This is a genomic window from Kribbella sp. NPDC000426 (assembly GCF_040300265.1).
Classification (GTDB): domain Bacteria; phylum Actinomycetota; class Actinomycetes; order Propionibacteriales; family Kribbellaceae; genus Kribbella.
On record NZ_JBEPDK010000002.1, the window covers coordinates 279,888 to 335,734 of the forward strand.

Annotated in this window: 55 protein-coding genes (1 of these 55 only partly in view); 28 read left to right on the forward strand and 27 right to left on the reverse strand. The window is 66.6% G+C overall.

The window, feature by feature from the left end; translation table 11 throughout:
* The first annotated feature begins 21 nt into the window (after positions 1-21).
* Positions 22-603 (forward strand): chloramphenicol phosphotransferase CPT family protein, encoded by a 582-nt coding sequence (locus ABT313_RS09225; RefSeq protein WP_350850407.1) that lies wholly within the window; start codon positions 22-24, stop codon positions 601-603.
* Between the two features lie 318 nt (positions 604-921).
* Here ABT313_RS09225 and ABT313_RS09230 read toward each other — a convergent pair whose 3' ends face one another.
* Positions 922-1,824: an aminoglycoside phosphotransferase family protein gene (locus ABT313_RS09230; RefSeq protein ID WP_350850409.1), complete on the reverse strand. Its 903-nt coding sequence runs from the start codon at positions 1,822-1,824 to the stop codon at positions 922-924.
* 71 nt (positions 1,825-1,895) lie between these two features.
* Between ABT313_RS09230 and ABT313_RS09235 the strand changes: the two genes are divergently transcribed.
* Both ABT313_RS09235 and ABT313_RS09240 read left to right on the forward strand, forming a co-directional pair.
* Complete coding sequence (locus ABT313_RS09235; RefSeq protein WP_350852097.1) at positions 1,896-1,952, forward strand: hypothetical protein; 57 nt, start codon at positions 1,896-1,898, stop codon at positions 1,950-1,952.
* Positions 1,946-2,350 carry an NUDIX domain-containing protein gene (locus tag ABT313_RS09240; protein ID WP_350850411.1) on the forward strand — a complete coding sequence of 135 codons (405 nt, stop codon included), beginning with the start codon at positions 1,946-1,948 and terminating at the stop codon, positions 2,348-2,350. The genes ABT313_RS09235 and ABT313_RS09240 overlap by 7 nt, the downstream gene beginning before the upstream one ends.
* Positions 2,351-2,514: 164 nt before the next feature.
* Here ABT313_RS09240 and ABT313_RS09245 read toward each other — a convergent pair whose 3' ends face one another.
* From ABT313_RS09245 to ABT313_RS09260, 4 genes are all read right to left on the reverse strand, one after another.
* Positions 2,515-3,183 (reverse strand): Type 1 glutamine amidotransferase-like domain-containing protein, encoded by a 669-nt coding sequence (locus tag ABT313_RS09245; protein WP_350850413.1) that lies wholly within the window; start codon positions 3,181-3,183, stop codon positions 2,515-2,517.
* A gap of 160 nt (positions 3,184-3,343) precedes the next feature.
* Positions 3,344-3,883, reverse strand: a complete 540-nt coding sequence (locus ABT313_RS09250) for an ATP-binding protein (RefSeq protein WP_350852100.1) — start codon at positions 3,881-3,883, stop codon at positions 3,344-3,346.
* 223 nt (positions 3,884-4,106) lie between these two features.
* Complete coding sequence (locus ABT313_RS09255; protein WP_350850415.1) at positions 4,107-4,433, reverse strand: hypothetical protein; 327 nt, start codon at positions 4,431-4,433, stop codon at positions 4,107-4,109.
* A 31-nt stretch (positions 4,434-4,464) separates the two neighbouring features.
* Positions 4,465-4,665, reverse strand: coding sequence for a hypothetical protein (locus ABT313_RS09260; RefSeq protein ID WP_350850417.1), 201 nt, complete (start codon positions 4,663-4,665; stop codon positions 4,465-4,467).
* Positions 4,666-5,211: 546 nt separating this feature from the next.
* Between ABT313_RS09260 and ABT313_RS09265 the strand changes: the two genes are divergently transcribed.
* The gene (locus ABT313_RS09265; protein WP_350850419.1) at positions 5,212-5,499 is read left to right on the forward strand and encodes a helix-turn-helix domain-containing protein; all 288 of its coding nucleotides are present in this window, start codon (positions 5,212-5,214) and stop codon (positions 5,497-5,499) included.
* A gap of 20 nt (positions 5,500-5,519) precedes the next feature.
* Entirely contained in the window at positions 5,520-6,851 is a 1,332-nt protein-coding gene (locus ABT313_RS09270; RefSeq protein WP_350850421.1) for a type II toxin-antitoxin system HipA family toxin, read from the forward strand.
* Positions 6,852-6,951: 100 nt separating this feature from the next.
* Here the strand turns inward: ABT313_RS09270 and ABT313_RS09275 are convergent, their stop codons facing one another.
* A complete protein-coding gene (locus tag ABT313_RS09275; RefSeq protein WP_350850423.1) occupies positions 6,952-7,716 on the reverse strand; it encodes a GNAT family N-acetyltransferase in 765 nt (254 codons plus the stop codon).
* A gap of 96 nt (positions 7,717-7,812) precedes the next feature.
* On the opposite strand from ABT313_RS09275, the gene ABT313_RS09280 reads away from it, so the two are divergent.
* Positions 7,813-8,601: a MerR family transcriptional regulator gene (locus tag ABT313_RS09280; RefSeq protein WP_350850425.1), complete on the forward strand. Its 789-nt coding sequence runs from the start codon at positions 7,813-7,815 to the stop codon at positions 8,599-8,601.
* Between the two features lie 28 nt (positions 8,602-8,629).
* Here ABT313_RS09280 and ABT313_RS09285 read toward each other — a convergent pair whose 3' ends face one another.
* Positions 8,630-10,045 (reverse strand): serine hydrolase domain-containing protein, encoded by a 1,416-nt coding sequence (locus ABT313_RS09285; protein ID WP_350850427.1) that lies wholly within the window; start codon positions 10,043-10,045, stop codon positions 8,630-8,632.
* A gap of 122 nt (positions 10,046-10,167) precedes the next feature.
* Here ABT313_RS09285 and ABT313_RS09290 point away from each other — a divergent pair, with 122 nt between their 5' ends.
* Positions 10,168-10,926 (forward strand): serine hydrolase domain-containing protein, encoded by a 759-nt coding sequence (locus ABT313_RS09290; RefSeq protein WP_350850429.1) that lies wholly within the window; start codon positions 10,168-10,170, stop codon positions 10,924-10,926.
* On the opposite strand, the gene ABT313_RS09295 is transcribed toward ABT313_RS09290, so the two are convergent.
* Both ABT313_RS09295 and ABT313_RS09300 read right to left on the reverse strand, forming a co-directional pair.
* A complete protein-coding gene (locus ABT313_RS09295) occupies positions 10,910-11,554 on the reverse strand; it encodes a dihydrofolate reductase family protein (protein WP_350850431.1) in 645 nt (214 codons plus the stop codon). The two genes, ABT313_RS09290 and ABT313_RS09295, sit on opposite strands and share 17 nt — an antisense overlap.
* 81 nt (positions 11,555-11,635) lie before the next feature.
* Positions 11,636-12,301, reverse strand: a complete 666-nt coding sequence (locus ABT313_RS09300) for a dihydrofolate reductase family protein (RefSeq protein WP_350850433.1) — start codon at positions 12,299-12,301, stop codon at positions 11,636-11,638.
* A 182-nt stretch (positions 12,302-12,483) separates the two neighbouring features.
* Here ABT313_RS09300 and ABT313_RS09305 point away from each other — a divergent pair, with 182 nt between their 5' ends.
* Positions 12,484-13,986 carry an alpha/beta fold hydrolase gene (locus tag ABT313_RS09305; protein ID WP_350850434.1) on the forward strand — a complete coding sequence of 501 codons (1,503 nt, stop codon included), beginning with the start codon at positions 12,484-12,486 and terminating at the stop codon, positions 13,984-13,986.
* A gap of 2 nt (positions 13,987-13,988) precedes the next feature.
* Here the strand turns inward: ABT313_RS09305 and ABT313_RS09310 are convergent, their stop codons facing one another.
* Positions 13,989-14,705, reverse strand: coding sequence for a TetR/AcrR family transcriptional regulator (locus ABT313_RS09310; protein ID WP_350850436.1), 717 nt, complete (start codon positions 14,703-14,705; stop codon positions 13,989-13,991).
* 52 nt (positions 14,706-14,757) lie between these two features.
* Here ABT313_RS09310 and ABT313_RS09315 point away from each other — a divergent pair, with 52 nt between their 5' ends.
* The 3 genes from ABT313_RS09315 to ABT313_RS09325 all read left to right on the forward strand — a co-directional run bounded on the left by ABT313_RS09315 (position 14,758) and on the right by ABT313_RS09325 (position 18,385).
* On the forward strand, positions 14,758-16,155 hold the full coding sequence (locus tag ABT313_RS09315) for a DHA2 family efflux MFS transporter permease subunit (RefSeq protein WP_350850438.1): 1,398 nt from the start codon (positions 14,758-14,760) through the stop codon (positions 16,153-16,155).
* 104 nt (positions 16,156-16,259) lie between these two features.
* Entirely contained in the window at positions 16,260-17,726 is a 1,467-nt protein-coding gene (locus ABT313_RS09320; RefSeq protein WP_350850440.1) for an FAD-dependent monooxygenase, read from the forward strand.
* Positions 17,723-18,385 (forward strand): GDSL-type esterase/lipase family protein, encoded by a 663-nt coding sequence (locus ABT313_RS09325; RefSeq protein WP_350850442.1) that lies wholly within the window; start codon positions 17,723-17,725, stop codon positions 18,383-18,385. Before ABT313_RS09320 ends, ABT313_RS09325 begins: the two co-directional genes overlap by 4 nt.
* On the opposite strand, the gene ABT313_RS09330 is transcribed toward ABT313_RS09325, so the two are convergent.
* Positions 18,366-19,040, reverse strand: coding sequence for a DUF4097 family beta strand repeat-containing protein (locus tag ABT313_RS09330; protein WP_350850444.1), 675 nt, complete (start codon positions 19,038-19,040; stop codon positions 18,366-18,368). The genes ABT313_RS09325 and ABT313_RS09330 overlap by 20 nt on opposite strands.
* Positions 19,041-19,200: 160 nt before the next feature.
* Between ABT313_RS09330 and ABT313_RS09335 the strand changes: the two genes are divergently transcribed.
* Complete coding sequence (locus ABT313_RS09335) at positions 19,201-20,142, forward strand: ATP-binding cassette domain-containing protein (RefSeq protein WP_350850446.1); 942 nt, start codon at positions 19,201-19,203, stop codon at positions 20,140-20,142.
* Positions 20,139-20,882 carry an ABC transporter permease gene (locus ABT313_RS09340; RefSeq protein WP_350850447.1) on the forward strand — a complete coding sequence of 248 codons (744 nt, stop codon included), beginning with the start codon at positions 20,139-20,141 and terminating at the stop codon, positions 20,880-20,882. Before ABT313_RS09335 ends, ABT313_RS09340 begins: the two co-directional genes overlap by 4 nt.
* Here the strand turns inward: ABT313_RS09340 and ABT313_RS09345 are convergent.
* A complete protein-coding gene (locus ABT313_RS09345) occupies positions 20,866-23,997 on the reverse strand; it encodes an ATP-binding protein (RefSeq protein ID WP_350850449.1) in 3,132 nt (1,043 codons plus the stop codon). The two genes, ABT313_RS09340 and ABT313_RS09345, sit on opposite strands and share 17 nt — an antisense overlap.
* A gap of 23 nt (positions 23,998-24,020) precedes the next feature.
* Positions 24,021-24,683: a TetR/AcrR family transcriptional regulator gene (locus ABT313_RS09350; RefSeq protein ID WP_350850451.1), complete on the reverse strand. Its 663-nt coding sequence runs from the start codon at positions 24,681-24,683 to the stop codon at positions 24,021-24,023.
* Positions 24,684-24,761: 78 nt separating this feature from the next.
* Between ABT313_RS09350 and ABT313_RS09355 the strand changes: the two genes are divergently transcribed.
* Entirely contained in the window at positions 24,762-25,232 is a 471-nt protein-coding gene (locus ABT313_RS09355; protein WP_350850453.1) for an SRPBCC family protein, read from the forward strand.
* On the opposite strand, the gene ABT313_RS09360 is transcribed toward ABT313_RS09355, so the two are convergent.
* From ABT313_RS09360 to ABT313_RS09370, 3 genes are all read right to left on the reverse strand, one after another.
* Complete coding sequence (locus ABT313_RS09360) at positions 25,218-26,102, reverse strand: alpha/beta fold hydrolase (RefSeq protein ID WP_350850455.1); 885 nt, start codon at positions 26,100-26,102, stop codon at positions 25,218-25,220. The two genes, ABT313_RS09355 and ABT313_RS09360, sit on opposite strands and share 15 nt — an antisense overlap.
* Positions 26,102-26,542: an iron chaperone gene (locus ABT313_RS09365; RefSeq protein WP_350850457.1), complete on the reverse strand. Its 441-nt coding sequence runs from the start codon at positions 26,540-26,542 to the stop codon at positions 26,102-26,104. Before ABT313_RS09365 ends, ABT313_RS09360 begins: the two co-directional genes overlap by 1 nt.
* Positions 26,543-26,622: 80 nt before the next feature.
* A complete protein-coding gene (locus ABT313_RS09370; RefSeq protein ID WP_350850459.1) occupies positions 26,623-27,723 on the reverse strand; it encodes an NAD(P)/FAD-dependent oxidoreductase in 1,101 nt (366 codons plus the stop codon).
* Between the two features lie 120 nt (positions 27,724-27,843).
* On the opposite strand from ABT313_RS09370, the gene ABT313_RS09375 reads away from it, so the two are divergent.
* Positions 27,844-28,389: a cupin domain-containing protein gene (locus tag ABT313_RS09375; protein WP_350850461.1), complete on the forward strand. Its 546-nt coding sequence runs from the start codon at positions 27,844-27,846 to the stop codon at positions 28,387-28,389.
* Positions 28,389-29,264, forward strand: coding sequence for an RNA polymerase sigma factor SigJ (gene sigJ, locus ABT313_RS09380; RefSeq protein ID WP_350850463.1), 876 nt, complete (start codon positions 28,389-28,391; stop codon positions 29,262-29,264). The genes ABT313_RS09375 and sigJ overlap by 1 nt, the downstream gene beginning before the upstream one ends.
* Here sigJ and ABT313_RS09385 read toward each other — a convergent pair.
* Positions 29,249-29,644, reverse strand: coding sequence for a VOC family protein (locus ABT313_RS09385; RefSeq protein WP_350850465.1), 396 nt, complete (start codon positions 29,642-29,644; stop codon positions 29,249-29,251). The two genes, sigJ and ABT313_RS09385, sit on opposite strands and share 16 nt — an antisense overlap.
* 44 nt (positions 29,645-29,688) lie before the next feature.
* Here ABT313_RS09385 and ABT313_RS09390 point away from each other — a divergent pair, with 44 nt between their 5' ends.
* The 4 genes from ABT313_RS09390 to ABT313_RS09405 are packed head-to-tail and all read left to right on the forward strand — an operon-like array spanning position 29,689 to position 32,045.
* Positions 29,689-30,198: an NUDIX domain-containing protein gene (locus ABT313_RS09390; RefSeq protein WP_350850467.1), complete on the forward strand. Its 510-nt coding sequence runs from the start codon at positions 29,689-29,691 to the stop codon at positions 30,196-30,198.
* Positions 30,198-30,707 (forward strand): hypothetical protein, encoded by a 510-nt coding sequence (locus ABT313_RS09395; protein WP_350850468.1) that lies wholly within the window; start codon positions 30,198-30,200, stop codon positions 30,705-30,707. Before ABT313_RS09390 ends, ABT313_RS09395 begins: the two co-directional genes overlap by 1 nt.
* A gap of 33 nt (positions 30,708-30,740) precedes the next feature.
* A complete protein-coding gene (locus ABT313_RS09400) occupies positions 30,741-31,178 on the forward strand; it encodes a MarR family winged helix-turn-helix transcriptional regulator (protein ID WP_350850470.1) in 438 nt (145 codons plus the stop codon).
* Positions 31,179-31,187: 9 nt separating this feature from the next.
* The gene (locus ABT313_RS09405; protein WP_350850472.1) at positions 31,188-32,045 is read left to right on the forward strand and encodes a haloalkane dehalogenase; all 858 of its coding nucleotides are present in this window, start codon (positions 31,188-31,190) and stop codon (positions 32,043-32,045) included.
* A gap of 72 nt (positions 32,046-32,117) precedes the next feature.
* Here the strand turns inward: ABT313_RS09405 and ABT313_RS09410 are convergent, their stop codons facing one another.
* The 6 genes from ABT313_RS09410 to ABT313_RS09435 all read right to left on the reverse strand — a co-directional run bounded on the left by ABT313_RS09410 (position 32,118) and on the right by ABT313_RS09435 (position 38,346).
* Positions 32,118-34,160, reverse strand: a complete 2,043-nt coding sequence (locus ABT313_RS09410) for a PQQ-dependent sugar dehydrogenase (RefSeq protein WP_350850473.1) — start codon at positions 34,158-34,160, stop codon at positions 32,118-32,120.
* 182 nt (positions 34,161-34,342) lie between these two features.
* Positions 34,343-35,161, reverse strand: coding sequence for a MauE/DoxX family redox-associated membrane protein (locus tag ABT313_RS09415; RefSeq protein ID WP_350850475.1), 819 nt, complete (start codon positions 35,159-35,161; stop codon positions 34,343-34,345).
* 1 nt (position 35,162) lies between these two features.
* Positions 35,163-35,765: a cell wall protein gene (locus tag ABT313_RS09420; protein ID WP_350850477.1), complete on the reverse strand. Its 603-nt coding sequence runs from the start codon at positions 35,763-35,765 to the stop codon at positions 35,163-35,165.
* Between the two features lie 13 nt (positions 35,766-35,778).
* Positions 35,779-36,090, reverse strand: a complete 312-nt coding sequence (locus ABT313_RS09425; protein WP_350850478.1) for an RlpA-like double-psi beta-barrel domain-containing protein — start codon at positions 36,088-36,090, stop codon at positions 35,779-35,781.
* A gap of 211 nt (positions 36,091-36,301) precedes the next feature.
* The gene (locus ABT313_RS09430) at positions 36,302-37,801 is read right to left on the reverse strand and encodes an MFS transporter (protein ID WP_350850480.1); all 1,500 of its coding nucleotides are present in this window, start codon (positions 37,799-37,801) and stop codon (positions 36,302-36,304) included.
* Positions 37,798-38,346: a TetR/AcrR family transcriptional regulator gene (locus tag ABT313_RS09435; protein WP_350850481.1), complete on the reverse strand. Its 549-nt coding sequence runs from the start codon at positions 38,344-38,346 to the stop codon at positions 37,798-37,800. The genes ABT313_RS09430 and ABT313_RS09435 overlap by 4 nt, the downstream gene beginning before the upstream one ends.
* Before the next feature lie 273 nt (positions 38,347-38,619).
* Between ABT313_RS09435 and ABT313_RS09440 the strand changes: the two genes are divergently transcribed.
* Positions 38,620-39,606 carry a TerC/Alx family metal homeostasis membrane protein gene (locus tag ABT313_RS09440; RefSeq protein ID WP_350850483.1) on the forward strand — a complete coding sequence of 329 codons (987 nt, stop codon included), beginning with the start codon at positions 38,620-38,622 and terminating at the stop codon, positions 39,604-39,606.
* On the opposite strand, the gene ABT313_RS09445 is transcribed toward ABT313_RS09440, so the two are convergent.
* Positions 39,590-40,837, reverse strand: a complete 1,248-nt coding sequence (locus ABT313_RS09445) for an MFS transporter (protein ID WP_350850485.1) — start codon at positions 40,835-40,837, stop codon at positions 39,590-39,592. The genes ABT313_RS09440 and ABT313_RS09445 overlap by 17 nt on opposite strands.
* A 317-nt stretch (positions 40,838-41,154) precedes the next feature.
* Here ABT313_RS09445 and ABT313_RS09450 point away from each other — a divergent pair, with 317 nt between their 5' ends.
* The 7 genes from ABT313_RS09450 (at position 41,155) to ABT313_RS09480 (ending at position 52,215) form a co-directional block, all read left to right on the forward strand.
* A complete protein-coding gene (locus tag ABT313_RS09450) occupies positions 41,155-41,448 on the forward strand; it encodes an ArsR/SmtB family transcription factor (protein WP_350850486.1) in 294 nt (97 codons plus the stop codon).
* 382 nt (positions 41,449-41,830) lie between these two features.
* Positions 41,831-42,832: an ABC transporter permease gene (locus tag ABT313_RS09455; protein ID WP_350850488.1), complete on the forward strand. Its 1,002-nt coding sequence runs from the start codon at positions 41,831-41,833 to the stop codon at positions 42,830-42,832.
* The gene (locus ABT313_RS09460) at positions 42,829-43,779 is read left to right on the forward strand and encodes a carbohydrate ABC transporter permease (protein WP_350850489.1); all 951 of its coding nucleotides are present in this window, start codon (positions 42,829-42,831) and stop codon (positions 43,777-43,779) included. The genes ABT313_RS09455 and ABT313_RS09460 overlap by 4 nt, the downstream gene beginning before the upstream one ends.
* A gap of 38 nt (positions 43,780-43,817) precedes the next feature.
* Positions 43,818-45,479: a type 2 periplasmic-binding domain-containing protein gene (locus ABT313_RS09465; protein ID WP_350850491.1), complete on the forward strand. Its 1,662-nt coding sequence runs from the start codon at positions 43,818-43,820 to the stop codon at positions 45,477-45,479.
* Between the two features lie 5 nt (positions 45,480-45,484).
* Positions 45,485-47,758 (forward strand): glycoside hydrolase family 95 protein, encoded by a 2,274-nt coding sequence (locus tag ABT313_RS09470; protein ID WP_350850493.1) that lies wholly within the window; start codon positions 45,485-45,487, stop codon positions 47,756-47,758.
* 108 nt (positions 47,759-47,866) lie between these two features.
* Positions 47,867-48,883 carry an ABC transporter substrate-binding protein gene (locus ABT313_RS09475; RefSeq protein WP_350850495.1) on the forward strand — a complete coding sequence of 339 codons (1,017 nt, stop codon included), beginning with the start codon at positions 47,867-47,869 and terminating at the stop codon, positions 48,881-48,883.
* Between the two features lie 968 nt (positions 48,884-49,851).
* Positions 49,852-52,215 carry a hypothetical protein gene (locus ABT313_RS09480; RefSeq protein ID WP_350850496.1) on the forward strand — a complete coding sequence of 788 codons (2,364 nt, stop codon included), beginning with the start codon at positions 49,852-49,854 and terminating at the stop codon, positions 52,213-52,215.
* A 270-nt stretch (positions 52,216-52,485) separates the two neighbouring features.
* Here the strand turns inward: ABT313_RS09480 and ABT313_RS09485 are convergent, their stop codons facing one another.
* The 3 genes in view from ABT313_RS09485 to ABT313_RS09495 are tightly spaced (at most 39 nt apart) and all read right to left on the reverse strand, a layout consistent with a single transcriptional unit that may run on beyond the window.
* Positions 52,486-52,908, reverse strand: a complete 423-nt coding sequence (locus ABT313_RS09485; RefSeq protein ID WP_350850498.1) for a carboxymuconolactone decarboxylase family protein — start codon at positions 52,906-52,908, stop codon at positions 52,486-52,488.
* Positions 52,909-52,947: 39 nt separating this feature from the next.
* Positions 52,948-53,919 carry a hypothetical protein gene (locus tag ABT313_RS09490; protein WP_350850500.1) on the reverse strand — a complete coding sequence of 324 codons (972 nt, stop codon included), beginning with the start codon at positions 53,917-53,919 and terminating at the stop codon, positions 52,948-52,950.
* On the reverse strand, positions 53,916-55,847 hold the 3' end of the coding sequence (locus ABT313_RS09495) for an ATP-binding cassette domain-containing protein (RefSeq protein WP_350850502.1). Its footprint extends 2,790 nt past the window's final position; only the last 1,932 of its 4,722 coding nucleotides appear in the window; its start codon lies off the right edge, out of view — the gene reads right to left on this strand; it ends in the stop codon at positions 53,916-53,918. Before ABT313_RS09495 ends, ABT313_RS09490 begins: the two co-directional genes overlap by 4 nt.

The window sequence follows — 55,847 nt, forward strand, 5'->3', positions numbered from 1 at the left end:
ACTGCACGCCATAATCGTGCGGTGACGCGAGCCTTCGTACCTCCGGTCATCTTTCTCAACGGTGCCTCGTCTGCCGGCAAGACGACGCTGGGGAGAGCGCTCCAGGACTCTTTGGATGAGCCGTACTTGTTGATGGGATTGGATACGTGCTTTGCGATGGTCCCTGCTCGGTGGGGCGGTGGATCAATGGGAGCTCATCGGGAGCAGGGGTTTCAGTACGTCGACCTGCCGGAGGAAGACGGCAAGCCTGTGTGCGGGATCTCGTACGGGCCGGTTGGGCTGCGCATGCTGGAGGGGTTTCATCGGGCTGTGCGTGAGTTCGTTCAGGCCGGGAACCGTGTCATCGTCGACGAGATGATGCTGGGGTCCGAGGTCAGAGATCACTGGTTCGAAACTCTCGCCGGGCTCGATGTCGTCTCGGTCGGGGTTCGGTGCGATCTCGATGAACTCGAGCGTCGAGAGGGTGTTCGAAGGGGACGTGTAGGGCTCGCTCGCTGGTCTGAGAAGCGGGTACACGAGGGGATGGACTACGACCTCTGGGTGGACACGACCAGCCTGTCGGCTGAAACATGCGCACAGCAAATCTTGGCAGCCGGACGCTGAGTCGAGCGAACCCCGTTTGACTCGTACGCGCGTCAAGTTCCGAGCTAGGGCTCTGTCACAAGCCGGTGATCGTTGGACGGAGAAGCCGAGGTGTTGGCAGGCCAGCGGACCGCAGACGATCATGCGGGGATTTTGGGAGTGAAGCACGCGTGACACGTGACAACGGTTTCAACCTGCGGAGGCCAGGAAGGTAAAAGGCCTTGTAGTTAAAGGAATTAGCGTTGTTTCGCACAGGTCACAGGCCCGGTTGTCCGCTCGGCGACAGACCATTTGCATGAGCTCCGTGACTACCCGTTCGCGGGCTCCTGAGGCCGCAGCTCACTGAGTTGCGAGTACTTTGCTGACGGCTCGGCGGGCGTGGTGGGTGAGGTGTGGGTTGGTGTCCTTTTGGTGGGACCAGACGATTAGGGCCTGGGATAGGACGCGGCCGCGGCCGCGGAGCCAGGTTGCGTCGTCTACGTCTAGGGCTGCGCGGAATGCGTCGCGGGCGGGGGCGGGGAGCAGGTACCAGGCGGGGAACAGGTCGCATGCTGGATCGCCGACGCCGGAGGTTTCGAAGTCGAGGACTGCGGTCAGCCGGCCCTCCGGGGACACGAGCAGGTTGTTTGGGGTCAGGTCTGAGTGGACCCAGACCTCGCGACCGTCGTACGGGGCCGCGAGGGATTCCTCCCACGACGCTAGCGCTGCGTGAGTGTCGATCAGGCCGTCAAGGTCAGCGATCGCCGTTTGGGTCGGGGAGTCCAGCGAGGGCATCGGGGCGCGGGTGCGGCGCTCGCCGAGGTACGCCGGCAGCCGGTCCGGCAGGTCGATCCGCCGGAACGCGTCGACGAACGCAGCGAGGTCCACGGCCAGTCCGTGCGGATCAACCAGCGCGTCGGGGGAGGGATGCGTACCGGTGAGCCAGCGGTGGACGGACCACTCGCCGGGGAACGCATCGGTGGGTGAACCGATCGCCTCGACAGAAGGGATTGCCACAGGCAGGTACGGCGCCAGTGCTGCGAGCTTCTCCTGCTCCCGTTGGACCATGTCGGTGTTTGACGGGCGGAGCGCCAGCCGTACGGACAGGTCAGAACCGAGGCGGTAGATCGCGTTCACCAGCCCACCGGAGTCGACCGGCTCGAGCGGCAATGCGGCCCACTGCGGGAACTGCGTGGCCAGCAACTCGCGGACGAGCGGCGTGTCGATGTCGATCTGGTCGGCGTAGACCTTGCGGGGACTCACAAGCCCATACGAGCGATCGCACCTGACAGCTGTCAACCGACTATCCAGACCCTGCCGCCGTTGTCGGTCAGCTGGACAGCGCAGCACCCAACTTGTCGGAGGTGGGTGCTCTAATCCTGGGATGGTGAAGGTTGTTCTTGGGGCCCTGGTTCGTGACGGTCGAGTCCTGCTCGCGCATCGGCGTCCGGACAAGCGCGCGTACCCGGACGTGTGGGACTTGCCTGGTGGAGTCGTTGAGGATGGCGAGTCTGAACTGGGTGCGCTCACGCGAGAATTGGACGAGGAACTCGGTGTGCAGATAGCGACGGACTCGGCGTCGCATCTGTGTCGGCTGACGGCTGGGCCTGCGGAAGAGCCGGCGCTGCTGAGCGCTTGGCTCGTGCGTGACTGGCAGGGTACGCCGGCGAACGTTGCTCCCGAGGAGCACGTCGACATCGGCTGGTTCGGCCTCGACGAGTTGCCTCCTCCGGTCCACCCACCCGTGCGCACCGCCCTCATGAACGCGATCCGGAACCACTCCGGCTGAGCGTCAATACGCTGGCATCTGCAGATCGGTAGGCTGGGCCGCCACGTGGGTGGTCCCGGCCCACGAATCGGGACGAGGCTTTTGTTGCCATCGGCTCCGAAGCGGCCTGGCTGTGCCGTCGGTTGGCGGCGTGGTCCAGCGCGACGTACAGGAGGGCGCTGCGGCTAGGCGGGGAAGGACTTCCAGTGGCCTTCGGAGATGAGTTCGACGGTGCCGTTGGTTACCTTGATGGCGGTTTGGTCGTCGATGGCGTAGGCGGGGGCTGCGATGTCGGCAGCCCATCGTTCTGCGTCGGCCATGGTGTTGTTGGGCATCTGCTCGTGGTCGAGGTGTGGGTAGATCGAGAAGTCGACGACGCCGAGCGTGCGGTCGTCCGGTGCTGCAGGCCAGTTGACGAAGTCGTTGCCGATGCGCGGTGTCATCACCATGCTGCCGGCGCTGAGCCCTACCCAGACCGTCTCGGGCAGCGACGGGATGAGGTCGGACAAGCCTGACTGTCGCATCCAGTGGCAGAGGTACGTCGCGTCGCCGCCGTCTGCCAGGAGTACGTCGGCCTCTCGGACCCACGGCGCCCAGCGGTCCTCGCCGATGCTGGGCAGCGCGGTCAGCTCCAGGACGCCCAAAGTCGCCCAGTCCAGGCCGGTCATCATGTGGAACGGCGGCTCAGCGGCGACGGCGCGACGTACCGAGGCAGGCCCGAGCATCGGGTGACCCCACTGCGCGGTGGGGATGTAGAGCGCGTTGGACTCGGAGATCGGCTTGCCCAGCAGAGCAACCAGCGCTTCACGGATGCTCTCGTTGGTAATGCCTCCGGAGGTGAGCAGCAGCTTCACAATGCCTCCCGAGCCGAGTGCGATGGAGTTGTGTGGCGTTGTCGACTGAGCAGCATTGAACTGTTCTACACCAAGCCCACAACGCGTGCCGAGCGTCGACAACACCCCGGACAACGGACAAATCGGGCACGCTAGCAATGCAGCACTCGGCATAGGAACGTCAGGAGACCGTCGGCGGCCAGCGGTCGGTGCGCCATTCGTCCCAGGTTGTGAAGCCGGGCGGTGGGGCGTCGATGGGTTCGGTGCCGTCGAGCTCGCCCGGGGTTGGGATCTCGATGCTGGCGGCCCATTCGGTGAGTTCCTCGTCGGACATCGGCCAGGTTGTGTGGGGCGCTTCGGCTTGCCGTTGGTCGAGTCGTTTGCGCTGCTCGGCCGCGGGAAGTTCGAAGTACCGCATCTCTACCTTCGCGCCGCGGTCCGCTGCCGCCTGCCGGAGAGAGGAGCGCTCGTCCCGGCTCCAGAGGCCGTAGTCGATGACGACGTTGTTGCCGAGTTCGAGAGAACGCAGCCCGATCTCGATCAGCCGTCCTTCGATCACGCGCTGAGCCGAGTCCGGGTTGTCGTGGCCGTAAAGGGCCTTCACCCACTCGTCCTTCGTGAGACGAAGCGCATCGTGCTCAATCTCCATGCGCCGAGCAGCAGTGGTCTTCCCAGTACACGGAAGCCCTACGGTCAAGAACAGAATTGGTTGCTTGATCATCGCGTCCCATCCAAGCAGACGCCTCGGTTCCGGGTAATCGATTTTGGAACGGCCGGCGCGGGACGGACTCGCCTCCGCGTCCCGCGCCGGCCGGACTGTGGGTGCCTTGTCCGAGCCCGCCACAGGGGAGAGCAGGGCTCGGACAAGGTCAGTGGTGACGGGCTCGGTTGACGGGCAACCAGCTGCACGCGTAGCGGTTGATCGGCCGACCCCGGTCCGTGGATCAGGGGTCTGCGGAGTACAGCAGGAAGCGCGCCCCCGTGACTTGCTCGAACTGTTGCTTGATCGCCGCGGGGGCGCCGACCAGCGCCAAGTGCCGCCAGTCCGGCAGTAGCACCGTGGTGATCTCATGGCGCTTGACTGCCTCGACCAAGGCGTCGAAGGCGGCGGGAGCCGAGGCCGGATCTTCGACGTACACCGGGCCCATGGTGTAGCCCTCGAGGTCGGCGAGGGCTTTGAGGTCTTGCTTCATCTGTTCGATGTGAGGATCGGACAGGTAAAGGTCGCGCCGGGCGTAGCCGAGCAGGAGCGGGCTCGCGTAGTCGGTCACCGGTCGTCCGCCTCCCGGCGGAACCTGGCGTTCACGAGTCAGTGGCATCGGGATTCACCGGGGTTGTCGCCGGCTCGATGGTTACCCGGAGGCTCGCGAAGCGTCTGCTCATCGCGGCCTGGTACCTCAGGGCGGCGGCCGGCTCGCCCGTGTAGTCCGCAATGACGTGTACGCCGAACCAGACGCGAACGCGCCTCTCGGTGGGAAGCGGGATCCGGGTGGTCGTCGTCATTCGCCCCGCACCTCCCGCGCGATGTCGCGCAGCATGAAGGCGTAGAGCAGGCTGGCCACGAGCCAGAGGGACCACATTGCCGGTATCACTTAGCGTCACCTCACCGTTGCGGTTGGCACACTTGCTGCCGAGAAGCCTCCGGCCGCGCAGGCGGACATCGCCATGATCTCCACCGGACATTTACCTGACATCCGGCGCCATCTGTCAGGCGTTTACCTGACAGGACGCGCGAGTACCGCGGGTAGGAGGAGCGCATCGGCAAGCAGGACACCGGCGAGCCGCATACGTGGTTGACGTTCGGTGTGTGCGGGCTACGGCGCAGTACAGCTCGTCCACCACGGATCATGCGTCCGCGGCGTCTCACCCGACTCGTGCACGGAGCCGCAGGTATTTACGGCAGCCAGGGACTTGGCGTTTGGGTCGGGGGATCGGGACAGGGCTTCGGCGCGATGACTGAGCCATTAAAGACCGCCAGATAAGCCATTATGGGATATAGTGGTCTATCCAGCGGCCATTAGGATTGTAGGTGACGTGATGGCGAGGCCGATGCCTGCTCGGGCTCGGTTGGGGGCCGAGCGGATTGGGGAGCATCTGACTGCGTGGCGGAAGCTCGAGGGGCTGACGGCTGCCCAAGTCGCTGAGCGCGCGGGGATCTCGCGCGGGACACTGCGGCGACTGGAGAACGGTGAAACGACAGTGGGACTGGACGTTCTGCTGAACGTGGCGCGAGCCCTTGGTGTACTTGATCGCGTGGTCGACGCATTCGATCCCTACGAGACGGATCTGGGGCGGGCGCGCGCGGACGAGGTGCTTCCGAAGCGGGTGCGGCGTTGACAACCTCGCTCTTGGTCTCTGTGGACCTCGACGGTGAGTCTGTCGAGGTTGGATCGGCGTACTTCAGTCGACGTCGGGGTACGTCGTCGACCTCGTTCCAATACGCTCCGAGCTACCTGGCCGACAAACGTGCTTATCCGATCGAGCCGGCACTCGGGTTGTTTTCCGGGCCTCAACAAGCCGATGGATTTCCGGGTGCGTTCGCAGACTGCTCGCCGGACCGGTGGGGTCGGAGTCTCATCACGAAGCGCCTTCAAGCGCTCGCGCTTCGCGAGGCGCGCACTGCACAATCGCTCGGCGATGCGGACTTCCTCGTTGGCGTCAGCGATCTGTCCCGCCAAGGTGCCCTCCGTTTCAGGTCTAGTCCCGGCGGGCCCTTTCTCGACCCAGATCTCCATGTGCCGAAGCTCGTCGAGTTGCCGCGCCTGCTGCAGGCCGTAGATCAGGTGGCCGGCGACAGCGCCGACGACCTGGCGGCGATAAAAGCGCTGCTGGACGCGGGGTCGGGCTCGCTCGGTGGCGCCCGGCCAAAGGCATCGGTTCGCGATGAGGGTCGCTTGCTGATCGCGAAGTTTCCGCATCGCAACGACGACTGGGATATCATGGCCTGGGAGAAGACGGCGCTCGACCTGGCAGAGCGGGCCGGGATCGAGGTGCCGGGGAGTGAGCTGCTGCAGGTCGACGGCCGACATGTCTTGGTGCTCGAGCGGTTCGACCGTGACGGCGAGCGGCGTCGTGGGTACATCAGCGCGATGACCTTGATCGAAGGTCGCGACGGCGACGTCCACGACTACGTCGAAGTCGCAGAGACGCTCACGGAACATGGTGCGCGGGTAAAGACCGACCTCCACGAGTTGTGGCGGCGGATCGCCTTCTCGGTGGCGATCCACAACACGGACGACCATCTGCGCAACCACGGGTTCCTGCGTGAGGCAGGTGGATGGGGTCTGTCGCCGGTCTTTGACATCAACCCGAACCCGACGGTTTCAGAAGCGCGGGTGACCGGAATCGGCGGCGCGCGCAGCCGGGCGGATGAGCTCGCCGGACTGATGAGGTACGCGGAGACCTTCGATCTGAACATGCGGGATGCACAGCAGATCCTGCATGAAGTTGGCGATGCGACGGCCGACTGGCGCAGAGTTGCTGCCTCACATGGGATCGGCGAGGCCGAGCGCCATCGCTTCGGGCCGGCTTTCGACGGGCTCCGTGAGCAGATCGAGACAACCGCAAGCGGCGCAGGCGGTGACGGCGGAGCGCGGGCTCTGGCCGGTGGCCAGCCCCGCGTGCGAAGAGGCTCGAGGCGCGGCGGTCAGTTCGCGGCCCGTCCCAAGCGCGAGCGCCCACCCTCATAACTGAACAGCTCAGATTCTGGCGCCGAGGCCCGGCTTCATCAGAGGTTCCGTTGCCTAGGGCAATGACAGGGGTGGTGGGGTGAACTCTGGAGGCGGCCGGCTATTTGGCGAGGGCGCGGAGGGTTGCTGTGTGTTCGTGGCCGGCTGGTTTGAAGTGGAGGTGTTGGTACCACTGGGCGAGGTTGTTCGAGGTGCTCAGGGTTGCGGTTGTGCAGCCGGACTTGGTGGCGTGGTCCAGGGCGGCGGAGACGGCTGTGGTGGCTGCGCCGCGGCCGCGGTCGGTTGCGGCGGTGGCTACCGACCAGATGTTCGCTGTCAGACCGGAGCGTACGACGGTGGCTGATGCTATGAGGCGGTCTTGGTCGTAGACGCCGATGATCTGGGAGGCTCCGAAGCCTTGGAAGAAGGCGGTGAGGCCGCCGACGTCGCGGTAGACGCCCCCGACCATGGCGAGGAGGTCGGCCTGTTGAGCAGGTGTGGTGATGATCGTCGTACGGAACGGGCCGGGGGAGATCGGAGTCCGGGCCTCGGTGAGGTCGCATGTCATGAACAGTCCGGTGCCGACGTTCTCAGGTTCGAAGCGGCCGAGAGCGAGCTTGTCGAGGGAGCGGACGACGACGCTGGATCCAACACCACGGTTGGGTGAGGCCAGAGCTCTGTCGAGGGTCTGGTCATCGGTGGTGGTCAGGAAGATCTGGTGTGCCATCGCGCCGGGTGGGCCGACCCACCAGAAGCAGTCGGCTCCACCGATCTGCTCCCAGGTGAACACACCTGCCGCGGACGGAAGCTGCGCCAACTGCCTCCACCCGTCGACGGCAGCATCCCAGGCAACCTTCGACAGACCGGCAACCGTACCGTCGGACATCTGGCTTCCTCCCCAGGTCGTTCGAGCGTGCGCACCGAACCTAGAACATGACGTAACGTCAGGTTCAAGAGGTGAATGGGCAGGAGGGCTGCGACGGTGGACGAAGGGCCGCAGCAGACCTGGCGCGTCGGCGATCTTGCAGCGCTGACAGGGCTCTCAGTTCGCACGTTCCATCACTACGACCGGATCGGCCTGCTGCAGCCTTCGGCTCGAACCGCGGGCGGCCACCGTCTCTACTCGCCCGAAGATGTCGCGAGGCTCGCGTCGGTTGTCATCCTGCGCAAGGCGGGCCTGCGTCTCGCCGAGATCCGGATCGCCCTCGACCAGGCCGGAGAACTCGACGTCGCCGGCCTGATCGAGCAGCAGACGCATTCCCTGGAGGCCGCGTTGATCGAGACGATCGCCTTCGGGCGCCGGCTGGCGGAAGAACCGTTCGAGACGGTGACCCGAGATCCGGGTCGACTTCGCCAGTTGGTCGGCTGGGTCCCGCAACACAGCATCACCGCACAGCCGCTCGTCTTGCTGGTATACGCCGACGTCGAGCGCGCGTTCCACCGCTTGATCGAAATGTTCGGCTTCCAGCCAGGGCTCATCGGCAGAGAACACGACGGAACCTGCGGGTACGCGGAGGTTTCCGGGCCGATGGGCAACATCAGGCTCCACGGACCTCGGCCGGGGTTGGGCCCTCCGGATCCGTCGTCGGCGCCGTCGTCCATGATCGTCGTCGGCGTTGCCGACATCGCCGCTCACCTCGAACAGGCCAGCGCAGCCGGGGCCGAGATTGTCCGACCGATCACGACGCTCTTCGGCATGCGCGAGTACACCGCGTTCGACCACGAACATCACTTCTGGTGCTTCCAGGAGCCTGCCACGGACGAAGACTGAAAGTCGCCGGACGCCGAGTCGTGCAGGGCTACGAGACGTCTGGTCTGGTTATGAGGGGGGATTTGAGGTGGAGGGTGAGGTTGGGGCCGGTTAGGGGGACGGTGTTCCAGGTGGCGGTTGCGGTGGGGGTGGTGATGGTTAGGCGGACTCGGTGGGGGGTGGTGATGACGTAGAGGTCTGCTACGAAGGTGTCGTTCTGCCAGGCGGCGGAGGCTACGACGGGGCGACCGAGAGGGGAGGACTCGTGCCACTCGTTGTGGCCGGCCTTGATGGTGAGGGATGGGCCTAGGTGGATGAGCCAGCCGTCGGAGGTGGGGTCGACGGTGACTGGGGTGCCCTCGGGGAGGGGCGAGTCGGCGGCGGCGTTGAGGGTTGCTTTGAGGGAGCGGTCGGGGGCGGGTGTGCCGGCGACGGGTGGCAGGGAGAGGTGGCGTAGGCGGTCGGCCAGGACGGGGTCGTGTTCGGGGGTGGGGGGAGCGGCGTCCAATAGGTGGTCCCAGAAGATGCCGGGGAGGGCGGTTGTGGGGCCCACTGTGCCGGTGAAGGCGATGACGAGGTCGTGGGACGGGACGACTGCGCAGTACTGGCCGAAGGAGCCGTGGCCGAAGTAGCCGTGGCGTGAGATCCAGAACTGGTAGCCGTAGCCGGAGGTGAAGTCGGGGTTCACCGCCCAGTTGGGGAGGGGGAGCGTCTCGATGTGGCGTCTTGTTGCCAGCTCGACCCATTCACGAGGGACGAGTTGTTGGTCGCCCCAACGGCCGCCGTGAAGGAGCAGTTTGCCGAAGGCGGCGATGGCTTCGGTAGTGAGGTGCAGACCGTGGAATCCGAAGGCCAAGCCGCTCGCGACGCGGTCCCATTCGGCGTGGTCGATGCCCATCGGCTTGAAGAGCCGTTCGTCGAGGAACTCGGGGAGCTCGCGCCCGGTGACCCGTTCCACCATCCGCGCGAGGAGGAACGTGGTCGCGTTGTCGTAGTCGTGCTGCGTACCCTCGGCCGCGACGAACGGCGCCCGCAGGAAGCCCTTCACCAGGTCGGCGGGCTCCAGCTCCCACGCCTCCTCGAGGCTGTCCTTGCCGTGCCCCGCCGTCATCGACAGCAAATGGTGGACGGTGATGCGCCGTCCCTGCTCCGACACGTCGGACGGAACGTGGTCCGGCAGTACGTCGACCACCCGGTCGTCCACCGACAGCAGCCCGTCGGCGATCGCGAGTCCGACGGCGATCGAGGTGAACGACTTGGTCAACGAGTACAGCAGGTGCGGGCGCTCAGCGGAGTACGGCGTCCACCAGCCTTCGGCGACGACCTGTCCGCGGTACACGATCATCAGCGAGTGGCATTCGATGGACTGCGCCTCGAGCTCGTCGAGTAGAGCGAGGATCGACGTGGACGAGATGCCCGCGGCGGCCGGTGTCGACCGCGGCAGGAGGGCGCGCTGGGAAGCCATCCGCGCACAGTAACAACCCTGCCCGATCGGGTCATGCGAAATATCCCTTTGCTTCCAAGGGCAAATGACGGCGTACGGTCGGGTGATGAACGGGAGCGTCGACGACAGCCTGTGGCCGCAGCTTGTCGAGATGGGAGCTCAAGGAGGCGGCGTACTTCTACTCCAACGCTGGATACGAGCTGCTCGGGTTGGTGCTGTCGAGGGTGATGGGTACGACGTTCGAGGACGCCGTACGGCGGGAGGTCCTCGCGCCCCTGGGGATGCAGAAGAGCACGTTCCTGCGCGCCGACGTACCCGCTGATCTGGCCGCCTCGCCGCATGTCGGGATGCCGCTGGCGGTGCCCGGTGACGCCTATCCGTACAGCAGACGTCATGCGCCAAGCTCCACGCTGCATTCGAACTTGGCCGAGTTGTCCCGCGGACTCATCGCGTACCCCGAATTGAGGCTCGACGTGATGGCGCAGCCGGTCGTGCAGGTGGGTCGTCCGCCGTGGGAGGAGGCGATGGGCCTCGGTTGGGCCCTGGGCAACTATCTCGGGTATCCGACGTTGAGCCACAGCGGACTCGATCCCGGCTTCGGGGCCAGGCTCGTCCTAGTCCCTGAGCGGCGTACGGGCGTCGTCGTGCTGGCCAACTCCAATACCGTCCCCGCCTCGTCGATCGCGAAGGCAGCGCTCGACGTTGTTCTCGGCGGCGGAGACCAGGGAATCACCGAACTGCGCACCGCCAAGCGCTCGATCGCCGGCCCGGTCGCCGAAGCACTTGCAACCGAGGGGCTGGCCGCGGCTCAGGCGACGTACTACCGACTGACCGCGGCCGAGCCGCCCGAGTTCGACCTCGACGACGAGGGATTCGAGGACGGCCCTAGCGCTTTGCGGTGAAGGTTAGGTGGGTGATGCCGGACGGGGTTGAGACGGGTTCGATGGCGTAGGTCTCTTCGAGGGCCTCGAGGCCGTCCCAGAGGCGGACGCCGCGGCCCAGCAGGATCGGGACCTGGGCCACGTGCATGTAGTCGATCAGGCCTTCGGCCAGGAAGTCGCGGACCACGGTCGCGCCGCCGCCGATGCGTACGTCGGCACCCGCGGCGGCTTTGCGGGCCTGGGCCACGGCCTCGGCGGGGGAGGCGTCGAGGAAGTGGTACGTGGTGCCGCCCTCCATCTCGATCGACGGGCGCGGGCGGTGGGTGAGGATGAACGTCGGCGTGTGGAACGGCGGGTTCGGGCCCCACCAGCCCTTCCAGTCGGGGTCGTCCTGCCAGCCGGGCGGGCCGAACTTGCCGGCGCCCATGATCTCGGCGCCGATGCCGGGGTTGTGCTGCTCGGCGTACCCGTTGTCGGCGCCACGCGTGCCGCCGGGCTGGTTGTCCTCCGCGTGGAAGAACCGGGTGCCGATCAGCCATTCGTGCAGCCGCTCGCCGGCGTGCCCGAACGGCGCCTCCAGGGACTGGACGTCGCCGGTCGCAAAGCCGTCCAGCGAAATCGAGAAGTTGTGAACTCTGACCTCGGACATGGTGTCGCTCCTTCAGTTCGTTGGGAGATGCTCACCAACTGGTCGGAGCCGTCCGAGCCGCCTTGACATGCCGCGGAAGAATCACCGTTTCGAGGTTTTGTAGGTCAGGTGGGTCACCCGCGGCGACGCGATCGACCGCGTCTGATCCAGCGTGATGCGGTCCGGATCCACGTGGTCGAACAGGCGGATCCCGGTGCCGAACAGCACCGGCGAGAGGCTGATCGAGAACTCGTCGATCAGCCCGGCGTCCAGGTACTGCTGGATCGTCTCGGCGCCGCCGGAGATGCGGATATCGCGGTCGCCGGCGACCGCGCGGGCCTGGAACAGCGCGCTCTCGATGCCGTCGTTGACCAAGTGGAACGTCGTACCGCCTGGTCGCTCCCACGGCTCGCGCTCGGTGTGGGTGAGGACGAACACCGGCGTGTGGAACGGCGCCTCCTCCGGCCACGACAGCTCGCCGGCCTCGAACATCCGCTTGCCCATGATGTTGGCGCCGATCCGCTCGTGCGTCTCCTGCGAGAGGTCGTTGTCGACCCCTTCCTCACCGCCCTCACCGAGCTTGAGGTTCTCCCGGAAGTGGCGCTGCGGGAACGCCCACGCCTGCAACTCCGACCATTTCCGCAGCCAGCGCTGTGCCTCCGGATCATCCTGACCGGCGGGCGTGAAGACGACCTCGGCCGGCACATGCTCCGGCGCCATGAACCCGTCCAGCGACATCGTCACCCCGAAGAAAACCTTGCCACCCATCAGTTCCTCCACTCGGTTCGAACCACGCCCTGAATCATATTCCTATATCGGAAAGTGTCAACGCCGGCAGCGACGGCGACTGATCGTCCGTGGTCGCCGCGGTGGAACGGAATGGAACTTCCTGTTGTAGAAGGGTCCTTCGACGTGGTGAAGGTGGTTCGCAGATGGGTTGCCGATGGGTCGTGGCTGTCGCTTCTTCGCTTGCTCTGATCGCGCCCGCGGTGCCGGCCGTTGCCGAAGTGAGCAGCTCGGCTCTGAGTTTCGGCAGTTGTCCCAGCGATATTGCCGAGCCGTACCCGGCGCTTACCTGCGCCACAGTGAAGGTCCCGCTGGACTATTCGCGGCCGAACGGCGCCAAGATCTCGTTGCTGGTCACCAAGCATGCGGCCAACAAGCCGGCGCAGCGGATCGGGTCGCTGGTGGTGAATCCGGGCGGTCCGGGCGTGAGCGGTGCGGCGTACGCCGGATCGCTGAGTAGGCCGGATCCAACCGGCTTCACCCAGCTCGATCCTGCCGTTCTGGATGCCTACGACATCATCGGGTTTGATCCGCGCGGCGTGTTTCTGAGTGCGCCGGTGAGCTGTGCGGCTCCCGATCACTTCGGCGCCCCGCAGCCGGACCCGGACGCGAAGGCGAGCCGCAACCAGCTGTGGAAGCTCTGGAGCAGCTATGCGAAGGACTGCCAGGCCAACAACAAAGCGATCCTCCCTCACCTGGGTACGGTCGACGTGGCTCGCGACATGGACGCGGTCCGCGCGGCGCTGGGCGAGCGGAAACTCAACTATCTGGGCCTGTCCTACGGCACCTATCTCGGCGCCGTGTACGGGCAGTTGTTCCCGCAGCGCGTCGGTCGGATGATTCTGGACGGCAACATGGATCCCACTCCGAAGGACGTTTGGTACCAGGTCTGGGTTGATCAGGCCGCCGCGTTCCAGAAGCGGTTCGACGACGACTACCTGCCGTGGGTTGCCAGGTACGACAACGTGTTCCACCTGGGCAGCACCGTGGCGGCGGTGCGGGCGGCCTGGAACAAGACGCTCACCGACTTCCGCACGCAGCCGCACGGTGACGTCGGTGGCAGTGAGCTGATCGGCGCGGCGTACGGCGCGATGTTCTCCGAGGCCGGCTGGATCGGATTCACCGGCGCGGTCAGCGCGTACGCCAACGACGGGGACGACAGCATCTTGACCGATATCGCGGCGCCTGATGCCAGCGCCGACGGCGAACAGGCGAACGCGATCTTCAGCTCGGTCATCTGTGCCGACTCGCACTGGCCGCGGGGTCGGGCGACGTACGAGCGGGACGCGGCCGAGCTCGCGCGGACGTCGCAGTTCGCCTGGTTCATCATGTGGACCAGCGGCAGCGTCTGCCAGAGCTGGGCCTTCGACGGCGCCGACCGCCTCAAGATCACTGGGCAGGGCCTGCCCGGCGTCTTGATGTTCAATTCGATCGATGACCCGGGCACGCCGTACGCCGGTGCACTGAGGATGCACCAGGCACTGCCGAGCTCGATCCTGGTCACCGAACTGGACTCGGGCAAACACGGCGTCTTCGCCAACCGACTCGCCGCGGTCAACCCCGCAGCGAACGCGATCGGGACGAAGTACCTGCTGACCGGTGAACTACCCGCGACCGACACCACCGTGCCCGGTCACCCCTTGCCGGTGCCGACCGAGGGGCCGTGACCTCACCGACGCTGCAGGTTGTCGATCAGCAGGTCGAGGGTGAAGTCGAAGCGGTCGTGGCCGTGGCCGGATGTCAGTTCGCGGGCGTGGCGGATGGTGGTGGGGAACTGTGCCGGGGGAAGGGCGGCGAAGCGGCGTACGAGTTCCTCCTGGCTCATCACCCAGTCGGCGTCCGCGTCGGTCTGGCGTTGGGAGACCAGCGATTTCTCGAGGGTGTAGGCGCTGACATACAGCGACAGGGCGTCGATGGCCCAGGCTGCGGTCTGTGGGGCGATGCCGCCGGCGAGGAGGATCGACAACATTCCTTCGTTGACCCGGAGTACGTCGAGGTTGGTGGACACCATCGCCAGCGCCGCATGGGAGATGCCCGGGTACTTCAGGTACTGATCGCGGATCTGGCCGCAGACGTCGACGATCTGCTCGCGCCACCTTGACGGGTCGGGCTCGGGCAGGACCAGTTGTGAGCACAGCCGGCCGATGATCAGTTCGTCGATATCGGCCTTGTTGACGACGTGCGCGTAGAGCGACGCGGGGCCGGTGTCGAGCACGGCGGCCACGCTGCGCATGGTCAGTGCGTCGTACCCCTGGGTCGCGACGACCTCGAGCGCGGCGTCGGTGATCCGCTCGACGGTGATCGGCGCCTTCCGCGGCGGCTGCGCGGGATCGGCGGCGGGCTGAGCGTGCCTCGCGGCGCGGCGCTGTTTCGGATCGACTGGCATGTACGACAGCGTACCTTGACACGAACTAAGTTCGCCAAGTAGAACACTGTTCGTGACTATCGAACAAAGTTCGCCGCCGACAACAACGCTCCCGCTGCGGCAGGCCTGGCTGGTTCTCGCCGTGGTGTTCATCGCCGATGTGATGGACGTGATCGACTCGACCATCGCCAACCTGGCCGGCCCGTCGATCCGCGCCGACCTCGGCGGTAGCGAGTCGACACTGCAGTGGGTGCTCACGGCGTACACGGCGGCGTTCGCGCTCGGACTGATCACGTCGGGCCGGCTGGGTGACCTGTTCGGCCGCCGCCGGCTGTTCCTCGTCGGCATGGCGGGCTTCACGCTGGCGTCGCTCGCCTGCGGGCTGGCGCCGGGCGTCGGGTTCCTGATCGTCGCCCGCGTGCTGCAAGGCTTGTTCGGTTCGGTGATGATTCCGCAGGGCTTCGCGCTGGTGAAGGTGGTCTTCCCGCTCGATCAGTTGCGCAAGGCCCTCATCCCGTTCGGTCCGGTGATGGGCCTGGCGACGGTGGCCGGCCCGATCCTGGCGGGCTGGCTGCTGCATCTCGATCTGTTCGGCAGCCAGTGGCGTTCGATCTTTCTGATCAATGTGCCGATCGGCGTCGTCGCGTGGTGCCTCGGCCGGCTCTTCCTGCCGGCCAGGTCTGGCGAGGACGCGAGTGCCCGGCTCGATCTGCGCGGCGTCGGGTTGCTGACCGCGGCCTCGGCGTTGCTGATCGTTCCGCTCGTGCAAGGCCGTGAGCTCGGCTGGCCGCTGTGGACCTATCTCTCGATGGCCGGTTCGGTCGTCGCCGTCGCGTTGTTCGTCGCCTCGGAGCGACGCAGCGGGCACCCGGTGATCACGCCGTCGCTGTTCGGCAAGCGCAGTTTCGTGGTCGGCCTGGCGATCGTCGGGTCGTTCTTCGCCGCGCTGAGCGGATTCCAGCTGGTGCTCAACCTGCTGCTGCAGCTCGGCCTGCACTGGACGCCGTTACACACGAGTCTGACCTTGATCCCCTGGGCGCTCGGCAGTGCCGTCGCCGTTGGACTCGCCGGCGCAGTGCTCACCAAACGACCCGGTCGTTCGACTCTGCACCTCGGGCTCGGCATCGCTGTCCTCGGCCTGCTCGCCTTGCGGTTCACGATGCACGGCAGCCTCACTTCCGGCCGGCTGGCGCCGTCGCTGTTGCTGATCGGATTCGGCACCGGCCTGGTGTTCGTCCCGATCTTCGACTTCATCCTCGGCGACGCAACCACCGAAGAAGTCGGTACCGGCTCGGGCATGCTGAACGCCGTGCAGCAGTTCTCGGGCGCGTTCGGTGTCGCCGCACTCGGCACGGTCTTCTTCGCCCAAGCCGACCTCCGGCACGCCGCAGTGGTCGTGCTGGCGCTGGCCGCAGTCCTCTTCCTGATCGCCTTCGCTCTCGTGTGGCTGTTGCCGAAGCGCGTGCGCTGATACCGCGTGCCAGTGGCCTGCCCGGCTGGTGCCAGTGCCGCGTGCGCGTCCCGTGTCACGGTGAATGCATGCCTCAGGCAACGAGCCGTGGAAGGGAACAATTCATGTACGACGTAGTCATAGCAGGTGCCGGTCCGGTCGGGCTGTTCTTGGCGTGCGAGCTCGGTCTCGCGGGCTGTTCTGTGCTGGTGATCGAGCGGGATCCGGAAACATCGTCGCCGTGGCGGGTGGAGCCGCTCGGGTTGCGGGGGCTGACAGCCGCGTCGCTCCAGTCGTTCTACCGTCGTGGTCTGATCGAACCGCTGCTGGCGGCTGCCGGCGTCGACCCGGGCGAGCCGGGACCGCCGCGCATGGTCGGGCACTTCGCCGGCATGATGCTCGACGCCGCCAACCTCGACCTGACCGCCTTCTCGTTCCGCCTGCCCTCTCCGGCGCCGGAGCTGCTCATGACGAGTCTGGACGTGATCGAGTCGGTGCTGGCCGAGCGGGCCACCAAGCTGGGCGTCGAGATCAAACGCGGTACGCCGGTGACCGGTATCACGCAGTACGACGAGAGCGTGGTCGTGCGCGCCGGCGAGGACGAGTATGCCGGGCACTGGCTCGTCGGATGCGACGGCGGGCGGAGCGCAGTACGTGGGCTCGCGGGGTTCGAGTTCGTCGGCACCGAGCCGGCGTTCACCGGCTACACCATGCTTGTGGACATCGTGGATCCGCAGAAGCTGAAGCCGGGCTTCAACCTCACGCCGACGGGCATGTACATCCGGATGGCGACCGAGGGCCACTTCAGCATGCTCGACTTCGACGGCGGCGCATTCGACCGCTCGCAGGAGCTGACGCGTGAGCACCTGCAAGAGGTACTCCGCCGCATGTCCGGCACCGATGTCACGATCACGGGCGTGCACCTCGCCTCGAGCTTCACCGATCGCTCCATGCAGACCACGTCGTACCGCAACGGGCGGGTGCTGCTCGCCGGTGACGCCGCTCATATCCACTCGCCACTCGGCGGGCAGGGTCTCAACACCGGTCTCGGCGACGCGATCAACCTGGGCTGGAAGCTCGCCGCGACTGTGCGCAGGGACGCTCCGGACGGGCTTCTCGATACCTACACGAGTGAGCGTCATCCGATCGGCGCCGCGGTCCTCGACTGGACCCGGGCGCAGGTCGACGTGATGCGGCCGGGTCCGCAGGCGGAGGCGGTCCGCGGGCTGATGCGCGACCTGCTCGACACCCGCGACGGTACGACGTATGTCGCCGGCAAGCTGTCGGGGTACTGGGTCCGCTACGACCTCGACGACGAGCACCCGCTGGTCGGCCGGCTCGCGCCGGACTTCGCCCTCGAGGACGGCACCCGCCTCGGCGACCTGACGCAGGACGGCCGCGGCGTCCTCCTCGACTTCACCGGAACCATGCAGGAACAACCTTGGGACCTCAGGTACGTCGCCGGCCGCGCCGGCGACGATCTCGGGCTCGACGCTGTCCTGATCCGCCCGGACGGCGTCGTCGCCTGGACCGGCGATCCCGCCTCGTTCGACGCAGCCGCGGCCCGCTGGTTCGGGACGGCGCACGCATGAGGCCGGGAAGCACGGTGATGTTCACCGGCGACTCGATCACCGACTGCCAACGCCTGGACAGCGAGGACGGCCTCGGTTTCGGCTACCCCCTGCGCATCGCGGGCGAGTGGGGCTTCCGCCACCCGCAGGATCGGCTGACCTGGCTCAACTCGGGTGTCGCAGGCAACAAAGTCATGGATCTCGAAGCGCGCTGGCAGCCGGACGTCCTCGACGTACGGCCGGATGTCGTGTCGATCCTGGCCGGCATCAACGACGTGGGCTGGCATGCGTACGACCCGGACGGCTACGTGATTCCGGCCGAGGAGTTCGCGGCCGGGTACGACCGGCTGCTCGCCCCGCTCGCCGAGGCCGGCGCCGGGTTGATCCTGATCGAGCCGTTCCTGCTTCCGGTGCGCGGTGTGATCGAGGTCGGCCCCGCGCTGCTCGGCGAGGAGGACCGGAGGAAGTGGCGCGCCGACCTGGACCCGAAGATCCAGGTCGTGCGCGAGTTGGCCCACAGGTACGACGCCCAGCTGCTCGCCGCCGACGGCATGTTCGCCGAGCTCTCGGCGCGGACCGGGCCGGAGTACTGGGCCGCGGACGGCGTACACCCGACTCCGGCCGGCCATGCCGCGCTCGCGGCGGCCTGGCTGCGGCTGGTCACGCGCGACGGACGGTGATGTTGCCGCCGTGAGTGCGGGCCCGTACGGCGATAATGCGGTCGGTCTCCTCGGAGTCGTCCAGCTCGTTGAACACGCGGCCGATCGAAGTGTGCGCATCCAGCTGGGCGGCGGTGCCGGCCGGTACGCCGACGGCAACGAAGCCGGTGGCGGTGTAGAGGTCGGCTGCACCGCTGCCGAGCTGCCCGACCTGGATGTCGCCGCTGGCGGTACGGACGTTGACCGCCGCCTCCGCCACGTCGACGCTGATGTTGCCGGTGGCCGACTTGGCGCGCAGATCGCCCGCGACCTTGCCGACCTTGATGTCGCCGTTCGCGGTCTTCAGCTGGCAGGAGCCGACCTCGCCCTCGACGACGTAGTCGCCCTTGGCGGTATAGCCCTGGACGTCGGACCCGGTCGGCAGCTCGATCAGCACGGCCACCTCGCCGTACTTCTTCGCGAACAGCGTCCGCAGCTTCGGGTGCTTGACCAGCAGTTTCCCGTCGGTGAACTCGATGACGACCTGCTCGGCGGCCTGTACGTCGAGGTCCCAGGCCGGGTCGACCGGGCGGACCTCGACCACGGTGTCGGTCCGGTCGCCGGCCTTGACCGTGACGTTGCCGAAGATGATGTCGACGTCGGCGGAGATCGGCGCGGGAGTGGTGAAGGTCGGCATGATGTCTGTCCTTTGCGAGAGTCGGTGGTGACGGGAACGACTCTCGCCGAGCCCCCTGACACCGCACCGCCACGAGCGCCAGGCGGGCGGGGTCGCGGCCGCTGACACGGTGTAGGCGGCGTGTCAGGTGCGTGTCAGGGCGGCTGCCGAAGGTAGTCCCATGACAACTTCGGCGATCGCGGTCTCAGGACTGCGCAAGACATTCGGCGACAAGACCGTGCTCGACGGCATCGACTTCGAAGTACCCGCGGGCACCGTCTTCTCGCTGCTCGGCCCGAACGGGGCCGGCAAGACGACAACGGTCAACGTGCTGACCACGTTGATCAAGGCCGACGGCGGCACGGTCCGGGTGTCCGGGCACGACGTCGCCACCGAGGCCAAGGCGGTCCGCTCGGCGATCGGCGTCACCGGCCAGTTCGCGGCGGTGGACGAGCTGCTGACCGGCCGGGAGAACCTCCAGTTGATGGTCGACCTGAGCTCGACGGCCAAGGACGGCAAGCGGATCGTCGCCGAGCTGCTCGAGCGCTTCGACCTGGTGGAGTCGGCCGACAAGTCCGCGGCGACGTACTCCGGTGGTATGCGGCGCAAGCTCGACCTGGCGATGACGCTGGTCGGCAACCCGCGGATCATCTTCCTCGACGAGCCGACCACGGGTCTGGACCCGCGCAGCCGGCGGACGATGTGGACGATCATCCGCGAACTGCTGGCCGACGGCGTAACGATCTTCCTCACTACGCAGTACCTGGACGAGGCCGACGAGCTCGCCGACCGGATCGCGGTGCTGAACAAGGGGAAGTTGGTTGCCGAAGGCACCCCTGAGGAGCTCAAGCGGCAGATCCCCGGCACACATGTCCGGTTCCGGTTCGCCGGCTTCGACGACCTCGAGGCCGCCGCCGGGATCCTGCCGGAATCGACTCGTGACGACGACGCGCTGACCCTGCGGGTCCCGAGCGACGGCGGCACCAAGTCGGTCCGGGCGCTGCTCGACCGCCTCGACGAGCACTCGCTCGACGCTGAGGAATTCTCTGTCCACACCCCTGATCTCGATGACGTTTTCCTGGCCCTGACCGGCCACGACACCGCGGAGGTAGTCGCGAAATGAAGAACCCCTCGATGGTGATGCTGCGCCGCAACTTCAAGCACATCGCCCGCAACCCCACTTCGGTCTTCAACGCAGTCCTGATGCCGGTCGTGGTCATGCTGATGTTCGTCTACATGCTCGGCGACGCGTTCAGCGTCGGTGTTCCGTACGTCGACTACGCGACGCCCGGCATGCTCCTGCTGGCGGTCTGCTACGGACTGGGATCGGTGGCCACCTCGGTGAACTCCGACATGACCAAGGGCATCATCAACCGGTTCAAGGTGATGGACGTACCGCGGGGCGCGGTGCTGACCGGTCACGTGATCGCCAGCCTGATGACCAACCTGGTCGCGATCGCGGCGATCATCGGGGTGGCGTTCGCGCTCGGGTTCAACCCGTCGGCGAGCTTCGTCCAGTGGCTCGGGGTGATCGGCATCGTCGTACTGCTCGGGCTGGCGACCGGCTGGCTGACCGTCGCGCTCGGTCTGTTCGCGAAGACCCCGGAGACCGCGGGCCTGGCCTCGGTGCCGTTGATCATGCTGCCGTTCTTCAGCAGCGCGATCGTGCCGGCCGACAAGATGGGTCCGGGCGTGAAGCAGTTCGCGCAGTACCAGCCGTTCACGCCGATCATCGAGTCGCTGCGCGGACTGCTGAACGGCTCGGCGGCGACCGGCGACCTGCTCGCCGCGCTGGCCTGGCTGGTCGGGATCGCGGTCGTCGGTTACCTCTGGGCGACCTCGACGTTCAAGAAGCGAGCGTGACCCGCACCAACTCGGACCAGTCCGCCTGCCGTCCCTCGTCAGTCGCCTCGGTGAACCGCGTGTCACCGAGGCGACTGCGCGTTTCCTGCTCGATCCGGGTCAGGTCGGGGTTGGACAGGTCGGGCAGACCGCCGACCACGGCGCTCGCGGCGAGGAGCCGGGCAGCCTGCTCGTCCTGACCGGTACGCAACGCCAGATCCGCGATCCCGACCAGCACCTGCGCGATGCTCGGCACGTGGCCCGTCTCGGTCGCTGCCTGGACCGCGGCCGTGCGGTGCTCCCAGGATTCGTCGAGATCCTCGGCCAGATAGCCGAGGATGTCGTGCCGGACCGCCCGCAAGCTGGCCCGCTCCGCCTCCTGGCCGAGCATCGTCGTCGCAACGGCGAGCTGCCGTCGAGCCTCGTCGTTGTCACCGCGCCAACGCGCGAGCTCCGCCTTCGACAGCGCCAACTCGACCAGCGCCTCCGGCCAGGCGACTCGTTCGGCCTTCCGCTGCGCCTCCGCCATCGCGGCCGCACTGGCCTCGAGGTCACCGGCCAGCCAGTACAGCTGGGCCTGCCGCGACCGCGACCGTACGACGTCCTCGTTCGCGCCGACCTCGGTGGCGACCGCGATCGCCTGTTCGCAGTACTCGCAGGCGGCGGTGAAGTCACCGCGGACGGCCACCCGATCGGCCAGCTCGGTCAGCGCGAACGACATACCCCAGCGCTCGCCGATCGCGCGGAACTCGGCCAGTCCGGCCTCGAGCAGGGCGTCCGCATCCGGGTCGCCGTCGCCGAGCATGATCCGCATCTTGCCGGTCTGCAGGCGAGCCAGCGCCCGTACCCAGGGATCGTCGTCGGTGAGGAGCGGTTCGAACGCCGACACGAACGCGCTCGGTCCTTCCAGCAGACGCTCCAGGGCGGTCGACAGCTTCACGGCCGGGTGCGGGTTCTGGACCCGGCGGCTGACGTCGGCGGCCTTCCGGATCCAGTCCTCCGCGTTGTACTGGTCGCGCCCACGCCCGGAGGTCATCAGGTTCGTGACGAACGCATACACCACGGCCAGGATCTCGTCCGGAACATCACCGGGTACGGCGGGCGCCGCCATCAGGTATTCGTTGCCCTCGACCTTGTGTCCGGCGAACCACCAGTACCAGCCGGCGGCGGCGCCTAGCCGCATCGCTCCGTCGGCCTCCTGCGCCACGAGCGCACCCCGCATCGCCGCGGCGATGTTGTCGTGCTCCGGTTCGAGAATGGCCAGCCATTCGAGCTGCTCGACGCGGCGCAGATGCGGGTCCGCGGTCTCGGTGAGCTCGGTGAAGTACGCGAGATGGGTACGACGGGTCAGGTCCGACTCGCCTGCCTCGTCGAGACGCTGCTGGGCGTACTCCTTGATCGTGCCGAGCATCCGGTACCGCGGAGCGCCCTCGTCCTTCGTGACCACGAGCGACTTCTCGGTCAACGCGGTCAGCAGGTCGAGCACCTCCCACGACTCGACCTCGCCACCGGCGCAGACCTGTTCGGCCGCCTCGAGGCTCGCGCCGCCCGCGAAGACCGAGAGCCGGCGCAGTACCGATCGCTCGGCGTCGGACAGCAGCTCCCAGCTCCAGTCGATCACCGCGCGCAGCGTGCGATGGCGGGGGAGCGCCGTACGGCTCCCGCCGGTCAGCAAGCGGAAACGGTCGTCGAGGCGGTTGGCGAGCTGCTCCAGGGACATCGTGCGCAGGCGCGCCGCGGCGAGCTCGATAGCCAACGGCATACCGTCCAAAGCCCTGCAAATACGGGCCATCGTGGCCAAGGTCTGCGCGTCCGACGTGAGGTCTGCGCGCACCGCACCGGCGCGGTCCTGTAGGAGACGGACCGCGGGCGACGAGTCGATCTCGCCGCCGTCCGCGGGGACGGCGAGCGGCGCGACCGGCCACAGCGCCTCACCGGTGATGCCGAGCGGCTCGCGGCTCGTTGCCAGGATCCGCAGCCGAGGGCACTCGCCGAGCACCCGATGGGCGAACGCCGCCGCCGACTCGATCACGTGCTCGCAGTTGTCGAGGATCAGCAACATCGTCCGCTCGCGGACCGCAGCGATGACACGGTCCGTCGGATCCGCCTCCGGTACGTCGCCCAGCAGCGCGTCCCGGAGCGCGAGCGCGGACAGGGTCGCCTGTGCCACGTCGCCGTCCGGGCCGATGGCCGCGAGCTCGACCATCCAGGCTCCGTCCGGCAGATCGCCGAGCAGCGGACGGGCGGTCTCCGCGGACAGCCTGGTCTTGCCCGATCCGCCCGGCCCGATCAGCGTGGTGAGACGGTGCTCGGCGATGAGGTCGCGGACGGCGCTGACGTCGGCGTCCTTCCCGACGTACGTCGTGAGCTCCTCGCGGAGATTGGTGTTGCGCTTCTCGTCCCGCCGTACCAGCTCGCCGCGGAGGAGTGCGACGTGCAGCGCGGACAGCTCCGGCGAGGGGTCGACGCCGAGTTCGTCGGCGAGCGTCTCGCGGGTGCGCTCGTACACGCGGAGCGCCTCGGTGTCGCGGCCGGAGGCGACCAGGGCACGCATCAACGCGGCGACGAGGCGCTCGCGGACCGGGTTCGCCGCGACGAGGTCGGTCAGCTCGGTGACCATCTCGGCGCCGCGGCCGAGCGTGATCTCGGCGTCGTACCGATCCTCCATGGCGGCTAGCCGGAGCCCGTCGAGCCGGGTCACGGCTGCGTCGAACGCACCACTCTCCGTGAGGCCGACGTCCTGCATTGCGGCGCCGCGCCAGAGCTCCAGTGCCTCGCGGAGCAACCGGACCCCCTGCGGATCCTGGTCGGTGCGCGCGCGGGCAACGAGGCGCTCGAACCGTACGGCGTCCACCGCGTCCGGCTCCACCTGTAGGCGGTAGCCGTCCGTGTGCCCTTCGACGGACCCCTCCGGAAGCACCTTCCGAAGCCGCGAAACCAAGCGCTGCAAGGCGTTCGCCGCATCCGCCGGCGGCTGCTCACCCCAGATCCAGTCGACCAGCGTCGCCTTCTGCACCACCCGCCCCGGTTCGAGAGCCAGGGCAATCAACAACGCACGCAACCGCGCACCCGGCACGTCGGCGATGCCACCATCGTCCGCACGAACCTCAAACGGCCCCAACATCCCGATCTGCACCCGCCAGATTGTGCCACGCGCGGCTAACCCGTTTTAGTGACCTGCTCCGCCGGGTCCGACAGCGTCTCCAGGCCTGCGTCGATCAGGCGGGCCGCTCGCTGGACCTCGCCGGCTGCGGCGTTGATTGCATCCTGGATCGGCATGCCTGGATGCAGGTGAGTCCGGAGCACGCGGAACTGGATCTTCCACAGGCCGAGCAAAGCGGCCGCGGCGACCTGGGGCTCCGGATCTCCGGGCTCGAGGCCGAACCGGGAAGCGAGTACTTCGGCGGCAACGTCGGCGAACCGCTCGGCGACGTCGCTCTGGTACGCCCGCAACGAGGGTGTCTCGTGAATGAGGTCCCCGAACCTGCGATAGCGGGTCACAGCCTTGGCGGTGGTCAGGCTCACGCTGATGCCCTGGAGTTCGTCGTCCAGGACCTTCAGCATCGCGGCGACCGGGGGGAGTGCCGGGTCCGCCAGATGAGTGCGCAAGGCGTCGGCGGTCGGCTCCAGGCGGTCGAGGACCAGCGCCTCTTTGCTCGGGAAGTAGTTGAACACGGTCTTCTCGGAGACCCCGCACGCCTCGGCGACGTCGGCGACCCGCACGGCGTCGTACCCCTGCTCGAGAAACATCTCCGCGGCGGTGTCGGACAGCTGCTGCCGCATCGCGCGCTTCTTCCGCTCCCGCAGGCCCTCCGTGCTCATGGTCGCAGACTACTACAGTGACCAGAAAAATGCTGCTACTCTAATTTTCTAGTCACTGAATTTTCTGGGAGGGCTGTGATGGCCGAGATCAAGATCGTGTGCGACTACCCCCATTCGCCGAGGAAGGTCTGGAGGGCGATGACCGACCCGGACCTGATCCCGCACTGGACCTCGACCGGCCAAGGCGCCCGTGCGGTCGGGTTCGAGCCCGTGGTCGGCAACCGGTTCCAGTTCGTCGCCAAGCCGGTGCCCGGCTGGCGGGGGATCGTCGACTGCGAAGTACTCGAGGTCCGCGACCAGAAACTCCTGCGCTACACCTGGATCGGCTCCGAGGGCGAGAACCCGAGCTACGTCACCTACCTGCTGGAGCCGACCCCCGACGGGACCCGCTTCACCTACCACCACACCGGATTCACCGGCGTCAGCGGCTTCGCAATGTCCAAACTCCTCGGCGCTGTCCGCAAGAAAATGCTGACCACCGGCCTCCCCGCCCTCCTCGCAAACCTCGACGAAACCGGCACCCCACGCCAGCCCTCAACGGATGCCTGAGGCAACCTCTTGAATGCATTCAGCAACCAGATCGGGCCGGTCTATGTGGAGGTAATGCCCGGAGTCCGGAACTACCTGGTGACGAGCACCGGACTGAGCGGCCAGGCGGTCTTGGACTGCGATCACCTGTGGAGTGAACTCCGCCGGCCTGCCCTTGGTGGCGGTGAGTAGGACCATCGGGATCTTCGGCCAGACGGCTCGCGTACGGCGGGCGGCGAGATCGTCGATGTGGTAGAGGATCATCGGCAGTTCGTCGAGGTAGGTGAAGACCTGCTCGTCGGTCTGCAGGTACGAGCGGCACGCATCGGTCAGCAGGTGCTCGAGCCGCCGTCCGGCCTGCACGCTGCGAGAGATGTCGGCGGCCAGTTCGTCGCCGAAGGTCAAGATGTCTTTGGTTCGGGGGTCTTCCGCAGGTGGGAGAGCGCGGTCCGGATGTGGTTGCGGCTCGGCGTCGCGCCAGAAGACCTCATGCGACGGGTCGAGGAGGACGAGCCCGCTCACCAGGTCGGGCCGGCTCCAGGTCGCCAACTGGGCGAGCAGCCCGCCCCAGCTGTGTCCCGCCACCACGGCCGGTCCGACCTCTCGCAGTACGGCGATGAGGTCGTCGACCTGCAGATCCAAGGTCAGGGGAGCGGGGTCGCTCGCGCCGTACCCTGCTCGGTCGTAGGCGATCACGCGGAAGTCGGCGGCCAGTTCCTTGAAGACGGCCGCATACCCGACGACCGGCGACATCGCCCCCGCCTCGAGCACGATGCTCGGGCCTGCGCCCGCCTCGATCCAGCGGAGTGCGCGACCTCCGCGGTCGAGTTCTCGGCGGGTGGCCGCGCCTTCGGCCAGTGCGTCGAACGCCGCGAGGGCTCGGTCCGGCATTACGAGCGGACGGCCTTCTTGACCAGGGTGAGGAGTTCCTTCTCGATGGCCGGGGTGAGTTTGTTGATGGCGTAGGAGGTGGGCCAGAGGTCGCCGTCGTCGATCTTGGCTTCGTCGCTGAAGCCGAAGGTGGCGTAGCGGGCCTTGAACTTGGCGGCGTCCTGGAAGAAGCAGACGTTCTTGCCGCCGAGGGTCCAGCCGGGCATGCCGTACCAGAGCTTCGGGGACAGCTCCGGCACCTCGGCCGCGATCAGGTCGTGCAGCCGCTGCGCCATCTCCCGGTCACCGTCTGCCATCCCCGCGATCTTCGCCAGCTGCGCCTCGGTCGGATCCTGCTTGCTCTTCAGCTCCTTGGCATGCTCCTTCATCGCGGCGACCTCGTCCTCGGTGAACCCGTCGTACGACTTGCCCTTGGCTGCTGTCTTCTTCGTGGTGGCCATCGCAGTGTCCTCTCGGTCGGTCTGAACACTCCAAACACTAAGAGCCGCCGTACGCCGGGCGCTTCTTGAAAACTGATCGATCAGGTCAAGGCGGTCAGTCCGGGCCGGCGTTGGGTCAGGTAGGCGAGGCGGACGATCGTCTCCTTGTAGCGGGCCGCGGCCCGCCCGGTGAGGACGGTCTTGCGCGGCGAATCGTCCGCGTGCACGAACTGGATCAGGCCGTCGTTCCGCCCGAGGCTGATGCACTGGTTGATGTAGCGGAACCGCAGCGGCTTCGGCTCATGCCCCTCCAGGCGAGCCTTGAGCGACCGTACGGCGTGGGCCGCCGCCGGAAGACCGGTCGCGCAGGCCATCCGCAGCTCCTGACCGCTCGTACGGTGTACCGCCGCCGCATCCCCGACCGCATACACGTCCGGGTGCGACGTGGAACGCAGCGTCGCGTCGACCTGCATCCGGCCGTGCGCGTCGACGGCGAATCCGGCCTCGGCGGCCAGCGGGGACACCTCGAACCCGGTCGTCCACACCACGACGTCCGCGGCGACGCGATCCCCGTCCTCCAGCTTCAGCCCGTCGGCGTCCACCGCCGCGACGCGGGCATTCTCCACGAGCTCGATGCCGAGGCGGTCGAACGCGCGGTGCAGGTGCTGGCGGCCACGCTCGGACAGAGCGGATCCGAGGCGGCCGCTGGTGACCAGCTGTACGACGCGATCCGGGTACGTCTCGGCGAGCTCGCTCGCGGCCTCGATCCCGGTCAGCCCGCCGCCGACGACGGCGACCGTGCCGCTCGTCCGGAGCCGCTCACGCAGTTCTCCGGCATGGTCGACATCGGCAACCGTGAAGGCGTGTTCGCTTGCCCCTGGCACCGAGTTGAGATCGGCCCGGCTCCCGAGCGCATAGATCAGTACGTCGTACCGCAGCTCGCGATCGCTCAGTACGACGGTCCGGCTCTCCGCGTCGATCCGCTGCACCCGATCGGCGACGAACTCGACACCGGTCCCCTCCAGCAGCTCCTTGATCGGCCGCTCCGGCAGCTTCTGCCCGGACGCGAGCTGGTGCATCCTGACCCGCTCCACGAAGGTCTCCCGGGCGTTCACGAGCGTGACGGACGAATCCGTACGGCGGGCCGCCAGCTTGGCTGCGACGAGACCGGAGTACCCGGCTCCTAGTACGACGATGTGCATGTCCGCACTCCTTTCGACGAACACCAGACACCGCTCACCACCGCGAATGTGACGTGACGCCCGTCACGTCACGAACCGCGGGGGCTACCCGGTCAGGTGGTCACAATCGAGGAGGCAGCTATGAACGAGGCAGCTATGACCGCAGTCCTGACCCGCGGCGCCGACGCCGAACGACTGGGCGACGCACCCAACCAGACCTGGCTGATCGCCGACGCCGACCAGACCGACGGGATCATGAACGTCGTCCGCACCACGCTCGGCCCCGGCGTCGACGGCCCGCCGCCGCACTTCCACCGGGAGTCGCTGGAGATGTTCTACCTGCTCGACGGCGCGCTCCGGATCCTGGCCGGCGACCGGGTCGTGACGATCGAGAAGGGCGACTATCTGCTGGTGCCGCCGCTGATGCACCACGCCTGGGGTACGCCGATGGACCGCGGGGCCGACGTACTCATCGTCAAGGCGCCCGGGAACAACCGGTTCGACTACTTCCGGCTGGGCGATCGGATCCGGCGAGGCGAGGCGTCCCCGGCCGAGGTGCTGGCGACGGCGGAACGGTTCGACAACCACTTCGTCGACGACCCGGTCTGGCGGCAGGAGCTCGCCGTACGCGAAGGTGAGCGGGAGCAGGTGGTCCCGTTTGCTTCGAAGGTCCCGTCGGAGGGGTGATGGTCGGGGTTGTGGAGTTCGAGCAGCAGCGGCGGCGGTTGTTCGGGATCGCGTACCGGATGCTCGGCGAGGCGAGTGAGGCCGAGGACGTCGTCCAGGACGCGTACCTGCGCTGGCGGTCCGGGCGCGAGCCGGTGGAGACGCCGGCCGCCTGGCTGACCACGGTCGTCACCAACCTCTGCCTCAACCGGCTCACCTCCGCGCGGGCCCGTCGCGAGCGGTACGTCGGCCCGTGGCTGCCCGAGCCGGTTGCTACGGGCAACGACCCCGCGGAGCTGATGGAGCGGCGGGACACGGTCTCGCTCGGGTTCCTGGTCCTGCTCGAGAAGCTCACGCCGCCGGAGCGGGCGGTCTTCGTACTGCGGGAGGCGTTCGACTACACGCACCGGGAGAGCGGGGACGTCCTCGGCGTCGACGAGGCGCACGCGCGGCAGTTGTACCACCGGGCGCTGGCGCGGCTCGGCCAGGCGCGGCGGCGGTTCGACGTACGGCCTGCTGACGGGACGAAGCTGGTCGAACGCTTCATCGCGGCGACCGTCGACGGTGACGTTGCCGGGTTGGAGGCGATCCTGACCGAGGACGCCGCGATCTGGGCCGACGGCGGCGGCAAGGCGATCGCGGCCCGCGAACCGATCTTCGGCCGCTCCAACGCCGCCCACTACCTGGCCGGCCTCGCGGCCGGCCCGCGCGCCCTCACCGCCCGCCTGTCCGTTGCCGAACTCAACAACGCCACCGCGATCCTCGTCCACGAGTCCGGCCTGCTCACCGGCGTACTCATCCCAGAAGTCCAAGCCGACGCCATCACCACCATCCGCGCCATCCTCAACCCCGACAAGCTCATGTATCTCCGCAGGCAGCTTCAGCCGTTGGCGTAGAGGCAGAAGGGGTGGCCGGCTGGGTCGAGGAGGACGCGGACGTCGTCCTGGGGCTGGAACTCGGCGAGGGTGGCGCCCAGCTCCACGGCGTGCTCGACTGCGGCGTCGAGGTCGCCGACCTCGATGTCGAGGTGCATCATCATCTGCTGTTGGCCCTCGGCGGCCGGGCAGACCGGGCGGGCCCAGGGCGCGGACGTCTGCGCCTGGAACGCGACGTACGTCTCGGAGTTGCCCGGGACGGCCAAGGTGAACTCGTTGGGCTCGTTCTTGTGGATCTTCCAGCCGAGCACCGCGTGGTAGAACAACCCGAGCGCCTGCGGGTCCGGCGCGTCGATCACGGTCCCGAACCAGTGCCCCTTCTCCGAACGTCCTCGCAGCATCTCCAGTACCCCTTCCCGGTCGTGGTTTGCCCGACACTAGACCCGTGAACCGACAGAACGATCTCGCCGCCGAGGGGGAGCCGGAGAAGGAGTTCAACCCCGGCATCGCCGCCCGCCTGCCCCGCAAGACGGCAGCCGGCGGCGCACTCATCCGCGACCGCGCCGGCCGCATCCTCTTCCTCGAACCCACCTACAAACCCACCCTCGACATCCCCGGCGGCATCGTCGAGTACGACGAGTCGCCGTACGAGGCCTGCCGCCGCGAGGTGAAGGAAGAAATCGGCCTCGACCTCCAGATCGGCCGCCTCCTCGTAGTCGACTGGGTCCCCGCGTTAGGCCCCTGGACCGACGCCATCAACTTCGTCTTCGACGGCGGCACGCTGGACGAGATCCCCCTGACCCTCGACCCCACCGAGGCCCGAGCCCACCACTACCTGACCCTCCCCGAAGCCACCCCCCACCTCCGCCCCTCCATGGCCCGCCGCCTATCCCTAGCCCAACAAGCCCTAACCACAGGCACCCCCACCTACGCCGACTTCGGCCGCGCCATCTGATGTACGACGTTCCGTACCTGCCGAAGCAGAACCTCACGGTCGTTGCAGTCGGTGACGCGCTCGAAGCAACCGCGGTTCGCGCGATCCTCGAAGGACTGAACTACCGAATCACCACGCATTGGGTCGGCTCGCGCGCCGAGCTGCTCAAGCTGCTGTCCGGCGAGATCCCGACCGACGACATCATGATCCTGTCGTGCCACGGTGATGAGGGTGGCATCCTCGTCCCGGGCGAGCCGGCGATCACGGCGGACGACGTCCGCGAGCACGGCCGGCTCGATGGCAAGACGGTCGTCAACCTTGGCTGCGGCACCGGAGCCATGTCGCCCGCCTTCCGGGCGGCGGGTACGGCGGCGTACGTCGCCCCGACTGAGTACCCCGACGGCAGCGCCGCGATCGCCTTCGTGGGCAACCTGTTCTTCCTGCGAGCGTACGACGTGTCGCTCGACGAGGCGGTCCGTCGAGCCGCCGGGTTCCATCCTGAGTGCGAGCAGTTCAAGCTCAAATGCTAGCCATGTACATAGTAGCCATGTACTGTATTTGGCATGAGTGAGGCGACTGCGGGGCATTTGGTTTGGCGGTTGGCTATGCGGTGGCGGGTGGCGGTGGATCGGGCGTTGGGGCCTCGGGGGTTGACGCATGCGCAGTACGTGATGTTGGCGTCGTTGTACGGGCTTGAGCGGGAGGGGCGGGTGCCCAGTCAGCGGGAGTTGGCTGATCACACCGGGCTGGAGGCGTTGTACGTCTCCAAGCTGGTTCGCAGTCTCGATGCCGACGGGCTGGTGCGGCGGACGCGGGATGCCAAGGACACCCGCACCATGCGGCTCGAGCTGACCTCGAAGGGGCGCGAGACCATCGAGCCCGCGATCGCGGAAGTCGCCGCTCTGCTGGACAAACTGCTGGCGCCGCTCGGGGGACGCCGGGGCGCGCGGACGAAGAGCTTCGTGCGCGATCTCACCGAACTTCTCGACATTCCACTGTGAGGAACAGTCATGCCTGATATCGATCTGCTCGACTCGACGATCCACTACGAAGACACCGGCAGCGGTACGCCGATCGTCTTCCTGCACGGCAATCCCGCCTCGTCGTACGTCTGGCGCAACGTCATCCCGCTCGTCGGCGAAGGACGCCGGCTGGCGCCCGACCTGATCGGGATGGGTCAGTCCGGCAAGCCCGACCTCGAGTACAAGTTCGCCGACCACGCCCGCTACCTCGACGCCTGGTTCGACGCGCTCGAGCTCGAGGACGTGATCCTGGTCGGCCACGACTGGGGCGGCGCGCTCGCGTTCGACTGGGCCGCGCGTCATCCCGAGCGGGTGAAGGGCATCGCGTTCTTCGAGAGCATCGTGAAGCCGATGGCCTGGGAGGACCTCTCGCCGCAGGCCGCGGAACGCTCCCGCCTGATCCGTACGACGGGTCCCGGCGAGGACCTGGTCCTCGAGCAGAACCTGTTCGTCCGCCAGGCCTTCACCGGCGGCGTGCTCACGCCGGTCCCCGACGGCGACCTGCAGACCTACCTCGCGCCGTACCCGACGCCCGAGACCCGCCGGCCCATCCTCGCCTGGGCGCGGCAGATCCCGCTCGGCGGCGACCCGGCCGAGCTGGTCGCCAGGATCGAGGCGTACGACGAGTGGCTGGGCGCGAGCGCCGACGTACCGAAGCTGCTGCTCACATTCGAAGGCTCGCCGACGCTGCTCATCAACGAGAGCTACAAGGACTGGTGCGCAGCCAACATCGCCGCGCTCGACATCGTGCACGTCGGCAAGGCCGGCCACCACGCCGCCGAGGACCGCCCGAAGGAGATCGGCACCGAGATCTCCACCTGGATCGACAGCCGGAGCCTGCGCTAACCGGAGACCACCTCTGCAGGCCCTCGACGTCATCCTGCGCAGCAGTAAGAACTGACGCCGAGGGCCGACCGGCTAAGAGAACTTCAACCGTACGATCACGTTGTCGATCCTGCTCGGCGTTCCGCCGTTCTTGTCGTCGTTCGTCGAGGTCAGCCAGAGCCCACCGTCCGGCGTCCGGGTGACGCTGCGGAGGCGGCCCCAGCGGCCGGAGAAGACGGCCTGGGGTGTCCCGACACCGTTGCCTGCGGCATTGATCTTCGTGACCCAGAGCTGCTCGCCGGTGACGCCGGCGATGTAGATCCAGTCGTTGACGATCTCGATGCCGCTCGGCCCGGCCTGCGACGTCGACCACGTCCGCTTCGGTGCGATGTACCCGGAGCAGTCGCCGATCGTGCCCTCGCACGCCGGCCACCCGTAGTTCCCGCCCTTCTGGATCAGGTTGAGCTCGTCCTGGCTGTTCTCACCGAACTCGGCGGCCCACAGCTGACCGCGGGAGTCCCACGCCAGGCCCTGCGGGTTGCGGTGGCCCCAGCTCCAGACGTACCGGGCGTTGCCGCCGCTGCTGTAGAACGGGTTGTCGCTCGGCGGCGTACCGTCCGGGTTCATCCGGAGGATCTTGCCGTTGAGCGAGTTCTTGTTCTGCGCGTTGCCGGAGTTCTTCGCGTCGCCGACCGTCGCGTACAGCTTCCCGTCCGGACCGAACGCGATCCGGCCGCCGTTGTGGTACCGGTTCTTCGCGAGACCGGTCAGCACCGGCGACGAGGTCGTGGCCAGCTTGCCGTCCTCGTACTTCATCCGCACGATCCGGTTGTCGCCGGAAGCAGTGTGGTAGAAGTACACCCAGTGGTCGGTCGCGAAGTTCGGCGACAGCGCGACACCGAGCAGACCGCCTTCACCGCTGGTCGTCACCACGCCCGGCACCTTCCCGAGCGTCGTCTTCTGGCCGGACGCCGTCACCCGCAGTACTTCGAACCGGTCCCGCTCGGTCACCAGCGCCGACCCGTCCGGCAGGAAGGCCACACTCCACCCGAGATCGACCTTCGCGATGTCCTTGTCGTACGCCGGAATGCCGCCGGCGCCACCGGTCGATGTACGAACCGTGACGGCGTTGCTCGCCGCGGATGCGTTGCCGTCGGGGTCACGCGCCTTCACGGTGAACGTGTACTCCGTGTTCGCGGTCAACCCGGTGACGGTCGTGGTGAGCGAGCCGGTCGTCGCGACCTTCGCCGAGCCCTGGTACACGTCGTACCCGGCGATACTCCCGCTGTTGTCGGTCGATGCGTTCCAGGCGAGCGAGACGCTGTTCGCGCTGGTACCGGTCGAGTGCAGGTTGCCGGGCACGGACGGCGGTTGCGTGTCGCCGCTGCCGGGCGTGGTGAACGTGACCACGTTGCTCTGCTGCGAAGCGTTGCCCGCGGCATCGAACGCGCCGACCGAGATGTCGTACGACGTGTTCGCGGTCAACGTGTCGACGGTCGCCGAGAGAGTGTTGCCGTCGACAACCTTCAGGACGTTGCCGCCGCGGTTGATCTCGTACCGGACGACGCCGACGTTGTCGGTCGCGGCGGTCCAGTGGAAGGTCGCGGCGTTCGACTTGATGTCGCTGACGGTCAGGTTGCCGGGCGCCGACGGCGGTGTGCTGTCGTCGGTGGTGGGTGTGACGGTCAGTTTGTCGGCGTTGGGTCCGCCGTCGGCGCTGGTCGCGCGGGCGCGGATCTTGTTCGTGCCGGCGGTGAGCTGGAGCCGAACGGTCTTGGTCTTCCAGGTCGTCCACGCGCCGGTGCCGGGGAACGTGATGCCGACCGCGCCGGGCTGTCCGTTGACGGTGATGTCCATCGGCCGGGTGGCGTCGGTGCCGTTCGCGTACCGCAGGGTGACGTCGGCGGGACCGGCCGGGGCGGTGACGGTCCATTCGACGTAACTGCCGACGAGATTGTCGTAGTTGACGAAGCCACTGCCGGTGTAGCCGGCGTGGTTGGACTCGACCACACCTTGCGAGATGGCCGCATCCTCGGCCTGGTAGTCGGTCGACGCCGCGGTGGCGGCCGGTGGTGCGCTGAGCCCGAGCGTGGCGACGGCCAGCGCGGTGACAGCCCAGATCAAGCGGGGTCTCATGAGGTCTCCTGGATTTCCGGGGCGGAGGAGGTGCAGGGGACTAACTATTAGGAAAGCTTCCTAACGATAATCCGATCTGTCAACAGCGCGGATCCGCAGGCCGTCACAATGCCGCCGCCCCCGGCACGGTCAGCGTGGCGGGGGCGGCGGGACTCGATTGTGACGGCCTGGAGATCCGGGTCCTACCCGGCGGTGGCCAGCACAGTTGGGCGGTAGAGGGTCAGGCCCGAGGTTTCGTCGACGACGGCGACCCGGACGGATTCCGGGGCGGAGTCCTGGTGCGGTACGGCGAAGACGGCGGTCGCGCGGCGGCCGTCGTACCTGGCGACGTAGCTCAAGTAGCGCCAGTCGTCGTCGTCCCAGTAGTCGTGGATGTCGGAGCGCAGCAGCCCGTCGACCGCGCGGTACGCCGGGCTGAGCAGAACCCGCCGCTGGGTTGCGGCGAGTGGTGCGATGCCGGACGCGGTACCGGCGTACGGATGGCTGAGCCTGATCCGGAAGCGGCGGATCGGGAGCAGCCAGTAGCGGTCGAGCTCCGCGGACAGCATCACGAACGCCGCTGCCTCGACCACGAGCACGGCCAGTGCCGGACCTGCCGACCACCAGCCGGCCGTGGCCGTTGTCGCCACGACAGCAGTTGCCAGGAGCAACAAGGCGCGTGCGATTGCCCGGTAACCAACGGGTCTGGCCGACTTCCCGGCACATCCACACGACGCCTCTGGTACGACGACCTTCGAGTAGATGAGGAATCCGGTGAAGCCAAGGCCTAGTGCGGCAGCGGCGACAGCCTCGATGGCCCAAGCAGGTGGTGCAAGCAGAGCCAGGCCGATGACGGCTTCGATCGCGGCGACGGCTCGGTAAGCGGGTCTTGCGCGTGAATCGCCCACCAAGCGGGGGAGCGCGGTGCGGTCGGCCTGCTCGAGATCCCTGAACTTGCCGTACGACGACCAGAGCAGGAGCAGCCCGATCAAGAGCGGCTGAGCAGCCGCCAGAGTGCCCATGTCAGTTCGACGTGTAGATCGTCGCGATGTCGATCTCGTTGGTGCCTGGACGCCAGGCGCCGATCACCTGGGCGTGCCGGCCGACCTTGAGCATCGACAGGTCCGATACCGCCGGCGTGCCGTTGTAGACGGCTGCCGTCGTACCGGGCTGGACGTGTCCGACCACCTTCTGCCCGTGGTGGTCGAACTGCACGCCGGAGCGGGCGATCGACGTGATGGCGACGGTCAGGTTGACGATGTTGACCCAGACTGCCTCGGCGGCGAGTACTCCGTCCGGCAGCAGCACGCCACGCGCGTAGAGGCCGTCGCCGATCTTGGCCTGGTCGATCGTGGTCGGGCGGAGCTTCCAGACACTCGTCACACCGGTCAGCTGGATCCGGTGCATCCGGCCGTCGGATCCCTGTACCTGCAGGAGATCCTGGTTCCGGCCGGTGATCAGTCCTTCGGCGAAGTTCGGGTCCGGCTGGCCGGCGTCCGCGAACTGTGCGCCGGCGGCGAACGCGGTCTCCGGCGCGAGTGAACCCAGCGCGGTGGCGGCGACCAGGCCGGTCGCGCCGATAGCCGCACGGGAGAGCAGGGAACGACGGTCCATCGTGGTAGTCATCTCGGCTCTCCTCTCAGGCCACATCGATCGATACGGGGGACAGGCCGCTGTTCAGGCTGAGGCCGAGCGCGCTGAACGCGGCCGGCGTGAAGTCGATGACCCGGTTCGAGGCGCAGTTCCCGCCGCAGCAGGTCCGTTCGCCGCAGAACAGGTCGGTCTGCGGACCGCAGTCCGCGATCGACGTGACCACCCGCTTGCCCGTGCACAGGCTGGTGGTGGCGTGCTTGAACCCGCAGGTGCGCCGGGACATCCCGGTGATCCCGCAGGTGTCCGGATGGGTGATGGCGTAGCAGCTGTCCGAGGTGTTCGGCCACGCGTGCTGCATGTTTCCCGAGTTGCATGTCCCGCAGGCGCCGTGCCCGGCGCTTCCACAGGGACCCCATGCGTTCCCACAACAGAACCATGAGGCTTCGGCGGTGATTCCGGCCATGACAGATTCCTCCTAGGCCTAGGGGCGGTAAGACCTAACAGGAACTGTTTGTACTCCGTTCGGGCGGAATCTCCCAGAGCTCAGCGCGGAAATGGAAACTTTTTGCCTACTGTTCGTGCGTACTCAGGGTTTGACCACGCAGGAGGAACCACGCCGCGACCGCCGTCGCCAGCAGGACCGCAGCACCGACACCCGCCGCGGTCGCGACGCCGCTGGCGAAGGATTGGCGGGCCGCGTCCAACAGCGCGGAAGCGGCTTCGGGCGGCAGGTGCGCCGCGGCCTCCACGGCACCGCCGAGTGACTCGTGCGCCGCTTCCGGCGTACCGGCAGGGCTCGCGAAGTTGCGGTAGATGCCGGTGACGATCGAGCCGAGCAGCGCGATACCGAGCGCCGCACCGAGTTCATAAGCAGTCTCGGACACCGCACTCGCTGCCCCCGCCTGCTCCTTTGGTACTGCGGTCAGGATCACGTCAGCCGTGACGGTGAACGAGAACCCGGCGCCGGCCCCGACCACGAGCAGCGCTGCGCCGAGCAGCGGATACCCGGTCGTGTGGCTGATCGTCGTAAGCGCAGCCAGCGCCAGACCGATCGCAGCCAGCCCGCCCGCGACGACCGCGCGTACGGAGAACCGCCGTGCGACGCGACCCGCGAGCAGACCCGCGACAACCGACCCGATCGCGGCAGGCAGCTCCGCGAGGCCGGCCTCGAGCGGCCGCCTGCCCTGCACCAACTGGAGGTACTGCGAGAGGAAGAAGATCAACCCCGACAATCCGAGAATCGTGAGAAGGTCGGCCAGGACCGCGCTGCTGAAACCACGGCTGCGGAACAAGCGCAGATCCAGCAACGGAATCGGCAGCCGGCGCTGGCGCCGTACGAATCCGAACAGACCGGCCGTGCCGACGACCAACGCCGCAACGGCGATCCAGCCGAAGCCGTTGGCCGCGAACTCCTTGATCGCGTAGACGACGCCGATCATGCCGACCATCGACAGGACCACGCTGAGCAGATCCCACGGACCCGGCTCGGGATTGCGCGACTCTGGCAGCAGCTTCGCTCCGACGATCACCAGTACCGCCATCACCGGCAGGTTGATCAGGAAGACCGAACCCCACCAGAAGTTCTCCAGCAGTACGCCGCCGACGATCGGACCGACCGCCATCCCGGCCGACGCGGCCGCGCCCCAGATGCCGATCGCGAGGCTGCGCTCGCGCGGGTTGTGGAACAGGTTGCGGATCAGCGCGAGCGTGGCCGGCATCAGCGTCGCACCGGCGACACCGAGCAGTGCCCGGGCGGCGATCATCAGCTCGGCCGAGTTCGCGTACGCGGTGAGGACGGAGATCGCGCCGAACGCCGTCGCGCCGACCAGCAGGATGCGCTTGCGGCCGATCCGGTCGCCCAGGCTGCCCATCGAGACGAGCAGCCCGGCGAGGACGAACGAGTACGCGTCGCCGATCCACAGGAGCTGCGTGCCCGACGGCTGCAGATCCTCTGTGAGGAAGGGTGTTGCCAGGCCGAGGACCGTCGCGTCGACCGCGACGAGCAGCACGGCCAGCACGAGTACGCCGAGTGCGAGCCAGCGCCCCGGCCGGGTGACCTGTTGCTTCATTCCGTTCTCCGTACTGCGCCGCCGAGCAGCAGCTCGGCGATGTTCGAGGTGAAATCCCTGGCGGCGAGCCGGCCCTCGTAGATCGCCCAGGCCGCGGAGACCAGCAATCCGTAGAGCGCCTCGCTCAACCAGACCGGGCTGAGGTCGATCCGGAACTCGCCGGCCTCTTGGCCGCGCCGGAACAGCGCGACCATGCGGGCGTCCAGCCGGGCCCAGCCCTCGTTCTGCCCGTCGCCTTCGAAGAGCTGATTCTCCGAGTACAGGAACGCGAGGAGGCCCGCGGCCGGCTCCAGCTCACGGATCAGGCGCCGTACTGCGTCGGCGGCCGGACCGTCGTCGATAACCGCCCGCTGTACTGCGCTCTCGCACTCGGCGAGCCCGAGCTCCTCGAGCGCGCGGACGAGTGCGTCCCGTCCGGCGAACTGCCGGTTCAGCGTCGCGCGACTGATCCCGGCGGCCCGTGCGACCTCGTCCATCGTCGCGCCGGACTTCCGCATCAGCAGTCCCGCGGCATCCCGCAGTACCCGCTCCCGATCCACAGCCATGAGACAAGAATAACCCATTTGAGACATCTATGTCTCAAGCCTGGCCTTGCAGTCAGTATGCGGTATACGATCTTGGGTGTGTCCGGGAATAGATCGGAACCGGATATGCTTACAGCGTTTGTGGAGGGGAGTATTCCGCCACGGCAGTGTCGTCATCACGGGAGGCCCTCACGGCCGAACCGGTGCTGCCGGCCCAGGGGCACCTGGGTGGAAGAGACCTCCGGACCGAGCTAGTCGTATGCCCACGTCCGGAGGATCCCTATGGTCTCTGTCATGCCGCCCGTCGTCTGGGTGCTCACGATCATCGGCCTGCTCGCGATCGTCGCGTTCGACCTGATCGTGATCGCGCGCCGCAACCACACCGTGACGATCAAGGACGCGACCCGGTGGGTGCTGTTCTACGTCGGCCTCGCGGGACTCTTCGCGCTCGGTCTGTTCCTGTTCAGTCCGGGGCAGAGCGGCAGCGAGTTCGTCGCCGGGTACATCACGGAGTACAGCCTCAGTGTCGACAACCTGTTCGTGTTCGTGATCATCATGGCGCGGTTCGCCGTCCCGAGCCTGGCGCAGGACAAGGTGCTGTACATCGGCATCGTGGTCTCGATGCTGCTGCGGGCGGTCTTCATCCTGGCCGGCGCGGCGGCGATCTCGGCGGCGAGCTGGGTGTTCTACATCTTCGGCGCGTTCCTGGTCTACACCGCGGTCCGGCTGGCGCTCGAGGGTGAGAACGACGAGAGCGACTTCCAGGAGAACGTCGTCATCCGGGGGATGCGCCGGATCCTGCCGCTGCAGCACGACTACGACGGTGCGAAGCTGGTCACGAAGACCGACGGGCGGCGGATGCTGACGCCGCTGGTAATCGTGATCGCCGCGATCGGGATGGCGAACGTGATCTTCGCGCTCGACTCGATCCCCGCGATCTTCGGGCTCACCCAGGACGCGTACATCGTGCTGACCGCGAACGCGTTCGCGCTGATGGGTCTGCGTCAGCTGTACTTCCTGATCGGCGGCCTGCTCGAGCGGATCATCTACCTGAACGTCGGCCTGTCGGTGATCCTCGCGTTCATCGGCGTCAAGCTGATCATCGAGGCGCTGCACGGCTCGCACATCGACGACATCGGCGCGATCCACCTACCCCATATTGGCATCCTGACCTCGCTCGGCTTCATCGTCGGCACGCTGTTCGTGACCACGGTCGCCAGCTTGATCAAGTCGTCGTACGACAACCGCCGGGAAGAGATCCGGGTCAAGGTCGACGACTGACCTCCTCGGTACGGCGTACGTCCTTGAGACGCAGGTACAACACAGGGATCGGCGTCCAGATCAGTCCGGACGCGAGCAATGCGGCGCGCAGGGACGTGCGGCCCAACGCACCGAGCGGTGGGCCGCCGGCGACCTGACCGATGGCGTTCGCCTGGGAGACCATCGAGATCACCGTCGCGCGCGACTTCGAGTCGACGTGGCGGTTCAGCCAGGCAGACTCGATCGGGTACGCGAGGGTGCCGGCGACGGTGTTCAGCCACATGGCGGCGAGCGCGAGCCAGAGGTTCCCGAGCAGGGCGAACGAGCAGATGCCGACCACCTGCAGCGTCGCCAGGGTCGCGAGGATGCCGGTCGGGTGCGCGGCGGACAAGCGGTCGGGGGAGAGCCGGTTCAGCACGAGCGACGTGAACAGCGACAACAGCGTCCCGACGAGTGCGAGCACGGTGAACCAGAACGCGGGGTCCGACGTACCGAAGACCGTCGGGAAGGTGAAGTTCAGGATCTTCACCGACCACAGCCGGTCGAACGCCTCGCTGGCCAGGCCGGAGATCAGGCTGATGATCACGAGCGTGCGTACGACGGGACGCCGCCGGGCCGCCTGGAGACCGCTCTTGAACGTCTCGGCCATCTGCCGGAACGTCTCGCGCTCCTGCTTCGGGGTCCGGTGGAAGTTCTGTTCGCGCATGAAGACCGCGAGCATCAGCGCCAGCAGGATCATCCCGGCGCCGGAGATCGCCATCGGCAGCGGCAGGCTGATCAGACCGAGCGCGCCGGCGCAGACGATTCCGGCGATCCTGCCGCCGAGCTCGAACTGCTGGGCGCGGACGAAGACCGGAGCGGCGCGTTCGGTGCCGATCTCGTCGGTGATCCAGGCCTGGTCGGCGCCGGAGGTGAACGTGAAGCCGACGCCCCAGAGCACCTGGGCGGCGAGGATCGCGAGGAAGGCCGGCACCAGGCCCTGGAGGAGGAAGCCGGCGCCGATCAGCACGAAGCCGATGATGATCGAGAGCCGACGGCTGTAGAGGTCGGCGACGATGCCGGTCGGGATCTCGAACAGGAAGCAGGCGAGCTCGAGGGTGGTCCCGACCAGAACCATCTGCAGCGGGTTCAGGCCGGCGTCGCGGACGTAGTAGACCGCGCTGAGAGTGAACGACAGCGCGGCCAGGAACGACCAGGCGGCGTTGTAGACGTAGTACGTCCTGATGGGGTCCGCGGACCGGTAGACAGGCATGGCGAATTGCTCCCGAAAGCGTGTGCGGGCATGACGAAGCGCGACCGGCGGTCAAACGCTTGACGTGACGCACGACGGTGGCCCGGATCGGGCCGCGGAGGTGCGCTTTCAGCAGCGGGTTCGCATGCCGCTCAGGGTAGAGGAGACCCGGCGCGTCCGCCTCCGAATTAGCCGACCACAGTCGGTGATCCGGGGTACTATCGTTAATGCCTGGCCCGGCCGTTCCCCCGTGATGGTCGGGTCAGGTTTTTGCCGCATTGCGTAAGTAGATCCTTACGCGTAAGGTCTGGCTTACGCGATTGGAAGGTGTTGTGGCGATGGAGGTCGGCGCGGTCCTGGCCTCGCTGGCCGATGCCTCCCGGCGGCGGATCGTGACGCGGCTGGCCCAAGGCCCGGCGACGACCGGTCAACTGGCCGAACTGTTCCCGATCAGCCGGCCCGCAGTGTCGCAGCACCTCAAGATCCTGCAGACCGCCGACGTGGTGCGGACCACGCTGGTCGGCCGCCACCGCTGGCACGAACTGAACCCCGACGCCCTCCACACCCTCGCCCACTGGGCCGTCGACGTCGCAACCCGCCACGAGAAGTCGGCCCCGTCGGCCTCCTCCTAGGTCTCCACGTCTACGAGGCCTGATTTCAGGTCTTGACATAAGTGCCCGGGGGCGGGTTGACTGCCATATAGTTAACGGCAGAAAATAATTGTGGATCGGTCCGGTGTCGGTGGCTCAGAGCGACTCCGGGCTTGATCGGTGTGTGCCCGGATCCGATGGCTGGCCATCGGATCATTCGGCGTTTGCCGTCCGGTAGTTGCTAGCGGCAACACGGGATACGCCTTGTTTGCAAGGGATTCAGTGGCATCGGTCACCGTCCGGTATCGACCGGGCCGGGAACTCTTCCGCTCCGCCGGGGTTGTGTGTCATCCTCCGGGATAGCGAAACCCGAGATCCTATCGGATATCGGTTCCACTCCAGCGCGTGAGGGAAAGGATGCGGAGTGAGCGCAACCTTCGAGGTGAAACCGGCGCCGGCGCCAGCGGCGTCGCGGGCGGGTGAGACGGCCGTCCGGAAGCCACCGCGAACATCCCGCCGGACCCAGGCCCGGCGGAGCCTGCGGCGGCATTGGCAGCTGTACCTGCTGATCGTCGTACCGCTCGCGTACTTCGTCATCTTCAAGTACATCCCGATCACCAACGCGGTGATCGCGTTCAAGGACTACAGCCCGGTCAAGGGCCCGTGGGGCAGCGACTGGGTCGGGTTCAAGAACTTCGAGCTGTTCTTCCAGAACCCGGTGTTCTGGACCCTGGTGAAGAACACCTTCCTGCTGTCGGTGTACACGGTGCTGGCCAGCTTCCCGATCCCGATCATCCTGGCGATCGCGCTGAACGAGATCCGCAACGGCCGGTTCAAGAAGACCGTCCAGCTGGTCACCTACGCGCCGTACTTCATCTCCACCGTCGTCGTGGTCTCGATGACGATCCTGGTGCTGTCGCCGCGGCTCGGCTTCGTCAACGACGCGATCGGGCTGTTCGGCGTACCGTCGATCGACTTCCTCGGGAACCCCAACTACTTCCGCCATATCTACGTCTGGTCCGACGTCTGGCAGACCACCGGGTACTCCGCGGTGATCTACCTGGCCGCGCTGTCCGGCATCGACCCGGCGCTGCACGAATCGGCGCGGATCGACGGCGCCAGCCGGCTGCAGCGGATCCGCCACGTGGACCTGCCGGGAATCATGCCGACCGCGGTGATCATCCTGGTGCTCGGCGTCGGCAACATCATGTCGATCGGGTTCGAGAAGGCGTTCCTGCTGCAGAACCCGCTGAACACCGCGCAGTCCGAGATCATCGCCACCTACGTCTACAAGACCGGTCTGCTGAACGCGGACTTCAGCATGGCGACGGCCATCGGGCTCTTCAACTCGGTGATCAACCTCTTCCTGCTGCTCGGTGTGAACTTCGTCGCCAAGCGCATCACCGGAAACGGACTCTGGTCATGAGCGTCACACTGCAAGGGTTCCGGCGTACGACGCCCCGCGCCGAAGGCTCGAAGCGGACCGCGATCGAGGAGACGCGGACCGACAAGATCTTCCTGGCCGGCGTGAAGATCATGCTCTGGCTGGCCCTGATCATCGTCGCGGTCCCGCTGATCTACATCGTCGCGAACTCGTTCAGCAGCCCGTCGGCGGTGAGCGCGGGCCGCGTCCTGTTCTGGCCGATCGAGCCGAGCATCCGCGCGTACAAAGAGGCCTTCAGCGATCCGCTGATCATGAAGGGCTACCTGAACTCGTTCATCTACGCGATCGGCGGGACCTTGATCAGCGTCACGCTGACGATCGCGATCGCGTACCCGCTGTCCCGCCGGACGTTCTTCGGCCGCAACGTGATCATGAGCGTGCTGATCTTCACGATGTTGTTCTCCGGCGGGCTGATCCCGACGTACCTGGTCGTCCAGGACCTCGGGATGCTCAACACCCGCTGGGCGATGGTGATCCCGAGCGCGATCGGGGTCTGGCAGGTGATCATCGCCCGGACTTTCTTCCGCTCGACCATCCCGGACGAGCTCTACGAGGCGGCCACCATCGACGGGGCCAGCGACCTGCGGTTCCTGTGGTCGATCGTGCTGCCGTTGTCGAAGCCGGTGATCGCGGTGATCGCGTTGATGTACGCGATCTTCCAGTGGAACAGCTACTTCGACGCCCTGATCTACCTCAAGGACCCCGGTCTGTACCCGCTGCAGATCGTGCTCCGCAACGTGCTGATCCTGAACACCCTCACCGGATCCACCACCACGACGAACCTGGCCCAGCAGCTCGAACAGCAGCAGCTGGCCAACGTCCTCAAGTACGCGCTCATCGTCATCTCGAGCCTGCCCGTACTGATCATCTACCCGTTCGTCGCCCGCCACTTCACCAAGGGCGTAATGGTCGGCGCGGTCAAGGGCTGAGCCACGAGGCTCAATCCACTTCAGAGAGGAACACAGCAATGCGCTCATCCGTGAGCAAGGTCGTCGCGCTGGCGGCCGCCGGTGCGCTCGCCCTGGCGGCGTGCAGCTCGGACAAGTCGTCCAAGGGGGCGGCGAACGAGACCTCGGCCGACGGCAAGGTCGTCATCGACACGTTCACGCCGTCGGACTCCAGCACCAACCTGACCACCAACGCGGTCACCAAGATCATGAGCGACAAGTTCAAGATCCAGTTCCGGTGGCAGACCACGACGTACGACGCCGGCCCGGCCAAGGAGAAGCGCCAGATCGCGCTGGCCAGCGGCGACTACCCGGACCTGTTCTTCCTGATCCCGTGGGTCGACGCGTTCACCCAGGCCGAGGTGCTCAAGCTCGGCCAGCAGGGCGTCGCGGTGCCGCTCGAGGGCCTGATCAAGGACAACGCGCCGAACATCCAGAAGGTGCTCGACAGCAACAAGGAATACAAGGAGATGGCGACCGCGCCCGACGGTCACATCTACGCGCTGCCGCAGTGGGCCGACTGCTTCCACTGCACCTACCCGGACAAGCTGTGGATCAACAGCACCTGGCTGAAGAAGCTCGGCCTGCAGGTGCCGAAGACCACCGACGACCTGCGCAACGTGCTCGAGGCGTTCAAGACCAAGGACCCGAACGGCAACGGCAAGGCCGACGAGATCCCGATGACCACCGACGTCCAGGACAGCAGCCTGATTGCGTACCTGATGAACGCGTTCGCCTACGACCCGGTCGGCGCGAACAACGGCGTCCGGTCGCTGCTCACGCTGAACGGCGACAAGGTCGTCACGCCGGTCGCGTCGGACCAGTGGAAGGAAGGCCTGAAGTACATCCACGGCCTGTACAAGGACGGGCTGATCGACCAGGCCGCGTTCACCCAGAACGCGCAGGCGCTGCAGGCCCAGGGCAACGACCCGAAGGCGGTCAAGCTCGGATCGGTGCCGGTCCTGTGGCCGGGCATCTTCGTCCAGCTGGACTCCAAGGACGGCCGCGACAAGCAGTACGACGCCGTACCGCCGCTGACCGGTCCGGAGGGCAAGAGCTACACCGGGTACAACCACCCGACCTCGACCGGCTACACGTTCATGCTGACCAACAAGGCCAGTAAGGAGGCCCAGGTCGCGGCGATCAAGATGCTCGACTGGATCTACAGCGACGAGGGTCAGATGATCACCAACATGGGTCCGGAGGGTGTCGGCTGGACCAAGCCCGCCGCCGGTGACATCGCGCTCGACGCGAGCACCAAGCCGCTGTACAAGCCGGTGCAGAATGCCCCGAAGAACATCAGCTGGGGCGCGCTCGGCCAGTACAACAACACCTTGGCCTTCCGGAATGCGCAGGTCACGCCGAAGGACATCTACAGCGGCGCCGGGCTGGAGCGGCGGCTGTGGGAGGCGACCAAGCAGTACGAGGGACATGTCGACAAGTCGCAGTGGTTCCCGCAGGCGTTCATGTGGCCGGACCCGAGCCTGAGCGGCGAGATCGCCACGCTGCAGACGAACCTGAACAACTACGTGAACCAGAACCAGCTGGCCTTCATCACCGGTTCGAAGAACATCGACACCGACTGGGACGCGTACGTGAAGGGTCTCGACAGCACCGGCATGCCGCGGTACCTGGAGATCAACCAGCAGGCGTACGACAAGTACAAGAGCGGTTCGAAGTAGGGCTGATGTCTCATAACCTGTGGTTCCGCACCCCCGCGCCGGACTGGTTCGAGGCGTTGCCGGTCGGCAACGGGCACCTCGGCGGGAAGGTGTTCGGCCGGGTCGGCGAGGAGCGGATCGCGCTCAACCTCGACGACGTCTGGTCGGGTGACGGTCCGCGTACCTTGACGGTGCCGGACGGGCCGGCGGTGCTGGCCGACGTACGCCGGCTGTTGCTGGAAGAAGGTGATCGGCTGGCGGCCACCGAGCGGACCCGGGCGTTGCAGGGTCCGTTGGTGGAGTCGTACCAGCCGCTCGCCGACCTGGTGATCCGGTCGGCCGGCGGCGTGGGTGCGGACTACAGGCGGAGTTTGGATCTGCGCACCGGAATCGTCGGTGTGGAATACGCAGTGGACGGGACCCGGTTCCGGCGTGAGACCTTCGTGTCCACGCCGGACCAGGTGATGGTGTGGACGATCACGGCCGACCGGCCGGGTGCTGTCGATCTCGAGCTGTCGCTGGAGAGTCAGCACCCGGTCCGGCCATCGGCTGCCGATGGCATCTACGGCGTGGTTGGGCACGCGCCGTCGGATCTGACGATCGAGTACCGGGACCGGCCGGACCCGATCCGGTACGAGGAAGGGCGCGGCATCGGCTTCGGTGTCGCGCTACGGGCGCTGGTCGACGGCGGGACGGCGGTGGCTTCGGACGCGGGCGTCGTGGTTCGTGGCGCGGACAGTGTGACGGTGGTGTTGTCGGCGGCAAGCACTTTCGCCGGGTGGTCGGTGCCGCCGGGGCGGGATCCGTTAGTTGCTTTGGGTGCCGCGGTGGCGGTCTTGGACTCGGTTGCCGTGGACAAGCTTCGTTCGCGGCATGTCGAGGACCACGTGGCGCTGTACGACCGTTGTTCGCTTTCGTTGGGTGCGCCAAGTGAATTGCCGACCGACGAGCGGATCGCCGCAATAGCTGCTGGGGGCAACGATCCGGATCTGGTGGCGCTGACGTTCAACTTCGGCCGGTACCTGTTGATGGCGTCCTCCCGCCCCGGGACGCAGGCGGCCAACCTGCAGGGGATCTGGAACCAGGACCGCCGGCCGATGTGGGCCAGCGACTGGACCAACAACATCAACACCCAGATGAACTACTGGCCGGCCGACCTGACTGGCCTGCACGAGTGCTTCGACCCGCTGACCGACCTGCTCGAAGGGCTGGCCTCATCCGGCGCGGAGACTGCCCGGATTCTGTACGACGCACCGGGGTGGGTATCGCATCACAACGCGGACCTGTGGCGCGCGACCTGGCCGGTAGGCGCGGGTGGTGACGATCCTGTCTGGGCGATGTGTGCGACGTGCGGAGTGTGGCTGACGGCGCATCTGATGGAGCACTATCGCTTCACGCTGGACGTGGACTTCCTTCGCGACCGTGCGTACCCGTTGATCGCGGGTGCGGCGGAATTCGTGCTGTCGATGCTCGTGGACGACGGTTCACAGCTGCAGTTCATCCCGTCGACGGCCCCGGAGCATCACTTCATCCTGCCGTCGGGTGCGAAGGCGTCGGTGGACCTGACCTCGACGTACGACCTCTGGCTGATTCGCGAGCTGTTCGCGAACCTGGCTGAGGCGGCTGCGCTTCTGGGGTTGGAGTCTTCCTTGGTTTCGCGTGCTGTGGCGGCTCGTGATCGTCTGCCTGCGGTGCGCGTGACGCCGGACGGGCGGTTGTACGAGTGGCCGACGGACTGGCCGCCGTCCGAGCCTCAACATCGGCATCAGTCGCATCTTTACGGGTTGTACCCGGGAGCCGAGATCGACCCGGCGAGTACGCCGGAGTGGGCCGCGGCCGCTCGTGCTTCGTTGGACCTGCGGACCGACGGTGCGGTGAACGGCGGGTGGACCGCGGCGTGGCTGGTGGCGTTGTGGGCGCGGTTGTTCGAGCCCTCGAAGGCTGCGGCTGTGATCCAGGACTACCTGGGACGGTTGGTGTCGGACAACCTGCTGCACCGCGACGGCGACATCTTCCAGATCGACGCGAACTTCGGCATGACCGGGTGCATCCCGGAGTTGCTGCTGCAGAGCCATACCGACGTGATCCGGGTCCTGCCGGCGTTGCCGTCGGATTGGCCGGACGGGTCGTTCCGCGGTCTGCGGGCGCGCGGCGGCCTGTCGTTCGACGTGACGTGGCGGGACGGCGTACTGACCGAGGCCGTCGTACGGGCGTCGCACGCGGGCACACACCGCATCGCGCTGCCCGGCGGGGAGCGGACTGTGGAACTCGCAGCCGGCGAGCAGCGCACCCTCGTCTGACACTTTGAGCACCGGTCAACCGTTTCCGCCGTGCCGGAGTGATTGGCCGGTGCACAATGTGGACCTGGTTAGGTCTGCCTAACCTTGGTTGTTGTAGGCTCAACGTTCGTGAAGAAGCTGATAGGGATCGTCGTGTCGGCCGCCGTACTGCTCGTCGCGGGCTGCGGTGGTGGCGACAGCACCAAGAGCGCGGACACCGGGGTCGGAGACAAGGACGTCGCGACCGGCGGGCGGCTGTTCAGCACCGCCGACGCCGAGACCGCGAAGCTCGGCTCCGACGCGGCGCCGGGGGTGTTCCCGCGGACCGTGAAGGGCGCGCTCGGCTCGGTGCAGATCCCGGCCAAGCCGACGCGGGTCGTCGTACTGGACAGCGGCGAGCTGGACGACGTCCTTGCCCTCGGCATCACGCCGGTCGGTATGGCGACGACGGCGGGGCAGAACGGTGTGCCGTCGTACCTCGCGGACAAGGCGCAGGGCATCAAGACGGTCGGCGGCATCAGCGAACTCAACCTCGAGGCGATCGCGGCGCTCAAGCCCGACCTCATCCTCGGCAGCAAGCTGCGCGCGAACGACCTGTACGACAAGCTCAGCGCGATCGCGCCGACGGTGTTCAGCATCCGGCCCGGGTTCCCGTGGAAGGAGAACTTCCTGCTGGTCGCGGAAGCGGTCGGCGAGGAGAACAAGGCCACCGGGATCCTGAACGACTACCAGAAGCGCGCCAACGAGGTGAAGGCCAAGGTCCAGGGTTCGCCGACGATCTCGCTCGTACGGTTCCGGCCGGGGGAGATCCGGCTGTACGGCAACCTGTCGTTCATCGGCGTGATCCTGAAGGACATCGGCCTGCCGCGGCCGAAGATCCAGGACGTGCAGGACCTCGCCGTCGAGGTGTCGCAGGAGAACATCGGCAAGGCCGCCGGCGACTGGATCTTCTACTCCAGCTACGGCAAGCCCGACACCACCGACGAGAACAAGGTCGTCAACGGCAACCTGTGGAAGTCCCTACCCGCCGTAAAGGCCGGCAAGTCCGCCCGCGTCGACGACGAGGTCTGGTTCCTGGGCCTAGGCCCCCTAGGCGCCATGGACGTCCTCTCCGACCTCGAGAAACTGCTCGGTCCTAACGGGTAGCTGGTAAACCCCCGCGCGCTACGCGGCCGCTTTCTTCGTCGCTCCGCTCCTCAGCGCAACCGCGACGCCCGCACCCGCCCACCCCCGGCTTCCGCCGGTTGACCGCGGGCTTATCGCTGGGTTCCGAAGACGTGCTGCGGCGGGGTGTGGTGGGCCCCGCGTGCTGCGCAGTCGCTTTCTTCATCACTGCTGCTCTTCAGCGCGACTGGTACGCGAGACCCACTCGGCCCCGGAAACCGTCAGTATGTCCCTCCAGTTGCTGCCGGACAGTGGCAGTTTGCACCGGGTGAGCCTGGCTGTCGCCGTTGGGCTGCGCCTTATCGCCGGACCTGATGGCGTACTGCGGCGGGTGGAGCGTCATGGGGCTTGGGGAGCGTCGTCAGACCTGCATTCTGCAACAAGCGCTTCCTTCGTTCCTGTGCTCCTCAGCGGGACAACGGCGGCGACCAGGAATGCGACCGGCGAAGACACAAGCCGGTGTTGTAATCGACCATCCGTCGCGGCTCTAGCGTCGCAGCAACGCAAGGTGTGTGTGCGACTTGCACGATCGACGGTCTGTGGCATCCGCCCACCTCGCAGGTCCTTACGATTCCACCATCCAACACGAACGCCAACGTGGAGCCGAGCCAGCAAACGAGCCGTAGCGCCGCTGATGCTGCCACAGGCCTCGCGAAAGCCACTCCAGTGCGACAATCGCGAAACAGAATCGAGCGTCTGAAAGCTCGAGTACGAACGCCATCGAGACGGACCTCGGATGCCCGGCCTGATGACGGCATCGGCACTCATTGAGCGGACCGCGACCCGCCGGTCGGGGTGCTGAGTGAGGCCTCGGAGTGTATCCTCAATCACTATTCTGGGAACAGCGCCGTAGCACTACCCGTTTAGATGACCTTTGGGGGGCCGATGAGTCATCTAAGAGGGATTCTTCACAGCGCTGGATAAGAACCGCGAAATCTGGGGGGAATCACATGAGTGACAGTGTGCAGGCATTGAAGCGCCAGCTCGAGGACCCATCCGTCAGTGAAAATTTCAGCGAACTGCTGAGCATTTTCACGCTGCTAGCTAACTGCGTAATCGCAAAGCAATATAGGGTTCCGGATTCGTTGGTAAGGTCAATCAATTTGACAGAATTGGGCAAGGGCACTTATCAACAAGTGTCAGAAAAGCGTCGCTTTAAGCCAAATGAGCTCAAGTTGGCCATCGCTATGGCGATTGGCAGCGCGGACGGTCTATTGGTCGACCCCGAGTCGGACGTCGCAGGTCTCAGGGCGGCCCTTTCTGCCGAAATCCTGGCGCGCCGCATCCTCTTCCCTTACGTTTTTGGTAGAGACCTGCATGATCTGGCAGCTCAGAAGTATCCTGAGAAGACATTTTTGAACAATCTCCAGACATTGGCTCTGCTGCGAGAGTTGCCGCCTGGTGTCTTTCAAGAAGGGAAGACGGTCGTCGGTCCGTTCGGGGCCATTCTCTCCGATGAATTGCGCCTGATTAGCGCACGTACAGCCGTTCCTGGATACCTTTGTTCGGACGAAACTTGCAACAGCCTCCATACCATCCAGTTGCGCACTGGCGATACCTCGATCGCGAGCACCCGCGAATATGTTAATGAATACATCAGCAAGCATCATGCAGGGACCGAGGATGGACATGCCCGCGTCGTTAACGAATCGAGAGTCAAGCTGCTCGACTTCACTACGGTCGAGCCCTCTGAGGCGCTTTTCGACACACTCTCGGATGCGTTCACGGTTCCTGAACTACGGCTAGTGTCTGAGACACTTCTTAGAAACTTCTTGCGGGAAGATGGAAGTCGTGCACACTTGTCGAAGCGGTTCGGGGCGATTGTCACCAGTCCGGCGGATTTCGTCGCGTCGCTTGACAGGCCGTCGTTGTTGCAACTTCTGCTCACATTCAAAGATAAGGCGGTCGTCGGGGCCGTGGACGCAGTCATTCGAGACGGTCGGTTGCCGATGGAAGAGTACGAGATCCGCGTCGAGACTGTTGATCGGAGCGGCGCTGGCGATTCGGCGCAAGTTGGTCGTCTCGGAGTTCGGTCGTATGAGCGGTCAATAGTTGCTGAGAGGATCTTTGGTCTTCTCCAGAGACTGTATTACGATGCGGGTATTCTCGAGCCAGCTGATCTCGAATACGGTTTAGGCACCAGCGCGGGCACTGGGCCGGTCGATCTACTTGGCCTTGCGGTCAGGCGGCTTGAACCACGAGATCTACTGAAGGATCTGGTCCTGACCAACCGTCGAGCGGCTTACGAAGCGGCTGAGTACCTGGGCGTTCATGCTCCTGACAAGTTGGAGCGCGACGAATTGCTGGAGAGTATGCTCTGGAAACTCGGCGCGCCGACTGAGATTGTCTTCACCGATCTGGATCGCATGGAAAGCCATGAAGAGAGCCTGCTCTCGGCAAACGAGCGGTCCTCTGAGGAAATCCTTCGAGGGCACATTTCAAATCTATTCGCCACAGTGGAAGATTCGTTGCAGCGTGCCCTAGCATTCTCTACGTGGGCAATGACTGCTGACCATTTTTTGTTGGAGAATGGGTTTCAGTATGACCCTCTGCCGGATGCAATGCAGCTGACATGGCTTGACGAAATGGCGCCAACGGAAGTTGGTGCGCTGGCCCTAAAGAAAGATGGAAAGAATACCCTCGCTCCACTAGCCGCAGGGTTTGGCCGGCTCGCCAAGGGCCTCAAGGCGATGCAGGCCACCGACCTGATCAGGCCGGAAGATCAAGAACCACTAATTTGCCGCGCGTCGCCCAGACCGTTTGTCTTCAAAACGACCGTTCCCTACTTCGATCTCACTGCAGAGTCGCAAACGAACGTACTGTCTGCCTTGCATGAGATCGCAGCCCTGTTCTCGGACGTGATTGTGGCGAAGGTGCGCAATGCTACCGTTCACGGGAACAATCCATTCCCGTCGGCAGCGGAGATACGGCTCGCTGTCGATCGAGTCAAGCAGGGTCGTCGACTATTATCCGGCTCCGGCCTGTTCCCCCAGGTATTTGCGTTCGACGGTCGCACAATGGATGCTTTTGGCCGCGAGCGATATCGCTACATTCGCGGAGAGCGGCGAGTCGATCTAAACTGGCCGGTGTGGCCAGTGGCACCGCGAATGCCACTACATCAACCGCGGCTAGTCATAGTCGACGTCGCGTCGTTCGGTGCGGTCGGACCGATGCGCTTCTCACTCAAAGCTCGGCCCGGGAAAGATGCCTATTGGGACGACTGGCCGAAGCGCTGGAAGGTTGAGCGGCACTACAGCGGCACTGATCGTAGCGAGTTGAGTCGGGATGGGTTCGCGGAATCAGCTCCTGGATAAGTCGGACGGTGACTAGGCGGCAGAAGACAGAACGGGTTCTGGTGGAGCCTATTTGATGGTGTGATTTGAACCTGGAGGTTTGAGGGTCAGTCGGGTGCACAAGCGCGGAGCTGAGAAGTGCCGTTTCGTAAGTACCGTCTACTTCGGCCTCCGCGCTTGTTCGCTGGCTCGTAGGAAGCGACGGGCGGGAAGGTGGTTGTTCATCAAGCGGTGGCCAGTTGCATCCTGCCTGATCGGTCAGGTGATCGCGGGAACAGATGAGCTTGGCCATCAGTTCTCTGGGACGGGCAGCAGATCGCGGTCGGTGAAGACTCGTTTGGCTACGGAGATGGCGTTGAGGGCTCGGGGGAAGCCGGTGTAGCCGGCTGCGTGGGTGAAGGTTTCTGTTATTTCGGTGGGGGTCAGGCCTACGTTGAGGGAGGTGCGGATGTGGACCTCTAGTTGGGGTTCGCAGCCGCCCAGGGCGGTGAGGATGCCTAGGGTGACCAGTTGGCGTTGCTTGGGGTCGAGGCCGGGGCGGGAGTAGATGTCGCCGAAACCGAAGGCGACGATGTGGTGGGCCAGGGCGGGGGCAATGTCGGCGAGGTTTTCCATGACTGCGGGGGCCGAGCCGCCGTCGACGCTGTTCAGGACCTCCAGACCGCGTTGGTACCGGACCTGCTCTTCAGGACTGTTGATGTCGGGAGCCGTCATACCCCGACGCTAACCCGGCCACCGGGCCGAACTACGTGCCTAGTACCGCCGTCGTCCGCGCTGGTGCGGCGTGAAGTCGGCGGGCTCGTCGTTGCCGATCCAGTCGCCGGACTTGAGGCGGTGGAGGCTGGTCTCGAGGTCGAGGGTCAGCCAGCCGGCGAGCTGCGGATGGACGGGGTGCTGCCACAGGCCGTACGGGCCGCGCAGCCCCTCGAGGTAGTCGACCAGGTCGTGCACCCGGCGATCCTGGAGCGAGACGCCGCAGCGGGACGCAAGGTCGAGCAGGAACGCGAGATCGAAGGTGGCGTAGAACGTGACCTGACCCATCGCACGTTCGAGACCGACCAGCCGCGACACCTCCCAACCGATCGTCGACGCGTCCCGGGTCTCGCGGGCGAGTAGGTGGTCGACGCCGATCCGCGCGGCGTCGGATCGCCGTCGCTCGGGATGCATCGCCAGGCAGGCGACAGCGCCGGTCGTCGCCGATCGGCAACCGAGCCCGCGCGCCAGCCGCCGGTACTCCTTCTCAGGCGGGATAGCACCGCCCGCCTCGCCAAGATCCGCCTTCGGACCTGCCGGCCACGACCCGTCCTGCAGACGGACACCCAGCAACCATTCATAGGCAAGCTCAGCCCGGGAATCCTCAGCGAACCCAGCGGCGGCAATCCCACGCAGCGGTACGGCGGTGTGCATCGTGATGAAGCGAGGACCTTCGATCGGACCTGGAACCGACCACGAGCCATCCGCCCGCTGTACGGCGAACATCCTCTCCACCGCGGCCGCCATCGCCGGCCCGCGATACCCGAGGTACGCCAGCTGGCAGAGCAGATGGCCCGCGTCATAAGGCCCGGCTGCCGCTAGCCGCGAGACGAGTGCATCGATCGCCGAACTCTGATCAATCTCGGCACGCCACGCGGCAACCTCGGCGTCGTCGGCGCCTTCCAGTTCGCGCGCCGCCCGCCATCGCAGCGAAACCGACGGGTCTCCGAGCAGCAGGGTGCCGACGTTCATGACAGCACCTCCCGAAGATAGGGCGCGGTAGCGGTGGCTGCTTCCACAAGAGCGTCGGGCGGACCTTCGAAGACGATCCGGCCGCCGTCAGGCCCCGCACCAGGGCCGAGCTCGATGAGCCAGTCGCACGCGGCGAGGAAGGCCGGATCGTGTTCGACCACGAGCACGCTGTTGCCAGCAGCAACGAGTGCGTCAAGCGCCCCGACCAGTGCTGCGACATCCGTGGCCTGCAATCCGACCGTCGGTTCGTCGAGCACGTACAAGGCTGCCTTGGTCGTCCGGGCGAACTCCTTGGCAAGCTTGAGCCGCTGCGCCTCGCCGCCCGACAAGCTCCAGCCCGGTTGCCGCAGTACGAGATAGCCGAGCCCGAGTTCGACGGCCGCGCCGCCCACCCGTCGTACGGCGTCGACGTCGCCCCACTCGTCGACCAGCTCGGCGATCGTGAGCGCTTCGATGTCGACCAGACTCCGGCCCCGATCGAGCAGGGCGGCGGCCTCGCGGCGATACCCGGATCCGCCGCAGGCATCGCAGGTCTGGCCCACCGACGGCAGGAACGACATGTCCTGCTGCCACACGCCTTTGCCCTTGCAGGCATCGCAGTTGTACGTCAGGTCCTTGACCGTGAGGCCCTGCTCGATCGCGGCCTCGCTGGCCGCGAACTGCTTCCGGACTGCGCTGATGAGCCCGAGGAACATGCCTGGCGAGGCGATCTCGGCGCGGGACTGGTCGGCGACGACCGTTCGTGTTGGCGCACCGGAGATGGCGTCGTGATCGCCGGGCCGGACGCGGATCACACCGCGGCCGGGAATGTTGGTTTTCGGCCGAGCGAGACCCAGTGCAACCGTGTCGACGACCAACGACGACTTCCCCGACCCGGACACTCCGCAGACGCCGACCAGCACGCCGAGGGGTACGTCGGCGTCGAGCGCGTCGAGGTTGTTCTCACGGGCCCCGGTCACCTTCATCCAACCGGTCGGTTCACGCCGGCGCTCGCGGCGTACCGCCGGCACCTGCCCGTCCAGGATCGCGCGCGTCACCGACCGCGCGCTGTCCAGACCCACCAAGCGACCGCCCGACGGCCCGGCACCGGGGCCGATCTCGATCACCTCGTCGGCCGCGCGGATGATGATCGGGTCGTGCTCGACGGCGATCACAGTGTTGCCTGCGGCCCGCAATTCGGTCAGTGTCCGGGCCAGGGCCGTTACTTCAGACGGATGCAGGCCCCTCGATGGCTCGTCCAGCAGCACCGTCATGCCGACCAGTCCGTCGCCGAGCACCGACGCGAGCTTGATCCGTTGCGCCTCACCGGCCGACAGCGTCCACGTCGAGCGGTTCAACTGGAGGTAGCCCAGCCCGACCGCCCGGAGGAAGCCGAGCCGATGCAACGCGGTGGTCCGGGCTTCCGCGGCCTGCGGATCGTCGGGCGCCGCCATCGACGTCAGTACGTCGTCCAGTTCGGCGAGCGAGCTTGCGAACAACTCGTCGCGCGCGAGTCCGTGCAGGCGGATCGTCAGGTACGCCGTACGCAGCCGCCGGCCACCGCACTCGCGACACGGAGACGCGGTCGAGACCGTACCGCCGACGTCGTTCGCGGCCCACGAGTTCAACCCGCGCCAGGACGCGTCGCCGTACAGAACGGCGTGCTGGGCCTCGTCACTCAACTCCTTCCAGGGAGTGCGATCGAAGTCGAACCCGTAGCGCTCGGCCAGCGCACGGATCGGCGGCTCCTCGCCGGTGGTTGTGCCGAACCAGGCCAGCATGCCGCCGAAGACGCCGCCGTAGACGGGCGCGTCCGGATTCACGATCAGCTTGGCGAATTCGAACTCTCGCTCGACACCGAGACCCAGGCAGTGCGGGCAGGTCGACACGGGTGATCCGACCAGATGCCGCGGCTCGATCGGCACCGCGCCGGTCTCGCAATCGCTGCA

Bases quoted from the DNA above. Each gene is read 5' to 3' on its own strand.
- ABT313_RS09490 (WP_350850500.1), bottom strand. From the start codon at position 53,919: ATGAACGTCGGCACCCTGCTGCTCGGAGACCCGTCGGTTTCGCTGCGA.
- ABT313_RS09285 (WP_350850427.1), bottom strand. From the start codon at position 10,045: ATGGCTTCCCAGCGCGCCCTCCTGCCGCGGTCGACACCGGCCGCCGCG.
- ABT313_RS09395 (WP_350850468.1), top strand. From the start codon at position 30,198: ATGTACGACGTTCCGTACCTGCCGAAGCAGAACCTCACGGTCGTTGCA.
- ABT313_RS09330 (WP_350850444.1), bottom strand. From the start codon at position 19,040: ATGCCGACCTTCACCACTCCCGCGCCGATCTCCGCCGACGTCGACATC.
- ABT313_RS09425 (WP_350850478.1), bottom strand. From the start codon at position 36,090: ATGCAGCACGCGTGGCCGAACACCTCGGACAGCTGCTACGCCATCACC.
- ABT313_RS09385 (WP_350850465.1), bottom strand. From the start codon at position 29,644: ATGCTGCGAGGACGTTCGGAGAAGGGGCACTGGTTCGGGACCGTGATC.
- ABT313_RS09365 (WP_350850457.1), bottom strand. From the start codon at position 26,542: ATGGCCACCACGAAGAAGACAGCAGCCAAGGGCAAGTCGTACGACGGG.
- ABT313_RS09445 (WP_350850485.1), bottom strand. From the start codon at position 40,837: ATGCCTGTCTACCGGTCCGCGGACCCCATCAGGACGTACTACGTCTAC.
- ABT313_RS09240 (WP_350850411.1), top strand. From the start codon at position 1,946: ATGGTGAAGGTTGTTCTTGGGGCCCTGGTTCGTGACGGTCGAGTCCTG.
- ABT313_RS09410 (WP_350850473.1), bottom strand. From the start codon at position 34,160: ATGAGACCCCGCTTGATCTGGGCTGTCACCGCGCTGGCCGTCGCCACG.
- ABT313_RS09355 (WP_350850453.1), top strand. From the start codon at position 24,762: ATGGCCGAGATCAAGATCGTGTGCGACTACCCCCATTCGCCGAGGAAG.
- ABT313_RS09320 (WP_350850440.1), top strand. From the start codon at position 16,260: ATGTACGACGTAGTCATAGCAGGTGCCGGTCCGGTCGGGCTGTTCTTG.
- ABT313_RS09405 (WP_350850472.1), top strand. From the start codon at position 31,188: ATGCCTGATATCGATCTGCTCGACTCGACGATCCACTACGAAGACACC.
- ABT313_RS09400 (WP_350850470.1), top strand. From the start codon at position 30,741: ATGAGTGAGGCGACTGCGGGGCATTTGGTTTGGCGGTTGGCTATGCGG.
- ABT313_RS09450 (WP_350850486.1), top strand. From the start codon at position 41,155: ATGGAGGTCGGCGCGGTCCTGGCCTCGCTGGCCGATGCCTCCCGGCGG.
- ABT313_RS09265 (WP_350850419.1), top strand. From the start codon at position 5,212: ATGCCTGCTCGGGCTCGGTTGGGGGCCGAGCGGATTGGGGAGCATCTG.
- ABT313_RS09375 (WP_350850461.1), top strand. From the start codon at position 27,844: ATGAACGAGGCAGCTATGACCGCAGTCCTGACCCGCGGCGCCGACGCC.
- ABT313_RS09440 (WP_350850483.1), top strand. From the start codon at position 38,620: ATGCCGCCCGTCGTCTGGGTGCTCACGATCATCGGCCTGCTCGCGATC.
- ABT313_RS09360 (WP_350850455.1), bottom strand. From the start codon at position 26,102: ATGCCGGACCGAGCCCTCGCGGCGTTCGACGCACTGGCCGAAGGCGCG.
- ABT313_RS09370 (WP_350850459.1), bottom strand. From the start codon at position 27,723: ATGCACATCGTCGTACTAGGAGCCGGGTACTCCGGTCTCGTCGCAGCC.
- ABT313_RS09300 (WP_350850433.1), bottom strand. From the start codon at position 12,301: ATGGGTGGCAAGGTTTTCTTCGGGGTGACGATGTCGCTGGACGGGTTC.
- ABT313_RS09485 (WP_350850498.1), bottom strand. From the start codon at position 52,908: ATGACGGCTCCCGACATCAACAGTCCTGAAGAGCAGGTCCGGTACCAA.
- ABT313_RS09420 (WP_350850477.1), bottom strand. From the start codon at position 35,765: ATGACTACCACGATGGACCGTCGTTCCCTGCTCTCCCGTGCGGCTATC.
- ABT313_RS09460 (WP_350850489.1), top strand. From the start codon at position 42,829: ATGAGCGTCACACTGCAAGGGTTCCGGCGTACGACGCCCCGCGCCGAA.
- ABT313_RS09310 (WP_350850436.1), bottom strand. From the start codon at position 14,705: ATGCCAGTCGATCCGAAACAGCGCCGCGCCGCGAGGCACGCTCAGCCC.
- ABT313_RS09250 (WP_350852100.1), bottom strand. From the start codon at position 3,883: ATGATCAAGCAACCAATTCTGTTCTTGACCGTAGGGCTTCCGTGTACT.
- ABT313_RS09275 (WP_350850423.1), bottom strand. From the start codon at position 7,716: ATGTCCGACGGTACGGTTGCCGGTCTGTCGAAGGTTGCCTGGGATGCT.
- ABT313_RS09260 (WP_350850417.1), bottom strand. From the start codon at position 4,665: ATGACGACGACCACCCGGATCCCGCTTCCCACCGAGAGGCGCGTTCGC.
- ABT313_RS09415 (WP_350850475.1), bottom strand. From the start codon at position 35,161: ATGGGCACTCTGGCGGCTGCTCAGCCGCTCTTGATCGGGCTGCTCCTG.
- ABT313_RS09465 (WP_350850491.1), top strand. From the start codon at position 43,818: ATGCGCTCATCCGTGAGCAAGGTCGTCGCGCTGGCGGCCGCCGGTGCG.
- ABT313_RS09470 (WP_350850493.1), top strand. From the start codon at position 45,485: ATGTCTCATAACCTGTGGTTCCGCACCCCCGCGCCGGACTGGTTCGAG.
- ABT313_RS09350 (WP_350850451.1), bottom strand. From the start codon at position 24,683: ATGAGCACGGAGGGCCTGCGGGAGCGGAAGAAGCGCGCGATGCGGCAG.
- ABT313_RS09325 (WP_350850442.1), top strand. From the start codon at position 17,723: ATGAGGCCGGGAAGCACGGTGATGTTCACCGGCGACTCGATCACCGAC.
- sigJ (WP_350850463.1), top strand. From the start codon at position 28,389: ATGGTCGGGGTTGTGGAGTTCGAGCAGCAGCGGCGGCGGTTGTTCGGG.
- ABT313_RS09435 (WP_350850481.1), bottom strand. From the start codon at position 38,346: ATGGCTGTGGATCGGGAGCGGGTACTGCGGGATGCCGCGGGACTGCTG.
- ABT313_RS09480 (WP_350850496.1), top strand. From the start codon at position 49,852: ATGAGTGACAGTGTGCAGGCATTGAAGCGCCAGCTCGAGGACCCATCC.
- ABT313_RS09340 (WP_350850447.1), top strand. From the start codon at position 20,139: ATGAAGAACCCCTCGATGGTGATGCTGCGCCGCAACTTCAAGCACATC.
- ABT313_RS09430 (WP_350850480.1), bottom strand. From the start codon at position 37,801: ATGAAGCAACAGGTCACCCGGCCGGGGCGCTGGCTCGCACTCGGCGTA.
- ABT313_RS09335 (WP_350850446.1), top strand. From the start codon at position 19,201: ATGACAACTTCGGCGATCGCGGTCTCAGGACTGCGCAAGACATTCGGC.
- ABT313_RS09295 (WP_350850431.1), bottom strand. From the start codon at position 11,554: ATGTCCGAGGTCAGAGTTCACAACTTCTCGATTTCGCTGGACGGCTTT.